This is a genomic window from Aliivibrio sp. 1S128, assembly GCF_001691065.1.
Classification (GTDB): Bacteria; Pseudomonadota; Gammaproteobacteria; order Enterobacterales; family Vibrionaceae; genus Aliivibrio.
The window spans coordinates 146,362-204,032 of record NZ_MAJV01000025.1; the positions used below are offsets into that span (position 1 = coordinate 146,362).

At 38.3% G+C, this 57,671-nt stretch carries 39 protein-coding genes, 3 tRNA genes and 1 pseudogene (2 of these 43 only partly in view); 19 read left to right on the forward strand and 24 right to left on the reverse strand.

Annotated features, from left to right (window positions below; genetic code table 11):
* The 6 genes from A6E03_RS05050 to A6E03_RS05075 form a co-directional block, all read left to right on the forward strand.
* Nucleotides 1–623, forward strand: partial view of a GGDEF domain-containing phosphodiesterase gene (locus A6E03_RS05050; RefSeq protein ID WP_065600305.1) — the 3' portion only. 976 nt of this gene lie to the left of the window's left edge; the window shows 623 of its 1,599 coding nt (coding positions 977–1,599); the start codon falls outside the window, past its left edge; the stop codon is at nucleotides 621–623.
* Between the two features lie 119 nt (nucleotides 624–742).
* Nucleotides 743–2,605: a glycosyltransferase gene (locus A6E03_RS05055; protein WP_065591946.1), complete on the forward strand. Its 1,863-nt coding sequence runs from the start codon at nucleotides 743–745 to the stop codon at nucleotides 2,603–2,605.
* The gene (locus A6E03_RS05060; RefSeq protein WP_065591945.1) at nucleotides 2,595–3,914 is read left to right on the forward strand and encodes a DUF3131 domain-containing protein; all 1,320 of its coding nucleotides are present in this window, start codon (nucleotides 2,595–2,597) and stop codon (nucleotides 3,912–3,914) included. Before A6E03_RS05055 ends, A6E03_RS05060 begins: the two co-directional genes overlap by 11 nt.
* Before the next feature lie 31 nt (nucleotides 3,915–3,945).
* Nucleotides 3,946–5,349 carry a DUF3131 domain-containing protein gene (locus A6E03_RS05065; protein WP_065591944.1) on the forward strand — a complete coding sequence of 468 codons (1,404 nt, stop codon included), beginning with the start codon at nucleotides 3,946–3,948 and terminating at the stop codon, nucleotides 5,347–5,349.
* Nucleotides 5,350–5,368: 19 nt separating this feature from the next.
* Nucleotides 5,369–6,751, forward strand: a complete 1,383-nt coding sequence (locus A6E03_RS05070) for a DUF3131 domain-containing protein (RefSeq protein ID WP_065591943.1) — start codon at nucleotides 5,369–5,371, stop codon at nucleotides 6,749–6,751.
* Nucleotides 6,748–7,683 (forward strand): hypothetical protein, encoded by a 936-nt coding sequence (locus A6E03_RS05075; protein WP_065600306.1) that lies wholly within the window; start codon nucleotides 6,748–6,750, stop codon nucleotides 7,681–7,683. Before A6E03_RS05070 ends, A6E03_RS05075 begins: the two co-directional genes overlap by 4 nt.
* A 37-nt stretch (nucleotides 7,684–7,720) precedes the next feature.
* Here the strand turns inward: A6E03_RS05075 and A6E03_RS05080 are convergent, their stop codons facing one another.
* The 4 genes from A6E03_RS05080 to A6E03_RS05095 are packed head-to-tail and all read right to left on the reverse strand — an operon-like array spanning nucleotide 7,721 to nucleotide 10,884.
* Entirely contained in the window at nucleotides 7,721–8,161 is a 441-nt protein-coding gene (locus A6E03_RS05080) for an ATP-binding protein (protein ID WP_065591941.1), read from the reverse strand.
* A gap of 15 nt (nucleotides 8,162–8,176) precedes the next feature.
* Entirely contained in the window at nucleotides 8,177–9,328 is a 1,152-nt protein-coding gene (locus A6E03_RS05085) for a sugar phosphate nucleotidyltransferase (RefSeq protein ID WP_065591940.1), read from the reverse strand.
* Nucleotides 9,329–9,346: 18 nt separating this feature from the next.
* A complete protein-coding gene (locus A6E03_RS05090) occupies nucleotides 9,347–9,679 on the reverse strand; it encodes an STAS domain-containing protein (RefSeq protein ID WP_065591939.1) in 333 nt (110 codons plus the stop codon).
* The gene (locus A6E03_RS05095; protein ID WP_065591938.1) at nucleotides 9,631–10,884 is read right to left on the reverse strand and encodes a SpoIIE family protein phosphatase; all 1,254 of its coding nucleotides are present in this window, start codon (nucleotides 10,882–10,884) and stop codon (nucleotides 9,631–9,633) included. Before A6E03_RS05095 ends, A6E03_RS05090 begins: the two co-directional genes overlap by 49 nt.
* A gap of 196 nt (nucleotides 10,885–11,080) precedes the next feature.
* On the opposite strand from A6E03_RS05095, the gene A6E03_RS05100 reads away from it, so the two are divergent.
* The 3 genes from A6E03_RS05100 (at nucleotide 11,081) to A6E03_RS05110 (ending at nucleotide 18,004) form a co-directional block, all read left to right on the forward strand.
* On the forward strand, nucleotides 11,081–12,358 hold the full coding sequence (locus A6E03_RS05100; RefSeq protein WP_065600307.1) for a glycosyltransferase: 1,278 nt from the start codon (nucleotides 11,081–11,083) through the stop codon (nucleotides 12,356–12,358).
* A 157-nt stretch (nucleotides 12,359–12,515) separates the two neighbouring features.
* Nucleotides 12,516–13,523 (forward strand): hypothetical protein, encoded by a 1,008-nt coding sequence (locus tag A6E03_RS05105; RefSeq protein ID WP_065592048.1) that lies wholly within the window; start codon nucleotides 12,516–12,518, stop codon nucleotides 13,521–13,523.
* 143 nt (nucleotides 13,524–13,666) lie between these two features.
* A complete protein-coding gene (locus A6E03_RS05110; protein ID WP_065600308.1) occupies nucleotides 13,667–18,004 on the forward strand; it encodes a calcium-binding protein in 4,338 nt (1,445 codons plus the stop codon).
* Nucleotides 18,005–18,155: 151 nt separating this feature from the next.
* On the opposite strand, the gene A6E03_RS05115 is transcribed toward A6E03_RS05110, so the two are convergent.
* From A6E03_RS05115 to A6E03_RS05130, 4 genes are read right to left on the reverse strand one after another with little or no spacing between them, the layout of a single operon-like run.
* Nucleotides 18,156–18,932: a hypothetical protein gene (locus A6E03_RS05115; protein WP_065600309.1), complete on the reverse strand. Its 777-nt coding sequence runs from the start codon at nucleotides 18,930–18,932 to the stop codon at nucleotides 18,156–18,158.
* Nucleotides 18,933–18,969: 37 nt separating this feature from the next.
* Entirely contained in the window at nucleotides 18,970–19,212 is a 243-nt protein-coding gene (locus A6E03_RS05120) for a hypothetical protein (protein WP_065600310.1), read from the reverse strand.
* Between the two features lie 9 nt (nucleotides 19,213–19,221).
* Nucleotides 19,222–20,511, reverse strand: a complete 1,290-nt coding sequence (locus A6E03_RS05125; RefSeq protein WP_065591934.1) for an HlyD family type I secretion periplasmic adaptor subunit — start codon at nucleotides 20,509–20,511, stop codon at nucleotides 19,222–19,224.
* Between the two features lie 14 nt (nucleotides 20,512–20,525).
* Complete coding sequence (locus tag A6E03_RS05130; RefSeq protein ID WP_065591933.1) at nucleotides 20,526–22,223, reverse strand: type I secretion system permease/ATPase; 1,698 nt, start codon at nucleotides 22,221–22,223, stop codon at nucleotides 20,526–20,528.
* A 181-nt stretch (nucleotides 22,224–22,404) separates the two neighbouring features.
* On the opposite strand from A6E03_RS05130, the gene A6E03_RS05135 reads away from it, so the two are divergent.
* The gene (locus A6E03_RS05135; RefSeq protein ID WP_141676910.1) at nucleotides 22,405–23,883 is read left to right on the forward strand and encodes a DUF3131 domain-containing protein; all 1,479 of its coding nucleotides are present in this window, start codon (nucleotides 22,405–22,407) and stop codon (nucleotides 23,881–23,883) included.
* Nucleotides 23,876–24,673 carry a family 16 glycosylhydrolase gene (locus tag A6E03_RS05140; protein WP_065591932.1) on the forward strand — a complete coding sequence of 266 codons (798 nt, stop codon included), beginning with the start codon at nucleotides 23,876–23,878 and terminating at the stop codon, nucleotides 24,671–24,673. The genes A6E03_RS05135 and A6E03_RS05140 overlap by 8 nt, the downstream gene beginning before the upstream one ends.
* Nucleotides 24,674–24,702: 29 nt before the next feature.
* Here the strand turns inward: A6E03_RS05140 and A6E03_RS05145 are convergent, their stop codons facing one another.
* The 6 genes from A6E03_RS05145 to A6E03_RS05170 are packed head-to-tail and all read right to left on the reverse strand — an operon-like array spanning nucleotide 24,703 to nucleotide 33,747.
* On the reverse strand, nucleotides 24,703–26,856 hold the full coding sequence (locus A6E03_RS05145; protein WP_065600311.1) for an ATP-binding cassette domain-containing protein: 2,154 nt from the start codon (nucleotides 26,854–26,856) through the stop codon (nucleotides 24,703–24,705).
* 2 nt (nucleotides 26,857–26,858) lie between these two features.
* On the reverse strand, nucleotides 26,859–28,439 hold the full coding sequence (locus A6E03_RS05150) for an ABC transporter ATP-binding protein (RefSeq protein ID WP_065600312.1): 1,581 nt from the start codon (nucleotides 28,437–28,439) through the stop codon (nucleotides 26,859–26,861).
* The gene (locus A6E03_RS05155) at nucleotides 28,439–29,803 is read right to left on the reverse strand and encodes a TolC family protein (protein WP_065591929.1); all 1,365 of its coding nucleotides are present in this window, start codon (nucleotides 29,801–29,803) and stop codon (nucleotides 28,439–28,441) included. Before A6E03_RS05155 ends, A6E03_RS05150 begins: the two co-directional genes overlap by 1 nt.
* Nucleotides 29,803–32,028: a response regulator gene (locus tag A6E03_RS05160; protein ID WP_065600313.1), complete on the reverse strand. Its 2,226-nt coding sequence runs from the start codon at nucleotides 32,026–32,028 to the stop codon at nucleotides 29,803–29,805. Before A6E03_RS05160 ends, A6E03_RS05155 begins: the two co-directional genes overlap by 1 nt.
* 6 nt (nucleotides 32,029–32,034) lie before the next feature.
* The gene (locus tag A6E03_RS05165) at nucleotides 32,035–33,363 is read right to left on the reverse strand and encodes an HlyD family type I secretion periplasmic adaptor subunit (RefSeq protein ID WP_065591927.1); all 1,329 of its coding nucleotides are present in this window, start codon (nucleotides 33,361–33,363) and stop codon (nucleotides 32,035–32,037) included.
* Nucleotides 33,364–33,417: 54 nt separating this feature from the next.
* Entirely contained in the window at nucleotides 33,418–33,747 is a 330-nt protein-coding gene (locus A6E03_RS05170; protein WP_065592046.1) for an Hpt domain-containing protein, read from the reverse strand.
* Between the two features lie 169 nt (nucleotides 33,748–33,916).
* Between A6E03_RS05170 and A6E03_RS05175 the strand changes: the two genes are divergently transcribed.
* From A6E03_RS05175 to A6E03_RS05200, 6 genes are all read left to right on the forward strand, one after another.
* On the forward strand, nucleotides 33,917–41,347 hold the full coding sequence (locus A6E03_RS05175; RefSeq protein ID WP_065600314.1) for a tandem-95 repeat protein: 7,431 nt from the start codon (nucleotides 33,917–33,919) through the stop codon (nucleotides 41,345–41,347).
* Nucleotides 41,348–41,477: 130 nt separating this feature from the next.
* Nucleotides 41,478–43,931, forward strand: a complete 2,454-nt coding sequence (locus A6E03_RS05180; RefSeq protein ID WP_065600315.1) for an ATP-binding protein — start codon at nucleotides 41,478–41,480, stop codon at nucleotides 43,929–43,931.
* Nucleotides 43,932–43,966: 35 nt separating this feature from the next.
* Entirely contained in the window at nucleotides 43,967–44,869 is a 903-nt protein-coding gene (locus tag A6E03_RS05185) for a diguanylate cyclase (protein ID WP_065591924.1), read from the forward strand.
* 159 nt (nucleotides 44,870–45,028) lie between these two features.
* Nucleotides 45,029–45,119: transfer RNA gene (locus A6E03_RS05190), tRNA-Ser, on the forward strand.
* A gap of 49 nt (nucleotides 45,120–45,168) precedes the next feature.
* A tRNA-Thr gene (locus tag A6E03_RS05195) sits at nucleotides 45,169–45,244 on the forward strand.
* A 31-nt stretch (nucleotides 45,245–45,275) separates the two neighbouring features.
* A tRNA-Asn gene (locus A6E03_RS05200) sits at nucleotides 45,276–45,351 on the forward strand.
* Nucleotides 45,352–45,602: 251 nt separating this feature from the next.
* Here the strand turns inward: A6E03_RS05200 and A6E03_RS05205 are convergent.
* Nucleotides 45,603–46,082 (reverse strand): DUF1097 domain-containing protein, encoded by a 480-nt coding sequence (locus tag A6E03_RS05205; RefSeq protein ID WP_065591923.1) that lies wholly within the window; start codon nucleotides 46,080–46,082, stop codon nucleotides 45,603–45,605.
* Nucleotides 46,083–46,602: 520 nt separating this feature from the next.
* Between A6E03_RS05205 and A6E03_RS05210 the strand changes: the two genes are divergently transcribed.
* A complete protein-coding gene (locus A6E03_RS05210) occupies nucleotides 46,603–49,248 on the forward strand; it encodes a beta-N-acetylhexosaminidase (RefSeq protein WP_065591922.1) in 2,646 nt (881 codons plus the stop codon).
* A 122-nt stretch (nucleotides 49,249–49,370) separates the two neighbouring features.
* Here A6E03_RS05210 and A6E03_RS05215 read toward each other — a convergent pair whose 3' ends face one another.
* The 3 genes from A6E03_RS05215 to A6E03_RS05220 all read right to left on the reverse strand — a co-directional run bounded on the left by A6E03_RS05215 (nucleotide 49,371) and on the right by A6E03_RS05220 (nucleotide 51,029).
* Entirely contained in the window at nucleotides 49,371–49,922 is a 552-nt protein-coding gene (locus A6E03_RS05215) for a disulfide bond formation protein B (RefSeq protein WP_065591921.1), read from the reverse strand.
* 8 nt (nucleotides 49,923–49,930) lie between these two features.
* Nucleotides 49,931–50,086 carry a DUF5993 family protein gene (locus A6E03_RS20200; protein WP_176703452.1) on the reverse strand — a complete coding sequence of 52 codons (156 nt, stop codon included), beginning with the start codon at nucleotides 50,084–50,086 and terminating at the stop codon, nucleotides 49,931–49,933.
* A gap of 469 nt (nucleotides 50,087–50,555) precedes the next feature.
* On the reverse strand, nucleotides 50,556–51,029 hold the full coding sequence (locus A6E03_RS05220) for a hypothetical protein (protein WP_065591920.1): 474 nt from the start codon (nucleotides 51,027–51,029) through the stop codon (nucleotides 50,556–50,558).
* Nucleotides 51,030–51,165: 136 nt separating this feature from the next.
* Between A6E03_RS05220 and potE the strand changes: the two are divergent.
* A pseudogene (gene potE, locus A6E03_RS05225) lies at nucleotides 51,166–52,266 on the forward strand (putrescine-ornithine antiporter); the annotation flags it as partial.
* Nucleotides 52,267–52,335: 69 nt separating this feature from the next.
* On the opposite strand, the gene A6E03_RS05230 reads toward potE, so the two are convergent.
* The 6 genes from A6E03_RS05230 to A6E03_RS05255 all read right to left on the reverse strand — a co-directional run.
* Nucleotides 52,336–53,211 (reverse strand): AraC family transcriptional regulator, encoded by an 876-nt coding sequence (locus A6E03_RS05230; RefSeq protein ID WP_065600316.1) that lies wholly within the window; start codon nucleotides 53,209–53,211, stop codon nucleotides 52,336–52,338.
* Nucleotides 53,212–53,300: 89 nt separating this feature from the next.
* Nucleotides 53,301–53,519, reverse strand: coding sequence for a hypothetical protein (locus tag A6E03_RS05235; protein WP_065591916.1), 219 nt, complete (start codon nucleotides 53,517–53,519; stop codon nucleotides 53,301–53,303).
* A 2-nt stretch (nucleotides 53,520–53,521) separates the two neighbouring features.
* Complete coding sequence (locus A6E03_RS05240) at nucleotides 53,522–54,730, reverse strand: 4Fe-4S binding protein (RefSeq protein ID WP_065600462.1); 1,209 nt, start codon at nucleotides 54,728–54,730, stop codon at nucleotides 53,522–53,524.
* Nucleotides 54,731–54,814: 84 nt separating this feature from the next.
* Nucleotides 54,815–55,120, reverse strand: coding sequence for a hypothetical protein (locus tag A6E03_RS05245; RefSeq protein ID WP_065600317.1), 306 nt, complete (start codon nucleotides 55,118–55,120; stop codon nucleotides 54,815–54,817).
* On the reverse strand, nucleotides 55,120–56,634 hold the full coding sequence (locus A6E03_RS05250) for a 4Fe-4S dicluster domain-containing protein (RefSeq protein ID WP_065591914.1): 1,515 nt from the start codon (nucleotides 56,632–56,634) through the stop codon (nucleotides 55,120–55,122). Before A6E03_RS05250 ends, A6E03_RS05245 begins: the two co-directional genes overlap by 1 nt.
* Nucleotides 56,635–56,648: 14 nt before the next feature.
* Nucleotides 56,649–57,671, reverse strand: partial view of a tetratricopeptide repeat protein gene (locus tag A6E03_RS05255; RefSeq protein ID WP_065600318.1) — the 3' portion only. The gene runs 84 nt beyond the window's last position; only the last 1,023 of its 1,107 coding nucleotides appear in the window; its start codon lies off the right edge, out of view; its stop codon occupies nucleotides 56,649–56,651.

A 57,671-nucleotide genomic window follows, 5' to 3' on the forward strand; every position in this document is an offset into this window, starting at 1 on the left:
TTGCAGAAGATAATAATTATATCAAAGGGATAACTCGCTGGGTTGTGAATCAGGTCACTCGTGATATTGCCGGTTTTAAGAGAGAGAACTTACACCCACAAGTTCATATTAATGTATCGACGCTGGATCTTCATGATGATGATCTTTATGACCAGTTGTTTACTTTGGTTCACAACCAAAAATTATTACCATCTGATGTGATTTTAGAAGTAACAGAAAGCGCATTAATGACGGATGCTGATTCGGCTTATTTAATGCTATCAAAACTCTCCGAACTTGGTTTTTATATCAGTATTGATGACTTTGGTACTGGTTACTCTTCATTGTCTCTTCTTCGAGTTCTATCATTTAATCAAATAAAAATTGATCAATCTTTTATTCGCAATATGGCTATTGGTAACAGTGATTATGCGATTGTAGCGTCAACTATTTACCTTGCTCATAGCTTGGGATGTAACGTTGTTGCCGAAGGGGTAGAAGATAAAGAATTGTTTAGTGAACTTAAAGAATTGGGCTGTGATTACATTCAAGGTTATTACATTAGTAAACCAAAGGAATTCATTAAAATGGTTCATTGGTCTCTAAAGCAAATAGAAAGAGAAAAACTTTCAGCGATAGCTTGATGAAAAAAGGCAGCTTTAATTACTTTTTTAGCCTTTTATATCCTAAGTTAACTGTTATGAAAGCAATGAATTCTAATGATGGAATTCGATGCCCTCTGCGTCATTATTGGAGTGATTAAATGGATTTTTACTTTAAGAAATTCGAACATCGAAAACCACCGGAACCTGTCCCCCACAGTAATTCGAGAGAGTTATTATATCAATATTTAGCAACCTGTAATCTAACTTTAGGTATTTGGTATCTATGGTGGCGTTGGAGTTTTGCTTTGAATTATGATGCGTTATGGTTTTCTCTTCCATTGGCGTTTGCTGAGTCTTGTGCATTTATAGGTTCTTTGCTGTTTACCTTTAATTTGTGGAAAACAAAAGACGAGCCGAAAAAAGCGCCGCCGCATAAAATTAAAGAGTGCGTATTAGATACAGAAGAAGATAGACCAATCAGTGTTGATGTCTTTTTCCCTTCTTATGATGAAGAGCCTGAATTGGTTAAACTGAGTATTCTTGATGCCCAAAAAGTAACGTACCCACACGATATAGATATCAATATTTTCATTCTTGATGATGGTAAAAGAGAGTCTATGGCTCAGTTAGCACAAGAGATGAATATTGGGTATATCACAAGGGAAGGAAATACAGGTTTTAAAGCGGGGAATCTAAGAAATGCAATGGAACAAACCTATGGTGATTTCGTTGTTATTTGTGATGCAGATACTCGACCATTCTCAACAATTTTAGAGCATACGTTAGGTTACTTTAGAGACCCAGATGTCGCTTGGGTTCAAACGCCACAATGGTTTTTTGATATTCCAGAAGGTGAGCGTTTACCTAATTTTATGCAACGAAAACTTGGCAAGTGGTCAACAGGAATTGGGCATGGAATTGAAAAGTTTTATGGACCAGTGACATTAGGGGAAGATCCTTTTGTTAATGATCCTCAAATGTTTTATGACGTAATACAACGCCGTAGAAATTGGGCGAATGCGTCATTCTGTTGCGGTGCTGGTTCGATTCATAGACGTGAAGCCGTAATGGAAGCTGCACTTCGTAGTTACAGTGAGCAAATAGTAAAAGAACAATCTGAAATAGAAACACAAATCAGAAAGATGACCAAAGAAAAAACGGTAGATAAAGATATTTCAGATAACTTAAAACAAGAAATATTTATTGATACGGAATTTACACCTTACAAATTCCATGTATCAGAAGACCTGTATACCTCGTTAGTTCTGCATGCGGATTCAGAGCGAAACTGGCGTTCAGTGATGCATCCAGAAGTTGAAAGTAAGATGTTGTCACCCCAAGATTTACAAACTTGGACAGTGCAGCGATTTAAATATTCTGGTGGGTCTATTGATATCTTCATGAATGATAATCCACTTTTTAGAAAAGGAATGAGCCTGAAGCAGAAGCTAATGTATGGGGCGAGCTTCTGGTCGAACTTATCTGCCGTGTGGAACATTATTTTCTTATTGTGCCCAATCGTCTATTTTCTAACGAGCATCGCACCGGTAAGTGCATATGATGTCACTTTTTATATGCACTTCTTACCTTTTGTTCTTACTGCTGAACTTGCAATGATGGTGGGGACTTGGGGAGTTGCAGGATACAAAGGAAAAACTAATTTTCTTTCCTTCTTCCCTGTGAATTTTAAAGCGCTCTGGACTGTATTAAGAGGGAAAAAAATCAGTTTCCCTACGACACCTAAAGAAAGACAAAGTGGAACGTTTGCAAAATTAGTTATTCCCCAAATGGCAGTGTTTGGATTGAGTTTATTCAGTCTACTTTATGCATGGACTGGGTACTCAACAGGTATGCATGGAAGCTATTCGCTGGGTGGATTAGTACTAAATACGTTTTGGATTATCAATAATATGATGGCGATGTGGGGCATGATAGCTTCAGCGTTTTGGAATCCAAAATCAGATGGTGATGAACAAAAAGAATCAGAACAGGGAAAAGAGGAAGTAGAATATGGAATTTAAAAAAGCACTTGTGAATGCTCGTCACCATCTCGTGTTTATTCTCGGATTAGCGACTGCGTTATTGATTTCATTTACGATTGAAACGCGTGAAGAACCTCAAGTTTTAGGGAATATTGTTTTTGAAAAATCGGAAGAGTTGCCATTAAAGCAACATCGTATTTTAACTCAACAAGAGTATCAATGGGCAAACACGGCTTGGACGTACTTTGAGAATAACTACCAAGAAAATACAGGGTTAGTGAATTCTGTTGATGGCTATGAGTCAACTACCATGTGGGATACTGCGTCATACATTATGGGACTGATCTCGGCAGAAAAACTAAATGTGATCACTGATGATGTGTTCACTATTCGTATGGAGAAGGTTCTACACACGTTATCTCGCTTGCCCCTTGTTGATAATCGTTTGCCAAACAAAGCTTACAATACGGTGACATTGGAAATGGTGGACTACACCAATAAACCAACGCCAAATGGTATTGGCTGGTCAGCGATTGATATTGGCCGTGTTCTCGTGCCGTTAAATATCATTGTTTGGCAATACCCTCAGTTTAATAAACACGTTAATAATATATTAAATGCATGGCACGTTGGTGACATGATTAAAGAAGGCTATTTATATGGTTCCCGTCTTTCAACGTCATCTGACGGTTTTGAATTAGTACAAGAAGGTCGAATTGGTTATGAAGAATATGCAGCCAAATCAATGTCTCTGATGGGGCGAGATGTATTTAATGCAATGAAATATATAGATTACCTGGAATTTAGAACCATTAGTGGCATAGAGGTACCAACGGATTTACGAGACCCTGCAAAGTACCATGCACATAACTATGTGGTGAGTGAATCTTATATTCTTGATAGCTTAGAATTTGGTGCTGATAGTGTCTCAAAAATCTTTGCTCATCGAGTGTATCAAGCTCAAGAAGCGCGTTATCACGAGACTGGAATAGTCACCGCTGTCAGTGAGGATAACCTTGATCAAGCCCCATATTTTGTCTACAACACCGTATTTTCTGATGGCAAAGAATGGAACGCAATTACTGATACAGGAGAAGATGCGTCTGAATTTAAATCGTTATCTACAAAAGCGGCTTTTGGTTGGTATGCATTATACAAAACGGATTATACAGATATTTTAATTCAAGAAGCACAAACGTTATTTTCAGAGGATAAAGGCTGGTATTCAGGTAGATATGAAGCTTCTGGAGAGACCAATAAAGCAATTACTGCGAATACGAACGGTATTGTTTTAGAGTCGTTGGCTTACATTGAAAATGGTTCATTACTTAGCGTAGGCGCTAAATAACTGTTATTGGGATAAGGAAGGAGACCTATCTATGCGTTATATCTCAATTGGTTTACTGAGCTTATTTATTGTGGGCTGTGGTAATAAATATGATCAATTCTCAGAAGACATTGTGGTTAAAAAAGATCATTGGAGCGTCCCTCAAGCTCGTCAAAGTACCTTGACTGAAAAAGAAATGGACATGGCAAGAATCGCATGGACTTATTTTGAAAATAACTACCAAGAATCGACAGGACTCGTAAATGCGGTAAATAATTATCCCTCAGTGACTTGGTGGGATGCTGCATCTTACCTCGCAGGGATGACGAGTGCATACGAGTTAGGGATTATTGATAAAGAAGAATTTGATCGCCGTCTAATCAAATTTTTGACCACATTAAACACTCTAGATCTGTTCCGTGGGGAACTGCCTAACAAAGCTTATAATACGCAGAATGGGGCAAAAGTGGATTACGGTAATCAACCGGGGGAAATTGGTTACTCAGCTTTAGATCTAGGGCGTTTACTTATTTGGCTTCATATATTAAAAAACAGGTACCCTGAATTTGCGACCAGTATTGATTCAGTCGTTCTTCGTTGGAACTTCTGTAACGTTGTCGATGAAAATGGCACCATGTTTGGAGCGTTATTAGAGAAAGATAAACCCGTTCAGTATCTTCAAGAAGGCCGTTTAGGTTATGAAGAGTATGCAGCAAAAGGGTTTCAATTATGGGGGTTTGATACATCACAAGCCTCTATGCCAGAACCGTACGGAACGATTAATTTATATGGATATGATGTACCTTATGACACAAGAGACCCAAGAAAGCTTAAAGCCCACAGCTATGTTGTGACAGAAAGTTATGTCTTGGATGCAATTGAATTAGGTTGGGATTTAACAACAGACCATAGTCCTCATGATACGAGTTATTCGAATGGATGGATGGCTGAATTTGCACTTAATATTTATCGAGTACAAGAAGAACGGTATAACCAAACTGGCATTATTACCGCAAGAACGGAGCATCAATTAGCGGGTGCCCCCTATTTTGTTTATGACACCATTTATACGGATGGTTTTGCTTGGAATACGATCTCTGAAAACGGTGATTTCTTACCCCAATATTCAGCCGTTGCGGTAAAAGGAGCGATGGGAATGTGGGTCTTGTGGGATACCGCGTATACTGATTTATTGTTTGACCATATATCCACCTTATATGATCGTGAAAAAGGGTTTTATGAAGGTATTTTTGAAAACGGAACTGGCCGAATTAACACGTTTACATCAAATAATAACGGCATTACGTTAGAAATTTTACTTTATAAAGAACAAGGAAAGCTCCTCACTTATAAAGAGAATGTAGCGCCAAGTCTATGGGAAAAAGCACTAGAAAGTCCATTTGGTTACGAAGGTCAGTGTTTACCAAGAAAGCCAATGAAGCCTTCTCGTTTATAGTATTTATAAAGGAAGATAAATGCTAAAAAGTGCAGTACTGATCTTAATATGCTTTTTCTTGTCATCCTGCGGTGTATTGTATAGAGGCGTCCAAGATGGAGTGACCTCTTTAAATCAATCGCAAGCGATACGACAAGGAAGGCATGGCGAATTAACAGAAGGTGAGCTTGAATGGGCTCGCCTTGCTTGGGTATATGTAGAGAATAATACTCAATTAAAAACCGGTCTCGTAAATAGTATTGATAACTATCCAACCACCAATATGTCAGGTATCGCTGATTATTTATTAGCATTAACTGCAGCTCGAGAATTTGAGTTTATCACCAGTAAAGAACATGACGAACGACTTTCCCTTGTCCTTACTTTTTTAAATGAAATGCCATTAAGCATGGGGCAAATCCCAAATAAAGTGTACAGCACTCAAACGGGTCAAATGGTGGATTACGGTAATCAACCTAACGATATTGGCTGGTCTTCTATTGATGTAGGTCGATTGCTGATCGTGCTTGCCATTGTGAAGCAATATAATCCCCAATTTATTGAATATATTGATAAAGCCGTGTTGAAATGGAACTTTTGTGAACTGGTTAATGAAGAGGGTGAACTTTTTGGTGGCAACGTTAATAATGGTAATGTATTTAGGTACAAAGAAGGGCGATTAGGTGTTGAGGAATATACTTCTTATGGCTATTTAGATTGGCAAATAGTTCCAGATAAAGCAATGAGATTAGACCCATATAACGTAGCAACCATGTATGGGATTGATTTTCTATTTGATGGTCGAGATCCACGGCTTTTTGACGTATTACGTCCAGTGTATAGCACGCCATATTTACGATTGGGGCTAGAGTTTAATTGGGATAATATTGAGGATAGTAACTCTAACGATGCAACGCATAGTAATGAAGTGATGTCAGCAATGGCTGATTCCATGTATCGTATTCAAGAGGCTCGTTGGGATAATGATCGTATTTATACGGCACGTGGAGAGCATATTGTCTCAGGTGAACCTTATTTTGTGTATGATGCTATTTACGCTTTAGGTACGCCTTGGATAACGTTATCTGAAGATGGCAGTTCGTATGATGAACTCGCGTTAGTGTCTACCCGAGTTGCTTTTCAAATGTGGGCGCTGTGGAAATCTGATTATACCGATAGATTAATGATATTAGTCCAAGAGTTATATGATCCAGATAGAGGTTGGTACGAAGGCCGATATGAATTAAACAGCCGTTATGAAAAAAGCATTTCATTACAAACCAATGCTGGGGTATTAGAAGCATTATTGTATAAATCACAGGGAAAACTTTACCAACCTGAGAAAAGTAAAGAATATCGAGATGTGCAGTTTAAATCTCGTTTTTCACATCCAGGTCATTGTTTAGTGGAGACATTCCGATGATACGATACACATTAATACCTTTAAGCGTACTTCTATCATTAAGCTCTTCGTTAAGCTTTGCCAGAGTGGTTGATATTGAATTGTCGATATACAGTAAAGGAACGATGTTAGCGAATAGCCCTAGAGAAAGGCAATCAGCTGAATATTGGCACCAATTATCAAATAAAATTATAGCCTCAGAATCTAAGTTGGGTTCTCAGGCTATGTGGCAATATGCAGGTTTATCTGAAGCATTAGCTGCGATTTCTGCCAATAAGCGGAATGATATAAAAGCGTATGAATACTGGTCAAATAGCACTCGTTATTTATTAACCGGAGGGACAGAGTGGCCTCAAATACAAAAACATCTCCACCGCCGTTATGAGCAAATTAATACTCAATTATCCACGCAATTAACGTCTTCTGATGTAGGGATCTCTTTAGATAATCAATGGGAACAAGAGTTAACTATTTTGCAAGTATGGGAAGAAAAATTAGGATTATTTACCTTTAAAGGGCCTAAGTTGGGTTTGAAATCTAAGAATCCAAATGTAGACGTTTCTGTACCGGCAACGCCTAACTATCATTCACCTCGAGCGATTAAATCTTCTGATACAACAGGAAAGAAAAAGCTAACAGGGTTAGGAGGGGGCTTTTCTCGCGGCCAAAGCTTCATACCAGTAACGAATGAGCCGGTTGATAGAAAAAAGGAAGAGGCTGCTAAAATAGAAACGATAGAATTGCGCAATGGGGTTGTTATTACACCAGATGAAGAGTTTGATTACCGAAACGTAGAAAAAGACAATGTTATAAAGAAAGAAGAGAAAAAGGCGGTTGAGAAAGAAAAATATAACCCAATTCATAAAGCGAATATTGGTAATATAGATGACAATAAAGTTGAAATTCTACAACGAAGAACGTTCATACCAGTAGTTAATGAGCCAGAAAAGTAAGACGGTCAATTCATCAAAACGAAGAAAAACGCTTAAATTAACGTAAGCGTTTACCTAAATAGAAAGTGTTTTTCCCATCTTTGTTCTCATAGGCAATGGTGTCCATTAATTGGTCGACAATAATGAATCCACGCCCTGAAGTTAGCCACGTTTCTGGTTTATCTTCTTCGGGTACGATAAAGCTTTGTTCAGTAGATTGTACTAATACTTCTTGAGGAAGCGCTTGACCATAATCAGAAATCTCCGTGATAAGTAGAGCGGGAGTTTGCAGGTAAGACTTTACTTCGATTACAGGCCCATCTTGATTTAGATAGGCGTGTTCGTAGGCGTTGTTTACCATTTCGACGAGGCATAGTTCTGCTTGATTTATGGTATCTTCAGAAATATTTAATGATGCCCAATAGATCTTAATATCATTAGATACAAATCGAGATGCTTCGATTGAACTAGGATAGGTACTTGAAAAAATAGATTCCACAACGCCTCCTTGCGATTACTTTTCTGTGGTACTTTTCGTATTGGTGAATACGGAGATATCAGATAAGGTATCTTCCATAACGGTAGATATGCACTCCGTACTCAATTCTGAGTAGGAGGTACTGTTCCCTTCACGGTCTATACAATAGTTATTAAAGACTGTTTTTTGATCCAATAGCATAAAATCTTTGATATGAATATAATCATAGATTAATGAATTACGAACAATCGCCTCTGAATCAACCGTACAATTTGGGCTGATAACAGTGGGCCCTTCAATCGTTGCCCCATTTTTTATATGGCAACCACTAGAGATGACAACAGGAGGAGTGATATTACAATATTTTAAATCAATCACCGTATTAATACCTAGCCAAACCCCTGCTTTTATTTGCGTACCAGGAATAGGATAGCCATTCACTTTGCCATTTAATATGTCGTTGGTTACATCCCAAATATCGGTAATGTTACCTACGTCAAGCCATTGAAAATCCATATTTACGGAATAAAATGGAATGTTTTTCTCGACGAGTAATGGGAATAACTCACTGCCTATATCGTATTCTCCTTCTTTAGGGATAAAATCGAAAATAGCCGGTTCAAAAATATAGATCCCAGTATTCGCTTGGTTAGATAACGCAGCTTCTGGTGTTGGTTTTTCTTGGAAATGGGTAATTAGTCCATGGCTATCAGAAACCACAATGCCATATTTATGAATGTCTTCATTTAATACCGCTTTAGTTACAATTGTGGCAATCCCACCTTTCTCTTTATGATGTTTAACTGCTTTAGTTAGATCCAAATCAATCCATGCATCACCACACACCACGACAAAAGTATCATCAAAGAAACCTGAAAACTGTTGGATTTTCTGCATTCCTCCAGCAGATCCTAAGGTTTTGCTTTTGAATTCACCGTTAATGATTTCGCCTTCATAGGAGTAAGACAGTTGGGCATTGAAATGATGACCATCTCTAAAATAGCCTTCAATCACCTCAGATAAATGACTTGTATTAATAACAATTTTATTAATGTTGTGTTTGGCGAAAAGCTCAATCATCGATTCCATCACGGGTTTACCTAAAATAGGGATCATTGGTTTTGGAATTGTGTGGGTAATGGGTTTTACTCTCGTCCCTTTACCAGCAGCTAAAATCATACCTTTCATAATCGTTCCTTTTATACTTTACGCTGACGTAAGCAGTGCATCCTCAAGTGTTGCGTAATTTGGAATTAAACGGTCCATTCGAGTGAGTTTTAATAAGTCTTCTACTGGTTTTTGTAGATTAATAACACTGACTGTTTTACCTCTACATAATTTATAAACCCCCATGATTGCGCCTAGACCACTGCTATCCATAAATCTTACGCTGCCTAAATCTAGGATTAAATGGTCACTAAATTGAGGGAGTAATTCTTCCGCTTCTTTGCGAAACTGAGGCGCTAGTTTTGCGTCAAAACGTTCTTCGTTTATCTGAAGAATTGTGCATTTACCTTGGTCGTTAATTTCGTATTGCATGAGTCATCCTCTTGTTTGAATTTGCCTTTCCACTCGACAGCAAGAACACTGACATCGTCTTCGAACGTATTCGATTCTTGCCATGTTCGTACTCTATTAACGAGTAGCTCGGTTTGTAAATGAGTAGGGTGGGAGCTTATATCCATAATAGATTTTCTAAGCCCGTTCTCGGTAAATTGCTTTGTGGCTTGTTTATTTTCAGCTTCGGTTATTCCATCAGAATAGACCCAAATTTTGTCGCCTGGAGAGAGCTTTATTTGTGATGATTGATAATCAACAAAATCAAAGGCACCTACGACAAAATTGTCATGGCCGATAAGTTCGGCTTTTTTTGAATCGTTGTGTAACCAAACTAAAGGGGGGTGCCCCGCTGAGCAGTAATGCATATCGCCTGTTTTTACATTGAGTACGGCATAGATCATCGTGAAATAGAGTTGAATTTTGTCATCACTGATATAAAGCTTATTTAATTTATTGATAACTTCTTCCGGTGGCGTTATTTGATTATTTATGTCTTTCACAATAGAAGATGGGCCTTCGATAATTGATAAGCTTTGTTGAACAGAAAAAGACATTAATGCGGATGAGACGCCATGTCCCGCGACATCAAAAAGATAAAAAGCGAGATGTTCAGGATCTAGTTGCATATATCCCAGCATATCTCCACCAATTTGAGCACTTGGAATCGACATGTAATTTAGCTCAACACCCGCAAAATTGGTTTGTGTTGGTAATAGTTGTCGTATGAGATCCCCTGCGGAGTCGAGATCTTTTCTAATCGTGGCGTAAGCTAAATCGAGTTCTTGGTTTTTATCCGTAAGCTTATTGTGTAACTCTAAGGTTCTAAAGCCGGCTTTTACACGCGCTTCCAATTCTTTAACATCCGTTCCTTTTACGATGAAATCGTCAGCTCCGGCATTAATACCGTTAATGACGGATAATTTGTCATCTTTTCCTGAGAGTAAAACAAAGAAAATATAACGGTCGAACTCAAGCTCTTTTAATTTTTTACATAATTCAATGCCATCCATTTCTGGCATTATCCAATCACTCAAGACAAACTGAATTTGTGGTTTCTCAGTTAAAATGGTCAGAGCTTCTAATCCATTTTTTGCTGAGATTATCTGATATCCACAACGTTTTAATAGGGATGACATAAACAAAAGGCTGACAGGATCATCGTCTACTATTAAAATGTATTCCATTTAAAATCCTTTTCTTGATGGCCTTTAATTATAAGTATGTAATTGAATACTTTTATCTAGCCTAGGATATATTTTTCCGTAATCAAGGGTAAATAAACTATTTTTTATTTTTGTTTCATTTTACTGGTTTTCTCCCTTACCTTGCCTATTCTTTTTTAGAAATAATGATTAAGTATTAAAAAAGGAAGGGCGGAATATGGATAATAAAACCATTTTAAATATCATGACTCATTCAAATAATTCATTTGATTTAACCTGCGAGAAAGATCAAAAAGAATTATTGTTATTAGCCGATAAATTAAATTCATTTGAAAATATCTCTGTCTCAGAATATAAATCATTTCTAGAATTAGAATCACCCCCACTTATGTTTAAATTAGCGGTTAAATTAGTAGAGTCTCGCCGGCTGCTCATGAATATAACAACGCCATTAACCGTTGGTATTGTTTTTGCTATGTGGGGAGAACATCATCGATTAAATAAAAGATCGAAAATAAACCCTAATGGGGAAAATTCATTAATCACTAAAATAGAACAATTAAGTTGGATTACAGAAGGCACAGGTGTGCACTGGAAACTCTATCCAGTTGATGATGGTTGTCCGCACCATAGCTTCGATATTGCAAATAAAATAGCGCAGGAAAGTGATGCTAAAGCTCAAGTAAACGTAATGCGGTTAAATGATGCCATACCGACAGAGACAGGACCATTACAGAACCTTCACCATGTTGATGAGTCGAAAAAAGGCGGAGCAATTATCCTTGGTTGTCAAAAAGCATTAGAGGATGGCATGGATTGTGTTGTTTATACTGATGCGGATAATTCCGTTCATTTAGGACAACTTGGTTTGTTACTTGCCCCTTATATTGAAAATAATACACAGGTTATTTTAGGCAATCGTAAGCATAAAGAGTCTATCCTTGTTAAACAGGAGGAGCGCTGGGGAGTTGGCATTAAAACCCTACGTCATATGCAGCGTATGATTGGTTCGCAAATATTTACCCAAGGAATTAAAGACACTCAAGCGGCGTTTAAACTGTATAGCCACGATGCACTTGTTGATATATTAAAAGCACCAACAGTGTATGATTTTTCGTTTGATACCGATTGGATTTTAGCTTCCATGGAACAAAATAAATCGATAATGACAGTGCCGTTTGCTTTTATTGATTCAGCTGCGGAATCCGCTTCAATTACTCAAGGTCCAATGACGACATGGTATACATTACTTGATGGTTTAGTTAAGGCAGTTAGAGCCAGAAATGCCGAACACAATAATGAAATGGCAGCCATTTTTGATAAAGAAGTGACCTCTTATAAAGATCTCGAATTGATTATTGATATTCTGCCTCCAGAGCTTATGAATGCTGAAGATTATCAATTGGGAGATCCAAAAATAATGTCTCCAAAAGCATTGAAAGTGTGGTTTGATAAAGCAAAAACAAAAGCAAAACAACAACCAGCCATGGCTTGATAGTTGTTTTTGTAGCAATAGCATCCTAGATTACAATAAGTACATTAATAAATAAGTCTTCGAGTAAATTGAGGACTTATTTTATTGACGAGGCTCTTTTATTTCTGATAAAGAAAAAGAGGTTATGTGGCTTATCTACGGATGGATTTACGCCTTGATGACAATAAAATACAACCGAGTCATTTTACCGATCAGTGGATTGATATTTCCGTTGTGTTTTTCTTTATCTGCAATTTCTAATGAATACTTATCAAATAGCGCGAAACACAAAAACGCGCCGACGTCCCCAAATATTACTGAACCAAGAAATAGCTCAGCTTCTGAATCGCCCCCTACAGAGGGTGAACATATCTGGAATGGTGTCCAAAGTTCGTTCTATTTCCCTATAGAGCAGTGGGATGATGAACAGGGTTTCTTTCATGGGCTAAGTGGTAATGTAGGCTACAATTATCCATTATTAGATACGCCCTCAGCAAATATTCCAGCAGGTGCGACATCAGGACCTACGAATACCAATCAAACCCTTACATTGTCGCTTAAATACAGTATTTTGGGCAGTTGGTTTGTATCAGGAACTGCATATCATTATATAGACCAAGACCAGCAGCAAACGTGGAACCCTGATTTTACGTATGTGTTTGGTTACAGTGATTGGCGCCCTTATACCTTGAGCTTGGTTTACGCCAATTATGGGGGGAATAGATTCAGTCCTGATGAGGGTGAATCGATGACTCATTTTAATCAAGGAACGTGGTCTCTTGGTTGGAAGTTTCCAATAGTTGAACCTGTGGTTAATTGGTTTACGTTTACTGATGAAGGGAGTATCGGGTGCCAGGTTGATTTTAATTATACCCACGAGTATTTCAATTTAGAGACGAGTGAATATTTAAATGGTCATAAAACGGTATCACTTGGATGCAAATATTCTATTTTTGGGAATTGGTATATTAATGGCACTGCTTTTTATTATTTAGATAAAAATCAACAACAACCATGGAATCCAGATTATACCTATGGCTTTGGTTATTTTGATTGGCATCCAGGAACAATTACACTTCAATATAATAACTATTCAGGCAATCGATGGAACTCCTCAGACAGAGGCGATGATACTGGTCGATTTATTGACGGTGCCATTAGTTTGTCATATTCATTTTCTTTTTAAATAAATTACGCTTTGTCTTAATATTTATGGATATCTAATTATTTATTCCTATTCTATTTATAACGAACCTTATATTACGAAAATGGTAGCGGTGTTGTGAAGTCCTACTTAATGTAATTGTTATTAATAATAGAGAGGTCCAAATGGAAGGAACCAAATATAACGATACAATCACGGGCACATCAGAGGATGATAATGTAAATGCTCAATCAGGTAGTGATCAGGTAGAGGGTTTATCTGGCGACGATCACATTGCTGGCGGTGAGGGCAGTGACGTTATTTCTGGTGGTGAAGGCAAAGACACTATTTTTGGCGATGTAGAATATACCCCTGAGGACAATGCTTCAGAAACCCCTGACGCTAGCTCTGGCGGTGATAGTTGGGGAACGTCTCAATCTGTTTATCAATTTACAGCATCAGAAGACACGCCCGCAGAAGAAGTGACGCATGGCGCGCGATTAGGTAATTATTTAGTTGATGACGTTGGCAATATTACCACCAAGTTTACGCTTAATACGGTATTAACCACGGTGACGATTGAGCTGACGGATCAAGATGGCAATGTGATTAAAACAGTTCAAGCCCCTGTTGATGAAAATGGAGAGGTCAACCTAGATATTAACTTTACGGGTGATGAAATCAGTAACGATCAAGTGATTAACTTTGTCTTAAAAGATCCTAATGGTGATCTAATTACTGACATTGAAGCGGTCGAGTTTGTCGCTCATAACATTTATGACGATCGCATTGATGGTGGTGATGGTGATGATGCCATTTTTGGGCAGCAAGGTTCAGATCTTATCATGGGTGGGGCGGGCAATGATTTCCTCGATGGTGATATAAACGACGACCGTTTATATGGCGGAGAAGGCGATGATGTGCTTATCGGTGGTAATGGTGATGATGAACTGCACGGCGGCGAAGGTAACGATACCCTGTTAGGCAGTGATGGTGATGATACTTTATTTGGTAATGCGGGTAATGACATTCTTCTAGGCGAGCTTGGGAATGATCGTATTGAAGGTGGTTTGGGAGATGACATTATTATCGGTGATGACGGTGATGATGTACTTTATGGCGATGAAGGAAATGACTTATTACTTGGTGGTTCGGGTTCTGACCAACTTTATGGTGGTGAAGGCAACGATGAACTACAAGGTGATGCAGGAAGTGACATTATTGAAGGGGGGGCGGGCGACGATTTCGTTTTAGGCGGCGCTGGCGATGATGTAATTTCAGGACAAGATGATAATGATTTATTACTGGGTGGTGATGGAAATGACCAACTATCAGGTGATGCAGGTAATGATCTACTTTTTGGTGAATTAGGTAACGACACTATTACTGGTGGCCTTGGTGATGACGAGCTTTATGGCGATGATGGTGATGATGTTCTTATTGGCGGAGAAGGTAATGATCAACTCTTTGGCGGAAAAGGAACCGATAGATTAGATGGTGGTTCTGGTGATGATATTCTTCATGCCAATGAGGGGGATGATGTTATTAATGCTGGCTCAGGTGATGATGTTATCTATGCGGGTAGTGGTAATGATGTTATTGATTCAGGTGAAGGAAACGACACTGTTTTTGGTGAAATAGGCAATAATTCCATAGTATCAGGTGATGGGGATGACACAATTTATACCGATTATGGCAACGATGTTATCGACTCTGGTGCGGGTGATGACCTCATTTATTCTGGTTCTGGCGATAATCAAATCACTACGGGGCAAGGGGCTGATGTGGTCTATGCCGATGCTGGCGTTGATACCATTGATACTGGTACTGGTGACGATATTGTGTATGCAGGCGATGGGGAAAACACTGTTGTAACAGGTGAAGGTAATGACCAGGTTTTTTCTGGTTCAGGCCAAGACACGATTCAAACAGGCGCTGGAGATGATGCTATTTTCTCAGGTGGTGGAGCTGATGTCATTCATTCAGGTTCGGGCAACGACGCTGTTTATGCTGGCGCTGGTGACGATATTGTCTATGGTGAAACCGGTAATAATCGACTGGTCGGAGAAGAAGGCAATGATACGTTATATGCAGGTGAAAATGGCAGTGTACTTATTGGCGGGCAAGGCAATGATGAACTTGTTGGGTCGAGTGAAAATGATGAGTTACATGGCGGCAGTAACGATGACCATTTAATGGGTGGTTTAGGGGATGATATTTTAACAGCAGGTTCCGGTAACGACACATTGATTGCCGGTGAAGGCGATGACACCATTTATGGAGACTCTGGTACAAACCAAATTGATGCCGGTTCTGGTAATGATACGATTTATGGTGGTACAGGTACAGATACGATAACTGCAGGCGAGGGCAACGATACGATTTATGCAGGAGCAGGGGCTGATGTAATCGATGCCGGCTTGGGCGATGACAGTATTGATGCTGGCGCTGGGAATGATGATATTGCTGGTGGATTGGGTAACGACAGCCTCTTTGGTGGGGATGGGGATGATACTCTGGTTGGCGGTGAGGGCTATGATTTCTTAGCCGGTGGAGAAGGCAACGATACATTAATCGATGATGGACAAGATACTCTCGTTGGTGGTGGTGGCGATGATACGTTAATAGCTGCAGCAACAGGCAGCCATCAAATGTATGGCGGAGAAGGTAACGATACTCTTGTCGGAAGTGCTGCTGGTGATACGCTTTATGGTGGCGAAGGGGCAGATACCATTCAAGGTGGCGAAGGCGATAATACCTTATTCGCAGGTGGTGGTACCGATACCATAACCGCAGGCTCTGGCGATGATACGGTTTACGGCGAAGCCGGCACTAATACCATTGATTTAGGAGAAGGGACAAACACCTTATTTGGCGGCAGTGGGTCAGATAGTGCAGTATCAGGCAGTGGTGATGACTCCTTATATGGTGGCGAAGGAAATGATTCCTTAGCCAGTGGCAGTGGTGTTGATTATCTTGATGGCGGTCAAGGTGCTGATTTACTTCAAGGTCAAGAGGGCGATGATGTTCTTGCTGGTGGAGAAGGAAACGATACGTTAGAAGGTGGTTCAGGTACGGATAAATTGTTTGCAGGCTCTGGTAACGATAATTTATCAGGGGGAGATGGTCAGGATGAATTGCATGCCGAGTCAGGTAACAATATTCTTCATGGGAATGATGGAGACGATGTTTTATACGGTGGTTCAGGTGATGATTCATTGTATGGTGATGCCGGCGATGACCGATTAGAAGCGCTTAGTGGCAATAATGCCTTAGATGGCGGGGAAGGGAAGGATAATCTTAAATCGGGATCAGGTAATGATATCTTGGTCGGTGGTTTAGGTGAAGATACGCTTGAGGCTGGCGATGGTAGCAATACGCTTGATGGTGGAGAAGGTAATGATAATCTAACTTCAGGCTCTGGCCATGACGTATTGCAAGGTGGCAGTGGCAATGACACCTTAGTTTCTGGCTCTGGTAATGATCAGCTCTTTGGCGGTGAAGACAACGATAAACTGTACGGTGGTTCAGGTTCAGATATTCTTGATGGTGGCGTTGGGGATGACCGATTATTTGGTCAAAACGATAATGACCAGCTTTATGGGAACTCTGGTAACGATTATGTTTCTGGCGGCTCTGGCGATGATAGCCTGTATGGTGGCGATGGTAATGACACCTTAAAAGGTGACAGTGGAAACGATGTCCTTTGGGGAGAACAGGGTAATGATACTCTTCAAGGTGGATCGGGAGATGATGTACTGTACGGCCAAGAAGGTGACGATACCTTATCTGGTGGTGGTAATGCCGATTCACTTTATGGTGATGTAGGTGATGACCGATTATCAGGAGATTCTGGCGCAGATAACCTCTCTGGTGGAGAGGGGAACGATTCACTCTCTGGTGGTAATGATGATGACTATCTTGATGGTGGTGTAGGCAATGATACCTTAGATGGTGGCTCGGGCGATGACCTTATTTTTGGTCAAGAAGGTAATGATTATCTTGATGGCGGCTCAGGCAGTGATCAGATCTTTGCTGGTTCAGGCAACGACACCTTAGTTTTCGACCAAGATGATATAAACACAACCGATGGAGCAACCGTTCACTTTAGTGGTGGCGAAGGCTTTGATGTCATGGTTGTTGGTAGTGATGGTCAAGATAACGTCATTGATATGACACAAACGGCTTACCAAGAAATCGAAGGCGTGGTGGTTAATACCTCTAATACGGAATTGAAAATCGCATTAGATAAAATATTGGTTAATGAGAGTGCTGGAGAAGCAAATGGGCAGTTTGTTTGTTCAGGCGTCGAAACCCTTAATATCGATGGTTCTCATTGGCAATTAACCGGCAATCCATTATCTATGGACAGTGCTTTAAAAGACGCTTATGAAGCCAGTAATATAGATACCACTAGCTTAAATGGCTATACCTTTGCGAACAGTGCCGGTGATGAAGTTACCATCTGGAGTGATTGCGATGAAGACCAAATTACGATAGCAGACCCAAATGACATGGCGTAATTATAGTGTCATTACTGTGATTATTTATTTTTCACTTTAATGAAATAAAGCCCACGTTCCATTTAAATGTAAGACGTGGGCTTTTTTGTAGCTTATTATAATTAAAGAGATAAAAGCCGATGACCGTAATTTTTATCGGCTTTTTAAGATGTTAATCTTCAATACATAACTGACGGTTTTGAGCTGTAATCGATGTATCATTAGCAATAACAAAATGATAATAACTGGAGTCCATTTGGTTTTTTTGCAAGTAAGTTCTAATATGGCTTAGGGTACTTTTAGCTTCGTTATAACGATATAAATAATCTTTATCGCATTTATTCTCTACACTTAAATCTACTTGGTATGAATCAAATTTTTTCATCAATGATTCTACTCTTTCCTCATCAATGGCTTTTTTCTCTTCAGCACTTACCGTTTTTTCTACAGGAGTGTTCTTTAATTTATCTAATTCTGTACGTTGTTGCTCAAGATCAGCCTCTTTAGATTGTAAGGCGATTCGGTCTTTTTCTAGTTGGGTATTCATCTTTTTTTGTTCTTTTGCTAATTGCGTTTTCATTTTCCTATTGTAATTCGATTTATAACGGGCCAGCTTACGTTGTTCATTATGTAACTGCTGTTCTAATAAGCTGATAGTCAGATTTTTCTCTACTAAACTTTCACTTACCATACTTAAATCTCGGCGTAAGACGTTATTTTTATCATAGAGTTCAAGCATCTCCTTTTCTAATTGAGAGGTTATACCGTTGTATTCTTCCAATGATGTTGCCATCATTTTTTCTGTCATTAATGCCTTCGTTAATTTCTCAATAGTTTCGTTTTTATTATTAATCGATGAGCTTAAAGACAGCAACATCATTCCGCCGATAAAAACACAAGCTATGAGGAACATAAGGAAAATTTGCAGTTTTTTAGTGTATGTAATCATGAGAACGTTCTCTAATTAATTGGTCGTTAAGCGTTTATTAAACTAAAGTATGCAGCACTTTTTCATCGCAATGTGGACAAAAATAAGAGTGCTTATGTATAAGTGTTTGACAATGTGGGCATGGCAATTTTATGCGATTTTTACTTAATAAAATAAGACACAATCCAACAGGACCAAGTACGTACCCAAGTAGTATTCCAGCAATAAAATTTCCTTTGCGATAACCAATAAAAGCAGTTAAGGCAAAGAAAAACAGATAAAAACTAAGCCAAAAAATCATGAGATATCCTTATTGTTCACGAAATGCTTTGTAGTAAGAATTAAATAAAGGCGCGGTGAGATAATCCCATAGCGTTCTTTTTTCAAGTAAAATTAAAACATCGGTAGGCATACCGGGGTAAAGCTCAACATTGCTTAGCTTGGTGATCTCTTCTTGAAGTAGTTGGATTTTTACCAAGTAACCGGTTTCTTTTTCACCACGTTGATTTAGCCTATCTGCGGCAACGTAGATAACGGTTCCTGTTATTGGAGGGGTTTTACGAATGTTATAAGCGCTTAATCTGACTTTTGCTGTTTGTCCTGTTCTTACTACGTCAATGTCTTCAGGTTTCACTATGGCTTGTACTATTAATTGTTCATTATTTGGAACAATCTCCATGATGATATCTCCAGGATTGACTACGCCGCCAATACTGTGAACATTTAAACCGACAATAGTGCCAGTATGTTCACTTCTTACTTTAATTCTTGAACGTATATCTAGCGCCGTTTTTAATGCTTGATTTATGTCTAACCACTCTTTTTCTAATTGGTTTGATTGCGAGGAAATGGATTGTTTTAATTCAATGTCTTTAGCCTCGAAGTCTTGTTTTAGCGTAGTTAGTTGGCGAGTAGATACATTAATTTTGGTTTGTAATTCTTCTCGCTGAGATTCAACACTGGCTTGATGTCGTTGGATTTCAAACATCTTAGTTTGAGAAACGTATCCTTTTTTAAGCAACCCTTTCATCATCGCGATTTCTTTATTTACCAATTGTAGTTGACGTTTAATCGACGTTAATTGAGATTTAGAACCGCGAATTTGTTCGGTCAGTTGCTCTTTATTTTGGTTATATTGATTGGTTCGTAGTTCATTACGCAATAAGAATTGTTGAAACTGAAGCATTTGACTATTTAGAATGTTCATTACGTCAGCACTGTTGGCTTCTTCATGATAGGTCTTTGTCCAGGTGATGGTTTCATTATTTTCTAATTCCGCCTGTAAGCGCTCTATTGTGGCTTTTAAGGAAATTGAACGCAGCATTAAACGATAATAATCGGCATCGGCTTTCGTGTTAGCAAGCTCAATAAGCAGTTCTCCTTTTTCGACGTGTTGTCCCTCAACAACATGAATTGCTTTTACCCAACCCCCTTGTAAATGCTGAATTTTTTTACGCTGAGATTCTACAACTAGAGAGCCATTAGCAATGGACGCGGAGCTTAATTGGGCAGTGGTAGCCCATAAGGCAAAGCCGCCCACAGTAAAAAGGATAAAGAGAGAGCACATGATGATAATTTTTGTGGTACCGAACTGAGTCATATCACTATCCTTATTTACGCGGTTTGGGGAACGGCATCAGTAGGGGTATCAATGCCAGACATGTCTTCTAAAAACAGTTTAGATGGTCCTGCTTTTTGCACTTGTCCTTCTTTTAATGAAATAACCCAATCCATTTGGCGTAAAAAACCAGGGCGATGACTTATCATTATTACCGTAATTTTTTTCTCTTTGCAGTATTGAAGAACAATCGCTAAAGCAATCTCACCCTCAGGGTCAAGATTCGAGTTAGGCTCATCGAGCACTAAAATGGAAGGATTAGAAAAAATAGCTCTAGCTAAAGCGATACGTTGCTTTTGACCACCAGAGAGTTGAGAGCTGCCGCCTTCTTCTAAATAGGTATCGTAGCCTTGAGGAAGAGAAATAATTAATTCATGAATGCAGGTTAGTCGAGCAGCAGCGATAATGTCTGCGTCTGGAGCCTCGGTAAAACGACAAATGTTTTCAGCAATGGTGCCAGACAATAACCCGACTTGCTGAGGTAAATAACCAATATGTTGCCCAAATTGTTTTTCAGGCCAAAGGTGAATTGCAGCACCATCGACTTTGATTGATCCAATACTTGGGGTATGGATCCCCATTAATAGAGACACTAATGTTGATTTCCCTGAACCAGAATTACCCAAAATAGCGAGCGCATTACCATGCCCTAATTTAAAGTTGATATTTTGTAGAACCGGTTCTTTTCTGTGTGGCAGTTTTAAACCCACGTTTTGAAAATGTATGTCGCCTTTGGGGTTTGGCAAGGTGGTTTTAGCGGCATTCTCTTCTGCAAAAGAAAAAGATCGCAGGCGTTGATAAGCTTTGAATGCGCTATACCATGATTTCCAACCGTTTACGGCTTGCTCAAAAGGCGCTAATACTCGCCCCATAATGATAGAGCTGGCAATAATAGCGCCTGTTCCTATGTCTTGTTGCAATGCGAGCATAACCCCGACGGTTAAAATCAATACTTGTAATATGGTTCTAAGGTAGCGGCTGATAGCAAGTAATTGGCCAATGCGAGAGTTTACGATCCATTGCAGGCCTAACATTTTTTGGTTTTGTTTATTCCAATATTTCCCAACGCTTTCAGCCATACCCATTGCTCGAAGTGTCGAGGCGTTTCTAAGGTAATCATTTAATTCTAACGTTGTTTTAGCCGCAACTTTATTACTCTCAAGAGTAGAGGCTTTTGCAGAGTGCATCATTATGACGGCAAGCACGATAAATATGACGCAACCCGATAGCGTTATTAATCCAATGGCAGGGTGAAGCATAAAGAGAATGCCAAGAAAAAGCGGGATCCAAGGCATATCAAAAATGGCTGCACTAGAAGGTGATAATAAGAAACGTCTTATCTCAGACATATCTTGTAAGCCTTGTTTGCTTATGTTTTTGGATATGGCGGACTGCCGAATACTTTCCGATAGCATCATTGAGCTGATAGCGACATCCAGCTTTAAACCAGAACGCTGTAATAGGATAATACGAAAATATTCAACAACCGCTTGGGCGGTTAATAGAAAAATAGCGATAAAAAGTAATGCATAAAGAGTATCCAAGCTAGAGCTACCAAGTACTCTATCGAATAACTGTAAGCTGTAGAGAGGCAAAGTGAGTACCAAAAAATTAATCGCACAACTGAACAACAATGCGAACGAAATATCTTTCTTTGTCTCTGATAGTGATTTTTTTAGCTTATCCTTAAACAAAAAGACACCTCAATAATTTAGAATCATTCAATGAAATCAGTATAGGAAAAAGAAACTAGGATCCGTAATTAGAAGTGGCACTTTCTTCATATCTCAATAAATGATGTGGGTTGTACCATTCTTTTTTACGAAAATGCATTTACTTATCCTATGCTTAGATAATACACACAGAGGAGGTGTGATGGGGCAAATTGGTGTCTGGAGTAATAGAATAGGGATTATTTTTTCCTTGCTCGCAACAATGGTCTTTGCAGACACGGATTCCCCTAGTTTTTATGGGAAGCGAGCGGTCGCGCCTATTGAAAACGCCCCTGAATCTCCAGTATTAACCTTTCAGCGTCGATCTATCGTTATTACTCCGACTCAAGACCCTATGTTGAGTGAGGTAGCGATTAAAGAGAGCGTAAAAACAGCGACAATCAGTGAGTTAAATGCCAAGCATAGTTCGTCTAATTCAATCGAGAGTTCAACCGATTTTTTGCCATTAATCGAACTTTCTCGTAATGAAAAATTACTTGCCAAAAAAGCACATTATTATTTTGAACGTAATTGGAATAAATCTACCGGGTTTACCGATTCGGTCCAAGGGTACCATCATGTCACCATGTGGGATGTTGGTAGTGATATCAGTGCTCAGTTATCACTAGAAGGGCTAGGCCTACAATCGATTGAACTTACCAATACGAAATTAGAGCGCTTACTTAATACTTTGCTCACAATGCCGCTATACCAAAATAAACTTCCCAATCGAGAATACAATACCAAAACAGGAAAGCCATCTGGTCGATACAGTAAAACGAACAATAACGGAAATGGGTGGTCGGCATTAGACATTGGTCGGTTATTGATTTGGTTGCATATCCTTACACAAGAAAAGCCGCAGTTAGCCCCTTTAGTGAATGATATTACAATCGCATGGTCATTGGCTTCTGCGGTACATGATAAGACGTTATATGGCACAAAATTAGGAAGCAAAGGGGAATATTATCGCCAAGAAGGGCGTTTAGGTTATTTGCAATACGCAGCTTTTGGTTTCTCTTTATTTGGCTTTGATGTCAGTGCCAGTTATGAAAAGAAAGACGTAACACAAGTCAATATTGAGGGCATTCTATTTTATATTGATGATCGAAATATGCCTTTTTCAACGCCGGATCCTTATGTATTAACGCGGTTGGAATTGGGCGATTTTACACAGTGGTGGGAGCAATTAGATACGATTTATCTTTTGCATAAACAAAAAGAAAAACAAACGAAAAGGGTATGGGTATTTGCAGAAGATGCTATGAATAGAACGCCATGGTTTGCTTATAATAATCTTTTTTTCTATGGTAAAAGTTGGTTGAGTACTTCATCGGGAGGAAAACCGGTTGAAGTGTTTCAAACATTCAGCAATAAAGTCGCGTTAGGGTTGAGTGTTATTTATGACGATGATTATTCAAAACGATTATCAGAACGCGTGGTGAGTAATAGCTTAAGTTATCGCTCAATACCTACTGGTGTGTATAGCGATCGTTCAATCAATACGGCCTATAATATTAATACTAACTCAATGATCTTATCTTCGTTGTTATACAAAATGAGAAATAGGACAGCCATGCTACCAACAAGTATTATTCGTCATAATGAATCAAAAGATCTCGTTGGAGGGAGTAATGAATAGATATGGCGTGTTTTTGGTTGCCGGCTTTTCTTCTTTTTTTGTGGAGGCGTGTAACGTGGATGAATGCAATGGTGATTATTTTTTTGACCCATTAAACGATTTGAATGAGGGGTTGTTTGAACGTTCTCACCATTGGAGTAATGGATTCCCTTTTACAAATCGATGGGAAAAAGGAGCGATTAATTTTTCAGATGACGGCATGAAAATAGAGTTAAGTGACGATCCAAAGAAGAATGAAAAATATACATACCGCTCTGGTGAATTACGCAGTCGTCATTTTTATGGTTATGGTTGTTTTTCTATTGAAATGAAACCGGTCTCTTCGCCAGGAATTATTACGTCATTTTTCTTGTTTTCAGGGCAGCACGATAAATATGAAGGGAGTAATGCCCAACATAATGAAATAGATATAGAATTTGTTGGCAAACATACAGAGTCCGTCCAATTTAATTTTTGGACGAATGATAATGATTATTCTAGTAATAATGCAGTTCTAATTCCCTTAGGGTTTGATGCCTCTAAGGCGTTTCATGAATATGCTATGCGATGGAAGAAAGATCGTATTCAATGGTTTGTGGATGGTGAAATGCGTTATGAGGTACTGCAATCAAAAAGTAACCCTATTCCAACCGTGAGCGATTCACGCTTAAAAATCATGGCGAATGTTTGGCCTGTAGACGATAAACTAGCCTCATGGGCAGGGAAAGTGGATATTTTAAATCAACCATTAAATGGGACTTATCGGAACCTATCTTTTACACCAGATAAAGGGTGTAGAGGCGATAAATAAATTATCGACTCTACCGTATTAATTTTAAATTAAGTTAACATCGCGGGGGCGGCTTGCAATACTTTATCTGGCGTCCCATAGAATTTCTGAGAACCCTCTTTTTCGAGTAACAAACAGAAATCAGACGTTGCCACCATTGACTTACTTGTTGTAGTAAAAATAACCGTACTGTTTGCCAGATATTCACTGAATAAAGACGTTAAATATTTACTGTTCTCATGCTCTGATCCAACGAAAGGTTCGTCTATTATGACGACTCTTTTTCTGCAATAGCCAATGCCAATAGCAAGTGTCAGTTTTCGTTGTATTCCATCTGGTAATGATGAAAGGAAATCCGCGCTTAGTAGCGTATTTTTTCCATTAGGAAGATAAGGCAATAAATCCAAAAAGTTTAGCATGGCATCAATGAAGGTTGGTGGAACGTAACCATTATAGATGGTGTAATTAGCATGAACGGTTCCATGATATAAATGCATATCAAAGGGAACATAGCAAATACTGTTACGAAAGCGGAAGTTGTTGAATTGGTTTATGTTGTAGCCATCAATTAATAACCGCCCTTGAAAGCGCGTTTCAATACCACTCAATATATTCATTAAGGTAGTCTTACCGCTGCCCGATGGCGCACATATTGATATTTTACTGCCAGCTTTTATTGCAAAAGAAAGGTTTGTTAATCCCTTACTCACACCTTGATAACGGTGTGATAAACCTGAAATTGATAATTCGCCACTAAACTCATGGATGGGTGTGCTTTTTTCTATGCGACTTTTATCATCATCTAAAGACATTAATGCATTTATTTGGGCAGTTGATGCCTTGATAGTGTCGATTTTAGCCAATGAGTTATATATCCCCATAATCGGCGTTAATGTTTTCCAAACTAAGATAATGATGGCAAGCATTGCCCCAGGATTAGTATCTCCAGCCATTACAGCTGTTACTGCAATCACAATGGTTGTTGTCCCAATGACCTGAATAAAACTGCTTCCTAGTTGCTGTATTTTCGAGTTAGTCACTGAAACATGATGAGAATCTTGTAAGCGTTGAGTTAAGGCTGAATTAAAGCGAGATTTAATTACTGACAGTAACGGTAATTTTTGAATTGAGTTGACGTTGCTTAATATTTCATTCCATTGGTAAGACACCATCGCGTTGGCTCGAGAGCTTCTTGATGTCGCTTGCATATAAATATATCGAGCATAAATACAGAATAACATCATGATAGCGATACCAATAATTACGGTGATCGCAGCACTGCCAGACATGATGAAAATAGCGATTAAGAAAATGAAAATAAAAGGTAAATCAAAATAACTTAGGCTTGATTCAGCAGTAACGAGTTGACGAAATTGGTCAATGTCTTTTAAACGAGCAAGTTGAGAGGAAGTGGCGGCATTAGAGGTCAAAGAATAGGGCAGCCAAAGTAATTTTGATATGACTTGATAAGAGATATAACGGGCAAGTTCTTGACCTGATGTATTTAAAATAGCCATTCGTTGTTTTTTAAATAAATACTCCATGCCTGCGATCACCACGGCGCCAGAAGCAAGCCAATAAAGGGTTGAGATAGAGTCAGCAGTTAATGCAAAGGTATATACCCCCATAATAAAAAAGGGCTGCAAGGTGCCTAACAAGCTAATTAAAAGGCTTAATAATGCAAGGCTTTTGAATTCATTGTTGTAGTGATAGAAAACATGCTTTATCCAATTTCGCTTGTCTTGTGATTCTGGTGGTGGCTCTCTAAATAAACGTGAATATTTAGAAATAGCACATACCTTAGCAATCAATTTTCCTTTGGCTTCACTTTCTATCGTAATGTCATTTTCATAGTCATACAAATAGAGAATATCATCGTCAAAATTTAAGAGAATATAGTGCTGTTCATGTAAGGTAATAAAGCTAGGGCAATCTATCGCTAAGAGTTGGTCTGCATGGGTGATATTACTTTCAATGCATTGGTAGCCAAGTCGAGTCAGTGTTTTATTAAATGAAATAACGTGGTCGTGATCAGATAAAAACGCATCAGAAAGAATATCTGGGGTTCCTTCCCATTCAAGCGTGACTAAAGTGTAAGCCAATCCAAGTAATAACGGATTTTCTGAATAACGAGTATGAAGGTGTCCATTTTTAAAGTGATGGAGACGCTCTTGTATCTCATCAAACGCAATTAATGTATCCATACTTAGGCCACCTCATTGATAGGGGTATGCTGAATTTTTACGTCCGTGTCTTTAATTTTATTACTGACGATCACAAACAAATAAGATTGAATGCGAGGACGAAGACAAGACAGTAAATTTAGGCTGAAATCATCATCAAAGACCAAATCAAAATCATCAATAAGAATGATCTTTTTATTACTTAATAAGGCTCGCACAATGAATAAAGCAAAATTCACTTTTCGAGAAAAAGGTTTAATACCCGTGGTTGTTATCTCGGTATAAAAACCAAGTCTGAGATCGTCAATGTCACTTTTTATAGAGAGTGCCTCACAAAGAGAATAGGCAGCTTTATGCAACTGAGGTCGAAAACAGGTAATGTTATCAATAATGGTCCCATCAACAAAGGTGCTGTTTTTATCCACTAAAATCACATTACTTATTGTGTCTGATTGATAATAGTTTTCTTCTTTTAATCCATTAATAGATAAATGACAATCTTGAGTTAATGGTTTATTCGTAAAAGCTTTTATTATTGAGGATTTTCCTGAACCAGAAGGGCCTGAAATAATAGATATTTTTTCAGCCGTAAAATGGTAATCGTTGCTGCCATGGTAACTTAATACTCGAGGGGTAGCCTGAGGCGCAATGGTTCTTTGTTGACCCTCTTCCATTGATAAAATGTCATTAAGGCGTTGGATATAACTTTTATTTACTCGCCATTGGCTGATGGTTCTCATCGTTTGTTGGTATGGGGAAAAGTAGCGATTAGTTAATAGAATGATGGCAGCCATCACACCTTGACTGATCTCTAGATTGATTACCGCTATCGCACTGCTTACAACGGTAAACGTTACCGCTAATTGTTGAATTAAATGCAAAGTTAAATTAAAGCGAGATTCTTGTTTTTCAAATTCAGTGGTGTGATGTTCTCTCTCGTTTACCATCGTCTCCATTAGGTTTTCTAAGCGATACTCCATTGAGCGACTTTTAATATCTAGAGGGTAAGAAATGATTTCAATCACTTTAGAGTTGGTGATGCCTTCAATGTCGGATTTTTTCTCCATTAATTTAATTTTTGTCTTTGATAAGCGTAAAGAGACAAGCAATAAAAACAACGAAGCCAGAGAGAGTATAACGCCAGCTCCGGGATTAATTATGCTAATGATCACCAACGTAATAAAACACGTAAAGGCATTAATAGCCGAGCGAATAAGGGCGCCACTAAAGAAGGATTTTAAACCGGGAATAGCCGTTAATCTTTCTAAGTATTCCCCTGTCTCTAATTGTGTAAATAATGATAAGTTTGAATGACAAATGGCGTGAAATAGTTGGTTAGTAATTTTCTTTTCAAACCGGTTTCCAATACGAGAGACCATCGCGTCTTCTAAGTTTTTTACTTTATAATCTAAGAAGATGGCGACTAAAATAATGGAAAAAATGAAATAGAGTGAAGAGCTTGAGTTATTAGGTAAGATACGGTCAAAAATAATTAGAATAGAAAAAGGCAGCACTAAGCCTAGTAAGGTAGTCGTTAGGCTTGAAGTAAACAAAAATAACGCATCAAATAACCCAAGTCGTGGTAAATAGTGGAGTTTGTTCATTACTTCACTCCTTCTGATGTAAATCGTTCTAATAGAGTAATATCAAAAGTGTCACTGATGGGTTCCATTCTGTTTGAAATTTCTTCAAGGGAAGCAAGATCAACGGATCCAAATAATGCATATAACTTCGTCATGTTAATGATGTAATCGTATTGATTTGAATGGTATTCACGGATGTTATCGTATAAATCTGATTCAGAATTAAGTAAATCAGTCAGTGTTTTTGTGCCTAACTTAAATGCCCTTTGATTGCCTTTATAAACAAGGTAATTAGATTTGATTATGGATTTTAAAATAGCTAAAGATTCTACATTAGTGTTGATACTGTAGATAAGTTCTTCAAAGTTGACGCGATTATCATTTACGGCTTGATCGTATTGTGATGAATATTGGTTAATTTTTGTTTTACTTTTTTGATAATCGTAATAATCCGAACCACCATTCACAATCGGTATATCTAACGTCAGTGCATAGGTAGCGTCGTCGGTTTTTGAACGATCAAAATTACTGTCGGTGTATTCATAATTTGCTGATGCAGATAATGTTGGATAGAAATCAGAACGAGATTGAGTAAGTGACCGTTTCGACTTATCTAAATTAGATTTTGCAATCGCAATATCATAGTTACTGCCAATCAAATTCTTCTCAAGTGTGCTTTTCTCATAGTAATCAATTTCCGTATATTGATTATTCAGTTTTACATCATATGATGGCCTGATAGGAGCCTGAGTGGTGGATTGTAACTGCACTAAAGCAAGATTAATGCGTTTACGAATGTCAGCTAATTTCTTATAAGTTGATTCTTTTTGTGCTTGAGTTTCATACACATCAGTTTTAGGTAAATTGCCTAATTCATTGTTACGACTGATTTGCTTTAATCGCGCTTCTGATGAGCGAAATTGAGCGTCAGTTGCTTTTTTTTGAGAGTGGTATTTCAAGTATGAGAAATAATTGTCTACCACTTGAATGATGATGTCGTTTACGATCTTATCGTGCTTTAATTTATTGATTTGTAAATCAATACCACTCTCTTGGTATGAGCGAATTTTCGACATATCTAAAATGGTTTGTGATAACGAAACACGGTACCCATAACTGTTATATTCACTGTCTGAGGGGGTGTTAGAATCGACGTTTGAATCATTCCATGTCGTATTTGCGCTGGCATTAATGGTTGGATAAAAGAATGCACCACTAATACTTTGGTCAAATTCAGAGGAGTCGACTTCGTATTTAGAGTTGATGATTTGATAATTATTCTTTAACGCTTCATTGATTAAGGCTGATAGTTCACTCGCATTAAGAGAAGGCTGCCAGGAAACGAATAAGCTAAAAATAATAAATGTACGGTTTGTTTTTGTCATTAGCCTACTTTCCTTATGGCCATGTACTTCTTAATGACGGCGTATATTTCTTCATTTTTATACGGTTTGCTGATGACGTAATCCATACCCGCATCAATACATTGTTTGTGTTCTTTATTACTGGTTAATGCAGTTGCACCGATAATGGTGGTTGGTGGCAGGTGATGCTCTTTTTCATATTGACGAATTAACGAGGTAGCTTCCATCCCTCCCATGCCCGGCATGATGCAATCCATAAAGATAATGTCGAAATTGTTTTCTTTTACCAAGGCTAAGGCTTTTGCTCCATCATCAACCCCTTCACTTTGGAATTCAAAACCGGTAAGAATTTTATTTAAAATGAACTGCTGTACTTTATCATCTTCAACGATTAAGAATCGGCTAGTGATCTCTTCTGCCTTTTCTGAATCACTGTTAAGTGTCGTTATGATATTGTCGATAAAGTCGATAGGGGTGAATGGATGATAAAACACGTAATCTACATGGTTATAAATATCATCAATATCAGCTGAATTTGAAACCGATAAGAAGAGTTTAATGTTTCGTTTACTTAATCGTGCTTTTAACGTCTTACAGAAAGAATCGAGAGTAATCCCCTTAATTCGGTCGGTTAAGAAGATGCCATCATTGGCGCTTAATCGTTTCATCGATTTGAAGATATCATTAGCGGTATGAGCAATAATTACATTGGCCCCTTGATTGGACAAGGTATTGGCAATGACATCCACCTGAATGCCAGAGGCTCCGCACAATAAGATAGTTTTACCCGCTAAACGATTATTGTGTGTTTGGTATTCAGAGGTATTGACATCAAAAGAGACATGGAGTTTTTCGGCATAACCTAAATCTTGCGTAATGGCTGTGTAGTTATTAATACCATTAAGTAAGTTGTTAGATAGCTCGTTGTTAGTTACATTTTTTTCAGGAGCCTGATCCCACGCTAACGTATCTATGTTTTGAATTGCATTGTAATCATCTAAATACAGATACAATGTAAAGTGTATGGTGAGCTTATCTACACGATCAGAGCTACTACAGCTCGCATTTAATAGTATTTTTGGCTGGTTAGAGGCCGAGATCATATTTGATATTTGTAGCAGTAATAACCAAAATAACCCCGTTTGATTACCGTACATTTTTAGTGGAATTGCATTATCGACAAAACATTCAATTTCTTTTGATTGTTGCTTAGCTTTGGTTGACGTTAATACGATTAATTCACTCATTAAGTGGTAAAAATGAATGGTCTTATTGTGGCTCATTGCATCAATGTTTGAGAGGCGATTAAAGTTATCGGCAAGGTTTTCAAGTGTGTTGGTGGCAGCCATTATTTCTTTTGCTAATAGCGCACCGCTTTCATCGGCGTCTTTAATTAACAATTTTACGCCACCTTGAATGGTATTGGTAATGCCGCGAACCTCGTAACCTAATAGATTATATAAACGTTGGTATAAATCGGTCTTTGATTTTTGTTCTTCAAGTTGTTCATAACTAGAAAGCAGTTTGGCATAGATGTTTTTTTCAATACTACTGGTCGATACATTTGATATCCGTTCTTTCACTTTGTCGTGATCAATGGTTTTTAAATCATTAGAAATACTTTTAAATGTACTTGATATACGGTTCTTTTCTGTATGAGCGGCACGTATTAATTTGGTGTTCAATAAGTAATAAAGTGCAAAGACTAAGATCAAACTGCCGTTTAGCATAAGTAGAGTATAAAGATGATTATCTTGTTTCTCTTTGCTTAATCTGGCGTGATTTAATAATAAGCTGTCTATGATGGAAGTGCTGTTTGTGAAGGCGACGCCCAGCGATTGTTTGAGCTCATTTATATCAAAAGTACGATTATACTTTTTGATATAAAGTTGTATTAAATCAAAACCTAAAATACCTGAGGAAGACGCGAGAGATTTCTCATTGGCAATGAGGGCATGAAAATTATCAATCTCGTTGGATAATTCATTCGTGAATAGTTGAACTTGTGCCGTACTGCAATTTGAATCATTTCGAGTACAAACGTCCAACGTTGCATTTAATCGACTGATGCTATTTAAAATCTCTCTTGATTTATTTACGAGCAACACTTGTACTTTACTTTCGCTATTATCAGCAGCTGATAGTACTTCACGAAGAGAATAAGCGCCTTGTGCCAGTATTATCCCTAAAGTGATAAAGAAAAGGACATGAATAAATGGGGTATTAGGCTGAAGGAATCGTTTCATTATTCATTACCTTTCATCAAAAGATTCATCTAGTGCTGCCATGACTGGTTTCAAGGCGTAATCGATAATTTTTCTGCTGCCTGTTTTTATATCAGCAGTAAATTCCATATAAGGGGAAATATGATATTTAATGCCGTTACGCTCTAAATAATTCTGAGTGATGTTGACTTTGGCAAGGTAATATTCTTCTTCTTTTTCTTCATAAGAACTGCGAGAAATAGACGAAATGTTACCCGTAATTACGCCATATTTAGCAAAGTTATACGCATCAAATTTTAATTTTACTTCTTGGCCTTTTTCAATAAAGCCGACATCTTTACGAGGGATTTTTACCTCAGCATGAAGCGTATTTCGTAATGGGGTAATATCAGCAATACTGTCACCAGGGGAGATTATCGCGGATAAATAGTTGTAATTCACTTTATCAACAGTGCCATCAACGGGAGAGAATACTAATAAGCGATCTACTTTATCGCTAATGGTCGGTAATTGAGTGAGTTTAATATTTAGCTGCTTATTTACCTCGGTTAATTTGGCGTAATAATCGGTATTACGTATTTTCTGAGTATCATCAAGCAGTTTTTCAAGGCGAGTTAATTGAAATTCTTCATTTAATACGGCTTCTTGTAGATTTTCAATTTCTCTTACCATGTTCATGTGCTGAACCTTCATATTGAGCACGTCAATATAAGATGCCATTTCTTCATCATACAATTGTTGTTTTATTTTCAGCTGCTGTTTAATTAAACTTAATTGGGTATTCGACGATTTTACTCGACGCTGCATTGAAGCAATGAGGCTCTGTTTATGTTTTATGTCATGCAGAATTAACTCATCACCAGAACGATTTCGGTTATTTTCTTCTTCCCATGATAAGGAGTGGGTTTCTACTAATTCAGGAAATTGGTTAAAAGGGATGAAATTAGGCGTAATATTATTGATTAGAGCGTTGTATTTTTGTTGCTCAATTTGCAATCCTGTAATCTCATATTGAGTTGAATTTAACTCAGACACTCGATCTTTTGAAGTTAATAGAGCAATCTTTTGTCCTTTAAAAACTAAATCACCAGGGGATACATACACTTCATTTAAAATGCCACCTTCTAGGTGTTGTACTTTTTCTACATCGGAATCGAGAAGGGCTTCACCTCGTGTTGAAACGGTAATATCAATACTGGCTTGAGAAGACCAAACCAATAAAAAAAGAGCGAAGACAACAAGAATGATAAATATTTTATGAGTAGAGACTTTTTCCTTTTGGTCGCTCGTACTGTTAAATCGCTCAATATGAGTATTGTTAATGGATTTCTCTATAATCTTATTTAAATTACTCATGAGCTAAATTCATCCTTGTTCTCATCTTACTAATGCTATTACTAACGTATTATGTTAACTAGAAAGGTGATTCCTCATTTGCTCTTTTATTTTATTTAATCCTTCTATTACCGTATCTATTGTCTCTTTATTTGGCGTATTTTCTGTTTTTGCTGCGGCTTCTATTTCTTTAATTTTAGGCAAAATATCCATCTCACATAAATTTCCTAGAGCCCCTGAAAGCGTATGAGAGGTATGAAATAATGCTGATAAATCATTGCTTTCATATTGGGTTAATATGATGTCTCCCGTTGTTGCATTTTCCTCAAGGTAAAGCTCAAATAATTGTTGGGTAATTTCTTTATCTCCCCCAAACATGTCATCTAACATTTCTATATTAATCACAGCCATTAACCTATTAATTCAATACGTATGATTACTATAGGACAGAAGTTCTTATTATCCATAATAAATTTGTTTTTTGGTTTTTTGAGTCACTGTTTCCTATGCTCTCTTATGAATCACATACTCTTTATTGGTATGTTTAGTCGGGATTAAAGGCAAGGAGCAATATATGGCTGCTGGTAATAATAATAATGAAGATCTAAATGGTGCTGTAGAGCAGGAGGTCACGGAGGATAATTCACCGTCTTCGGAAAATCATAATAGTAATCAGAATAATCAACAATCAACAGCAAATACTGTTGCTACAGGGAGTGATACCGTCGAGCCGCGCTCGCCAGAAGAGGAATCACAATCAGATCAAGACGTAGATTCAAGCGATTCGCCAGCAGCTGAAGAGAATGCCGAGAACGGAACAAATGCAGTTAATGAGGGGGGGGAGACGGATCCTGATGATAATTCAGATTCCAATGTTATTAATAATGATGAAAATGACAGTGAAGAAACAGAATCAAATGCGTCATCGCAACAATCAAATTCAGAGACTCAAAATGTAGGCGGGGGATCTTCTCAATCCTCGTCTTCAGCGGCATCTCGTTCTAATAATACCGATTCATCAGCACCAGAGAACTCATCTTCTAATAGCGGAAATAATGGAGCAGAAGCCCCTTCATCTGTGGAAGGAAATTTTAGTGATGAAGCATTAGATTCTCATACTTTTGGTGTGAACGTTGAATCAGACCGTTCGATGTATTCTGATGAATTAGATCATACTGACCAAATAACGGACACAATGACTTTCGCGGTCAATGTCTCGTCGGTGAATGATGCCCCAACCGCAGTCGATAAGTTATTTTCGATGCAAGAAGATGGGATTATTACCTTTACAGCAGAAGAGTTATTAATGGGATCTGCTGATATAGATAGCGATACTTTGCACATTGATGCTGTGATTTATACCGGAATTGATGGGGTGTTATCTGAAAATCCAGATGGCAGTTTTTCTTTTGCCCCGAATGAAAACTTTAATGGCCTTGTTGACCTTGGTTTTATCGTCTCGGACAGTGAAGCAACGGTTGAGGCAAAGATAGAGTTAACCATTGAAGGTGTTAATGATATCCCTGTTGCAGGGGCGACATCGTATCAAGTAGATGAAGATCATGTGCTTACTTTTACCAGCGAGCAACTATTAGCTAATTCAAGTGATGTGGAAGGTGACGTTACGGTTCAATCTGTTACTTACCCTGGTTTTGAAGGCGAATTAATTGATAATGAGGATGGCACTTATTCGTTCACTCCAAACCCTAATTATTACGGAGAGTTAGATTTTAACGTTGTGATTGTTGATGATGAAGGAGCAACGGCAAGTACAACGGCACACGTTCAAATTGTATCTATTAACGACCCTGTTATTGCCGTTGACGATTCAGAATTAGCGGCAAGTGAACCACTTATTCGTCTAGATGCGGCCCCAGAGCACGGAACATTAGAATATTTAAATGACGAATATGAATGGGTAGAAATGGTTGTTGGTGAGGAATATCCCGCGGATACAGAAGTACAATTTGTACCTAATGTGGAAGGCGTTCAATCTGCTACGTGTGATATTCAAGTTGGTAGCTTTGATAATAATACAGACACGCCAATTTTTGATGGAGTTGCTTCAACTTCTGATTGGGGGGTTGTTGATGGAAATACAGCCACCTTTATTAAGGATGAAGTAACCATTACAACTGAAGTGACTAACGGTGAGTTGTTTGCTTGGAATGGTGCAGGGGAAGCAATGGGGGCTGGTATTGGTGATCAAGCCAATAATGGGCTTTCTGATGATGATACGCTTGTTGTGACAATTGAAGGAGAGGATGTAAATCAAATAACCTTTCAACTGGATGGTCTCGGCGGTTGGTTTGATGAATCACATCCGCAAGCAACAGAAGTTGTGATTACGGCTTATGATGCAGAAGGCAATGTGATTGATTCGCAAGGCGGCTATAGAGAGTCGGGTGAATTTCAAGATTTATATGCATTTACAACAGATCAACCGGTACACCATTTTGAATTAGGAACAAGTGGTGGTGGTGGCACGTATGTTGTTCAAAATATGACGGTTTCTCGCACGTTGTCTGAAGATCTTCAATTAGTCACTATTCAACCTGACGGCAGTGAAACCAGCACTGAACTCACGCTCGAATTAAATTACAACACAGCAGAACAAGCAATTGATGTGACAGAAGAGTTGATAAACATTGACGATTCAATTACTTCAACACCAATACAAGTACTGGAAGATGGACAGTTAATTTTAAGCGTCAGTGATTTGTTAGCGAATGATACCGATGCTGATGGTGATCTGTTAACTATCGTAGATGTGCATACAACCGATAATTCTCACGGGGAAGTGAGCTTAACTGAAGATGGACAGGTAATTTATACCCCAGATCCAAACTACTCTGGAGAGGCAGATTTCCATTATGTCGTAACTGATGGCAATGGGTCATTTGATTCAGCTACGGTCACTATTGATGTTATACCTCAGCAAGATGCACCAATCGTTTCAAGTAATCTTGATCTTGTTATGGATGAAGATGGTTCTGTTACGTTAACTCAAGAAGAATTACTAGCAAATACCACGGATCTTGATGGGGATGCGTTAACGGCATCTAATCTATCTGTAGGTGGAAATGCACAAATCATCGAAAATGAGGATGGTTCATTTACGATCACTCCTGATGAGAACTTTAATGGTGAACTAGCGATTAGTTTTGACGTTACCGATGGGATTGATGTTGTAGAAACCGGGATTGATTTAACCGTTAATGCAGTGAATGACTTAACCGTTGTGTCTGGTGATGTATCGGCATCTACTGATGAAGATCATTCAATAACGATAACTCAAGCTCAGTTACTTGCTAATGCCGCAGATATTGATGGTGATGCACTTTCAGCTCTTAATTTAGCGGCTGAAAACGCAGAAATCGTTGCTCATGAGGATGGTTCATTCACCATCACACCGCACCAAGATTTCAATGGAATGATTAATGTTAGTTATGGCATCCATGACGGAACCGATACGGTTGCATCGAATTTGCTATTAACGGTTGATCCAGTGAATGATGCGCCTGTTATCTCTGCAGATGTTCAAATCACGATTGAAGAAGATGGATCTTATACGGTTACCCAAGAAGAATTACTGCAATTTGCAACTGATGTTGATAATGATGATTTAACCGCGAACATTGGAGAGCAAGGAACTGAAACAACAGCGACTGGGGTTGTAGTTGATGCTGAAAGTGGAGACCCTATTTCAGGCGTACCAGTTGAACTCAGTGATGAATTTGGTAATAGTGCTAGCACTGTCACTGAAATGGATGGCTCATACTCTGTTACTGGGTTAGTTTCAGGAGAAGGCACGGTATTCATTACTGAAGAAGGGTGTATTACGTCATACTTCCCTGTTAATGAAGGGGAGACATTAAACAGCGGTACGATAGCGATATCTGAAGTCATGGATGTGACTGATATGCGTATTGTTGTGACATGGGGTGATTCGAGCGAAACTCGTGATTTAGATAATCATTTATGGCTGTATAACACCGAGACAGGTGATGAACTTGATCATATTTATTATCAAGATATGTCACATCAATTGGGTGACGGAACCGTTTTACAAGATGTCGATGATACTAGTCACTATGGCCCTGAAACGATTTCAATTCCGAATTACGCGGATGCGAATATGCATTATTCAGTGCATAACTATACTGCCCGTTCATGGGATGTAGAAGGCGTTGATGATGTTAAGGTTGATGTTTTTGTTGGAGACACGTTAGTCACCTCATTTGTGCCTAACTTACCTGAAAATCCGACAGGGGATCATTGGCATGTTTTTGATATTGTTGATGGTGTGATTGTCCCTGCACAATTTGTTGCTTCAGAGAGTCAGTTTGCAGTACCTAGCCAAGCTGAAGTGAGTGGCCATTTAGACGCCATTGATATTAGTGATGTAGTGAATGGCTCTGATGATGAAAATCATGAATCTGAAAACAACAATACTGAAGGCTCTGGTGATTCTGATGGAGAAGAGGATAATTCAGGTAGTGGCGAAAGCTCGATTAGCGATATTTCTATTCCAAATGGCGTGATTACAGACAATGGCGATGGCACTTACACCATCACACCAGATGAAAACTTTAATGGTGAATTCTCAATTAATTACAGCGTTGACGATGGCAATGGTGCTGTTGTTCCTGCTCAAGTAGACGTTTCTGTGACGGCAGTTAATGATTTGGCCGTAGTTCAAGACCATGAATTTACGTTAAATGAAGATGGTGTATTGATCATTACCGATGACGAGTTATTAGCGGGTTCATCCGATATTGATAATGATGAATTGAGTGTCGAGTCCGTATTTTATTCTGGAGAAAATGGCAGCGTAGTTTCTAATGGCGATGGCACCCATACTTTCACACCAAATGAACATTTTAGTGGGTCGTTAAATCTCGATTTCAGCGTTAATGATGGTACTGATAGCGTGAATGCGAATATCGCCATTACGGTTGATGCAGTTGCTGATGCTCCTGAATTAGTGATTACTAATAGTGAAGGCCAAGCGATTAATGATGGCGATGAAATTAGAGATAATGCCAATATTATTGAACTGAATTTAGGCGCCGAACTTGTAGATCAAGATTTATCAGAAAGCTTAGTCGTTACAATGGGGGGGGCACCAGAAGGCAGTGTTATTCATTATGATGGTGATGCCATTATTAATGATCAAACTTATGGTTTAACCAGCTATGCAGATACGAATGTTACCGTGACTTTCCAAGGAGAAGAAGCTGGTTATCAAAACTCTGCAGGTTACTATATTGTTGAAGCTGATGGGTCAATTTCAGATGTTAAATTAGTGTATGAAAATGCCTCAGAGCAAGGTTCTGGTGGGGATCTTATTCCTGGAACGTCTTCTTTCTCATTTGATATTGAAGAAGGGCAAAGCTTTAATTTATTCGTTGTCCCAAATGGATTTAATCATAATAACTTTGGAGAGATGCACAATGGCGAATTTGTTTTTAGAGATGAAAATGGGTCACAATCCACAATGGATTCAATCGATCCTCAACTTGTTTTTATTGATGAAAGTGGCATTGAAACTCTGATTCAAAGTCAAAATGGCGATACCATTTACCATGGTGGTAATAGCACTAACTTAAATCAAGATGGGGTTGAGCATACTCGAACAACCATGAATGAGCAGGGTGAGCTAGTCTATGGTATTGAAGATATCTATGGTGGTGGCGATAGAGATTACGATGATTTCACTTTTACTATCGATTTGGGTGAAGTGAATCAATCAATCTATAGCGGTGAAATACCCGTCATTGGCGATGATCCAATCATTATTCCTACCATCATTTTAGATCAAGTTATCGCCCTGGAACTGCCAGAGGGATACAATGATGAGTTTGATCTAATTATTGAAGCGACATCAACAGAAGAGTCAAATCAAGACACTTCAACAACGACACAAACAATCCACATTGATGCGATAGAGTATGCGCCAGAAGTGACACCAATAACGGCTGTCATTGATGAAGATAACTCAATAACATTAACCCAAGCTGATTTATTAGCAAATGCAACGGACATTAATGGGGATGATTTAGTCGCAACGAATTTAATTGTTACTAATGGACAAGCTGAGGTAACTTTAAATGAAGACGGTTCATATACAATCACACCGAATGCTGATTTTAATGGTGCAGTTGATGTGAGTTTTGATGTGAGTGATGGCTTACATACCGTAGGTACCGAACTTCAATTGTCCGTAACCGCAATAAACGATGCTCCTGTTGCCCCTACATTGGTGATAAGTGAAAGTGAAGATGAAGTCTTATTGATTGATCCTAACTTCATTTTATCGCAAGTAAGCGACGTAGATAGCGCAGAACTTACGTTGGAAAGCATCAGTATTCGCTCACCTGCTCAAGCTTCAATTACTCAAAACCAAGAAGGAATGTATCAAGTTATTGTACCTGAACATTTCAATGGCCCGATAGATATTGCTTATGCGGTGAGTGATGGAGAGTTAACAACGGAAGGAACCGTAAACCTGACAATCATTCCTGTAGATGATGCGCCATTCCAATCAGGCAATGCACATTTAGCAACGGATGAAGATGGTGCAGTGACGTTCAATAGTGCCGATTTGATTGATCTTTTTGGTGATGTTGATAGCGCAGTAACCGTGTCACGAGTGATAACTGCTGAAGGAGAAGAAGCGGAAGGCACCGTCATTGATAATGAGGATGGAACGTGGACATTCACCCCAACGGATGATTTTGCAGGCACTACCGGTTTACAAGTCGTTGTGACTGATGGTACGACAGAAGTCAGCATGGATATGAACGTCTATATTCGTCCTGTTGCTGATGGTGTCGCAATTACCACAAGCTTTGATGGACCGTTGGTTTTCCCTGAAGACTCAACAGGGCATTTCGGCCTGAACATTGAACAACTAGATACATCGGAAATTATGACTAGCGTCATGATGACAGGGTATCCCATTGGATTTGTTGTCGGGGATGGTGATCATAGTGTGACGATTACCGAACAAGGGCAGAGTATCGATATTGGTGATTGGAACCTTGATGATATGACCATGATACCACCCGCAGATTTCAACGGAGATTTCTTTGTCACCGTATCCGTTGTGTCGTTGGATGAAGTGGAAGATCCTGCAGATAATACAGTGACTCAAGAACTTGGACGTTCTCAATCGGAAGCATCTTCTTTTGAGTTAGATGAAGATGGGTATGCATTGCTATTGAGCGCAGACTTACTTAATTCACTTGGTGATAATTCGCCAGAAAACAGTATTTCTGAGGTTACGTATTCAGGCGATGACGGGACTTTAATTGATAACGATAATGGAACGTGGAGTTTTTGGACTAACCCCGATTATGATGGTGAGATAAATGTTGATTTCACTACATCAGATGGTGAAACGCATCAAGTCGTATTAACTCAAGATAGCCTTACTGAAAATTCAGTGGAGAATGCCTCAACTAATGATGTTGGATCACCATTGGTAGACACTCCATCTGAACCAGAACCCGATTATACAGCAGCCCCTGGGGACACACTTAATATCGAGGTGCCAAATGAAATTTCTGAAAATGCAGGCGTTGATCATATTCAAGTGACAGGCTTGCCTGATGGAATTGAACCTGTTCAAGGATTAGCAGATGGAGAAGGAGGCTATATTGTTAGTGATACTTCACAACCACTCGCACTTGCTATTGATGAAGGCTTCTCAGGGGAAGTAAGAGTCGAAATGGTAGGCATGACAGCAATGGATGACCCAATTGATGGGGCGACAGGTTTTAGCCTAATTGATGTTAATTCTAGTTATGAAATGCAAGGAACAAGTGCTGATAATGCAAATGATGGGGTTCAAGGAGGAAATGAAGCATCAAATGAAGATTGGACAACATCAGATAATACAGATGAAGGAGTCGATACAATGGACGATAGCGCAAGCTTCGATTCATCGAATCAAGAAATGACAGCCGGTGATGAGCAATCTACATTGAGTGATCAATAACCCTTTATAGTCATTAATAAAAAACCTTGGTTTATCTCTTTATCTGATGATAAAGACGAGCCAAGGTTTTTTTTATTGCCTAAAAGTATCCTAAACTGTTTTTATTAGAATAAATGCCATAAGGATATGCATGAAACGTCTAGCCTCTCTCTCAATAAAATCATTATTACAAATAGCAGGGATAATCATTACTGCTCTTTTATTATTTTACTTTTATATGAATTACCAATTCCATGAGCATGAGGAAAGATTAACCGAACTGCAATTAGACATTAAATCAGCTGAAAATGACGTATTAATCTTGCGTCGTAATGAAAAGGATTTCATCAGCCGAAATGATATTAAATATCATGATCGGTTAGAGATCGGTATTGAACGTTTTGAAACCCGCCTATCTCGCATCTACCGAGCATTAGTTGTCGAGGAAATAGAGGTTAAATTTGATAATGTAGAGTTAATACAAGCGATAGACAGATATGCAGAGTCTTTTCATGAATTAACAGAATTGTTAAGCGTATTAAATGGGATTAATAACGAAAAAGGATTGTTTGATAAATTAAAAGAAGAATCCATTGATTTAGAAGAAGGGTTATTATTACTGGATGATGTAGAACTAAATAAAACAATGTTAGCACTACAAGAAAGTGTCTATGACTTTTATTCAGGGCTCTCAAGTAAAAAAGAAGGAACCATTAACTATGAACTTGAGCAGATTTTTCAATTAATCGATATTATTGGCAAAGATATTGATCATTTTAATAATGAGAGAGTAATGAATGATTACTTAGTGTTTAAAAACAGCTTTGTAAATGTTCAAAAAGTTCATGCTGTTACGGGGTATAATCATCGTTTAGGTTTGCATGGAGAATTGCGTAAAGCGATACATACCATAGAAGAACGATTGAATATATTATTTGAGACAGTCTCTGTACAAACGACTCAAGAAATCCACCGGTTCTACTTTTATAGCCAAATTCTCTCTTTTGTTCTTTTTTCTTTGATCGTAACCGTTCTGTGTGCAGTGATTATTATGACTTCCCGTTTAGAAAAACGAATACTGCGCTCGCAGAATCAAGAAATAAAAGCGAATAAAGCCAAAAGTTCATTTTTGGCGAATATGTCACATGAAATACGAACCCCGTTAAATGGCATTATTGGCATGACAGAGATACTGTCAGCCTCGACGCTCACCGCCATTCAAAAAGATTATCTGGCCACTATTAACGCCTCATCTCAAACGTTATTAATGCTCATTAATGATGTTCTTGATTTATCTAAAATTGAATCTGGCAACATTGAAGTCAATGTACATAGTTGCAAGATTAAGGAAGTTATTTTTGATACCGCAGCGTTGATAGCACCAAAAGCACAACAAAAAGGGGTTAATATAAAAATCATAATGAATGACGATTTCCCAGCCTATGTAAAAGCAGATGAGCAAAAAATCAGACAAGTTTTGATGAACTTAGCTTCTAATGCGATTAAGTTTACCGAGGCGGGCTCTATCTCGTTTGAATTATCATTAAAAGAAGAGACGGAAACGACGAATCGATATTTGTTTTCAGTGAAAGACACCGGTTTAGGTATTGACGAAAGTAAACATTGCCAAGTGTTTGAAGAGTTTAAGCAAGAAGATGACGACACCTCTAAGAATTATGGAGGTACGGGATTAGGGTTAGCTATCTCATCTAAAATGATCAAAATGATGGGAGGCGAAATTAAAATAAAATCAAGTAAAGGCGTTGGGAGTGAGTTTTATTTCTCTATTGAGTTAGAAAAAGATCAGACGCCTGAAAAAAACAGGAAAAGCAGAGAAAATAAAACCATTATTTATTGCTCTAAATCACCTGAGAAATTATTGATTAATGAAGTCCGAGAATACGGTTACCATCTCGAGGTCGTGTATTCGGTTGAAGAAATTAAAGTTCAAGAAACATCGGAATCTTTAGTCGTTCTAGAAAAAGAAGATTTTTTAGACAAAATTGATACAGTTAAAAAAATACATCCCTTATTACCTATCGTTCTCGTTCGAAATAATACCGATACAAATATTGAAATAGAAAGCGTTAGCGCTTATGTCACTTATCCATTACTTGGATCTCGTTTAGATAACTTATTGCATTCTATTTTTGAGCATTTACATGATGATGACAACGACACTTCTGCTGATGAGACTTGTATTGAAAAACAAAATGCAGGTATGGTTCTCATTGTTGAAGATAATAAGGTCAATCAACAGGTCGCTTCGATTAATCTTAAAATGCTAGGTATCGATTATAAAATAGCAAACAATGGGGCAGAGGCCGTTGAGCTATATAAAAGACATCACGCAGAAATTTTAGTGGTATTGATGGATTGTATGATGCCTGTCATGGATGGGTTTGATGCAACAAAAGCAATACGACAGTTAGAGAAAAATGAAAACATGACACTTACAACAATTATAGCGTTAACGGCTTCAATATTGGACGACGACATTCAAAAATGTTTTGATAGCGGAATGGATGATTATTTGCCGAAACCTTTTAGAAGAGAAGTACTTCAAGAAAAAATTGCAAAATTGCAGCTAACCTATAAAAAATAAGTGGGTTTGATGTAAGCCATCAACGTGGGGAATGTATGCAAGTAGTAGAACAAAAAATATTAATCGTTGAAGATGAACCTGTAAGTCGTCAGGTATTACAGCATTTACTCAAACCATTAACCTCTATTATGGCTAAAAATGGAATCGAAGCACTTGATGCTATTGGTCGAGAAGAGATTGATTTAATTCTATTGGATATCCATATGCCTATCATGGGTGGTTTTGAAGTAATAGAAAGACTAAAAAACGATGATAAAACAAAAGACATTCCTATTATTGTTATTACAGTCAACCATTCAACAGAAGATGAAATCCGAGCCTTGGATTTAGGGGCGGTTGATTTCATAACAAAACCATTTAATTCAGTTATCTTGCAAAAACGAGTTCGTAACCAATTAAGATTAAAGCTGAAATCAGATTTACTTGAAAAACATGCCTCGTTGGATGGGTTAACCAACTTGTTAAATCGACGAATGTTTGATTCTGATTTAGAAAGTAAATGGGCAGAAGGGCGTCGATTGGGCGTAAATGTAGGGCTCATTATATTTGATATCGACCATTTCAAACAATTTAATGACAATTACGGTCATTCTGCTGGTGATGAAGCGTTAGTTCGAGTATCAAGAGCATTAATGAGCGCACTACAAAGACAAAGCGATCGAGTATATCGATATGGAGGTGAAGAGTTTACTCTTATTCAATTTGATACGGATATGAAACAATTGAAACAAACCGCAGAATTACTTCGTCACTGTATTTATGACTTAGCGATTGTCCATGACTATTCACCCCATAAAAAAGTGAGCATTAGCGTAGGTGTTGCTTTAATAGAGTCTACGGAAGGCCAATCTGAATTATCGTTACTTCAAGCCGCAGACAAAGAACTTTATAAAGCGAAAGAAGAAGGTCGTAACCGTGTTTCAACCATAACTATCTGATTGTTGGTGCTTATTTATTCATAAATAACAAAAAACAATCAGTTGGGTTTAAAATTAACCAAACAAACATTTTTTTTCAAAAAAGACTTGCGCCTGATCTCATTTTCTCTATAATGCGCGACATCACTTGATGAGGCAGATGCTTCAGAAGAGTCCCGTGGAGGGATGGCAGAGTGGTCGAATGCACCGGTCTTGAAAACCGGCAACCGTTAATAGCGGTTCTAGGGTTCAAATCCCTATCCCTCCACCACATTCCATTGTTGAGCTAAATTAGCTTGATGATGCAAAAGATAAAGTGTGCCGACTTAGCTCAGTAGGTAGAGCAACTGACTTGTAATCAGTAGGTCACCAGTTCGACTCCGGTAGTCGGCACCATCTTTTCTCTTTATTGAGATGCAACACCTGTTCCCTTTTAGTTCAGTTGGTAGAACGCCGGACTGTTAATCCGTATGTCGCTGGTTCAAGTCCAGCAAAGGGAGCCACCTTTGAAAACGCCGCTTGATAGCAATATCAAGCGGCGTTTTTGTATTTGTAGGTTATGAAAAATAATTAATCATTTCAATTTTTTATGTGCTTGTCTCATAAGTTGTTGTTTTTATTGTTATGGAATGTGCTTTAATTTGCTTGTCACTTTACAACACTAGAAAGCCAAGGAAAGTATTCAAGGATGAATAAAAAAGCCTCTCACTAGATAATTATTATTTAGCCAGAGGCTTTTTCTACATTAACCGCTTTAGTTTTTTCTTGCTTCAACTAATTTATTGGCATCTAATTTTTCCTTTAACCACAAACCAGATGTCTTCATTGCATAAGCAAATACAACGCCCAAAATTAGAGATGGGATAACAAGCTGCCAATTACCATTTGAAGCAAAAGTTGCACATGAACCGATAAAGGTGCCAGGGATAAAATTTAACCAACTCTTCTTTGCTTGTGCGCACATAAAAAAAGCAACAATAGCGGTAATTACGTAGCCTATGATTTCTAAACTGACCATCGAAGAAAGTTTGATTATCACCATCCCCCAAAATACACCACTAAGGTTAGTTGCGATACTTAAGCCTATGCCTTTTAGTCCATCGGTAGGTGAAGCGAAGTAGGTAGTACAACCAAGAAAACCAGCCCAACTTAATAAGCCTAAACTTACAGCGACCCATCCCCAAAGACCAGAAAGAATGCCTGTAGTAATCGCAATTGCAATTAGTGTACTCATGGTTATACCTATAATCGTTTATCTGCTAATTACGTATAATAATGCCTTTAATGGTAAAGTTTAGTGATTAAAATCACTCTAATTAATTATTGTTACATCACTCTCTTTTTAAAGTGAGAATGCAATCGATTACTATTTTATTGTGTGCAGATATAAATGGAATAATTGAATTTTAGGCATAACAGACACATAGTTGTAAAACTTTATTTCATTGTGAATTAAGTGCTTTAAGGTAGGTAATATGTCTTGTTTGTCCTAAATATTTATTTTACACCTCAGCCACTTAGGACTTATTGCGGTCAACTTCACATAATGATAAAAATATTTTTATCAAAATTCCTAGTATGCCATTCTGTTATATGTTGATGTGAATCTCATTATTTTAATTTATACCGTGAAATATAGAATTAAGTGTGATTCAAAGCATAAATCGAGATTATCTTAATTTGTAAAGTTAAAAAACTTTTGTATTGTAATTCCAGATTTGAAATTTAATTACTTTATTTATTAGGAATGAATCATGTTGAAAAGAACTCTTCTTTCTACTGTTATTATGGCAAGTTTAGCGGCTTGTTCTTCTACTTCTTCTGAGCAATCAACGGTTAATCAACTGGCTGAAAACCTAGATGTTAACTATACAGTGATCACTAACCAAGGTGCTGATGATGGCCTTGCGTGTAAAGAACTTCAAGCTGAATGGGCATCATGTAACAAAGTAAACATGACCATTACTAACACTGGTGAAGCGGTTGATTCAGCGGATTGGACTATCTATTTCCACAGCATTCGTTTAATTCTAGATGTTGAAAATGACCAATTTAAAATTACTCGTGTAACGGGTGATTTACATAAACTTGAACCAACAGATAAGTTTGATGGTTTTGCTGCAGGCGAAGAAGTCGTTCTTCCACTGGTTGCTGAATACTGGCAGTTATTTGAAACTGACTTTATGCCAGGTGCCTTTGTAACAGCTCCAGGTGCAGAAGCTCGTAATATCATTTCTTTAGATACTGAAAATACTGGCGATTATGTTGATGAAATCATCGGTGTTCAATTAAAACGTACTCTTGCTGATAATAACGTAACAGCAACAGCAAATACGCGTTTTGAGAAAAATGCGGACGTAGCGGAAGTAGATGCGTCTTCTCATATTATTCCAACACCTTTAAAAACAACGCTAACGAACAAAACGGTTGATTTAGCAAAAGGTATCTCTATTACTGCAAACGGTATTGATACTGACCAACTTGCTGCGTTAAATCAACGAGCTGAACTTCTAGGCCTTGAGACGGCGGGTGACTATCCAGTATCTGTAGCTGTTGATAAGAGCCAATTTAAAGATGGCGTATCTGGCGCATACACACTAGATGTCACTGAAGGCAAAACAACGATTGTTGCATTTGATGAAGCTGGCGCATTCTACGGTGTTCAATCTCTACTCGCACTAGTAAGCCTAGATAGCTCAGAAATCCCAACTCTAAACGTAGAAGATGCCCCACGTTTTGAATACCGTGGCGTAATGGTTGATGTTGCTCGTAACTTCCACTCAAAAGAAGCGATTCTTGCAACTGTTGATCAAATGGCAGCCTACAAACTTAACAAATTACATCTTCACCTAACCGATGATGAAGGCTGGCGTTTAGAAATTCCAGGTCTTCCTGAGCTAACTGACATCGGTAGTAATCGTTGTTTTGATGAGTCAGAAACATCTTGTCTATTGCCTCAACTGGGTTCAGGTGCAGATTCAGATAACTTTGGTTCTGGTTTCTTCACAACAGAAGATTATCTAGAGATCCTAACGTACGCGAAAAACCGTAACATTGAAGTGATCCCAGAAATCGATATGCCAGCTCACTCACGTGCAGCAGTAATGTCAATGGAAGCTCGTTACGCACGTCTTGCTGCTGAAGGCAAGATGGAAGAAGCAAACCAATACCGTCTGATGGATCCAAAAGACGAATCAAACGTAACAACGGTTCAGTTCTACAACAAACAAAGTTTCATCAACCCATGTTTAGATTCATCTGCAACGTTCGTAGATAAAGTAATCACTGAAGTTGCAGCAATGCACAAAGCGGCTGGTGTTCCTTTATCAACATGGCACTTCGGTGGTGATGAAGCGAAAAACATCAAACTTCACGCTGGTTTCCAAGACATCAACGATGAAGAGAAAATCGCATGGAAAGGTGATTTAGACCTATCTAAACAAGACTTCCCATTTGCTAAATCTCCACAGTGTCAGTCTCTGATTGCAAGCGGTGAAGTTGCAGATTTCGAACACCTACCAAGCCATTTTGCAGAGCAAGTATCTAAAATTGTTGCAGCGAAAGGCATTCCACACTTCCAAGCGTGGCAGGATGGTCTGAAACACTCTGAAGGTGCTAATGCATTCGCAACTGAATCGGTACGTGCAAACTTCTGGGATACTCTATACTGGGGCGGTGGTGCTTCAGCGTACGAGTGGGCTGAAAAAGGTTACGACGTAGTTATCTCTAACCCAGATTACGTTTACATGGATTTCCCATACGAAGTTGACGCGAAAGAGCGTGGCTACTACTGGGCAACTCGTGCAACAGATACACGTAAGATGTTTGGTTTTGCACCAGAAAACCTACCTCAAAATGCGGAAACATCAGTTGACCGTGACGGTAACGGCTTTGAAAGTGCGGGTACAGTAACACCGAAGAAACCATTCTACGGTCTGTCTGCGCAACTTTGGTCTGAAACAGTACGTACTGATGAGCAATATGAGTACATGGTATTCCCACGTGTTATCGCAGCAGCAGAGCGTGCATGGCATGAAGCGTCTTGGGAAAATGAATACAAAGCAGGTGTTAAATACTCTCTAGATACAAACCTAGTGAATAAGAAAGCACAGCTTACTGATTGGACTAACTTTGCCAACACTATGGGTCAACGTGAATTAGCGAAGCTTGAAAGAGCGGGTATTGATTACCGTCTACCAATCCCAGGTGCAGAAATTGCAAACGGCGAACTAAGCATGAACATTTCATTCCCAGGAGTAACGCTACAATACTCTGTAGATGGTGGTAAAACATGGGCAGCATACGATAATGCGAACAAACCAAAAGTAACGGGTGATGTTCAAATTCGTTCAACATCATTTACTGGCGAGCGTGTTAGCCGAGTAACTAGCGTTAAATAATTACGCTAGAAATACAGTAGAAACAGTCATTAAATAATCAAACGGCACTTCTTTATAGAGGTGCCGTTTTTTATGAAATAAATTTCATACCATTAAAAATGGAATCATTCTTTTATTGTTTTCTAGTGACTAAACATATCCAGCAACCAATAGCTTACAGGGTTATCTGGGCACTGATATGGGCCACATTCAATAAAGGTTGAAAGTACATTAACCAATACTGCAATAATTGCTAATATGCAGGCAAATCGACCAAATCTTTCCATTTGATAGACTTCAGATGACCATTCATTATTCCAAAGCATGAGTAGTACAGCCACACCAACAATGGCCATCATAAAGATCACAAATGCCCATGTGTAATAATGCATACCTAAGATAGGGCTACCAAATCCTGGCGTTCCTGGAATTACGTGCAAAGAGACTTGACGTAATGCGGTTGCCGCCCCAAACAACGCACCTACCAATATTACGCCGTAATGCCGTTGTTGCGTACCGTAAATAATGTTTAGCATAAAGCCAAACATCACCATAACAAAGCCAACTCGTTGTAAAAGACAAAGTGGGCAAGGTAATTCATTCCAAGCGACCTGAAGGACTGAACCCATGAGTAAAACAAAGGTAATGCCAAGTAGGCCTAGAATATTGAGTAAAGTTACGTTTTTACTGTTCATACATTCACCTACAGTAAAATGGACAGAGGATCTGTCGCGTGATGATGAAACCAATACAAGCCAATAATGACTGAAGCGGTAAATAAAACGTAACTGGTGCTTTTTTTGCCACTAAACGCGCAGAGCATTGCAACGAGTAGGAGCAAGAAGATTAAACTCATCATAAGTTAACACTTCCTTTAGTTATAATTTAATTGAATACCCTAAATCCTATGTTGGATTGATGAGTACCTGACTTTAATTTTTACTTTCGAGATCTTAAATATAGGTTGAAAATGACATAAATTCATATAATTGAATGTAATGTTCAGACTGATCTACTTTTCATTGGTGAGTGTAAATAAATAAAACAGCGATGAAAGTCTCTTTATTGAGGATAGGACTATTTAAAAACATCTTTCCGGCAATGGGAGGTTCTATTGATTCATGAGGTGAATGGTAAGGCTAAAAGGAATTTATACGTTATGAGTGATAATTATAGATATTATTATGGTGAGAAAAATTAGAAACTAAATATGTTTCTATTCAATAATAGTATAAAAGTAAATGTTGGTTTTATTCTTTATTAATATAATTGTGAGTTTGAATTATTTTAATAAAATTAGTTTCTTTTATATTAAGTGTATGTCATATTTAAATCTTACTGTATTTCGTTTCTTTTTTTGTATATAAATAGTGAGATAAATAAACCCCTCTGTTTTGCCATGAATAATACCTTATGGCAGAATCTTTACTTGAATACATCGTTTTTTTACATTTCATGCACTCGATAAAATAGATACCTTCCTTTATTTTCATAACATGCAGTTTTCTTGAATGGCATTTAGAGCAACTTAACCTACTTATTTTGGATGCTTTGTCTATTTTTCGGCAAAAGCTTTCCAGATCATCATTTTCTAATGATTGATATATACCCTCTGAATTTTCTTCATGTGAAATCAAGTTGTTAAGAGCATAGGAATAGACTGCTGGTATGTTGCAAGTGTTAGATTCCATTCTATTAATTTTTGATAAAGGAACGCCAAATAGCTTTGATAGATAAGCTGTATTTAATTCAAGTAAAAATCGAGCAGCAATAAATTTATAGTGGGTATTAATATCATACATAGTTATCTTCCTATAATATTTAAATACAATTAATATTATGTCTAATTTTTAATCATCTATGATTTGTTTTTTTTAGAATATAAATTAGTAAGTAAAAATATGCAACTGTATATTTACAGAATGACATAAATGTACAGCTTCTTATGCCTTTGGTGATTCTGGTGCTTTCATGGCGGGGTGGACTTATGGCCTATCTTTACTAATAGCAAACATCGCCATCGCCATTACCTCAGTTGGTTATGCTCAAGCATTTTTTGAAATATCGTTAACACCTATTCAAACTTGTATCGCTACAATAGGAGTTTTGTGGTTATGTACTGCGGCTAACTTTGGTGGTGCAAAAGTCACAGGCCAGATTGGTACGTTTACCGTTTGGGGGGTAATTTTACCGGTATGTAGTTTAGGGATTATTGGTTGGTTCTGGTTTAGCCCTGAGATGTACGTTAACTCTTGGAACCCACATAGCTTACCATTTGGTGAAGCGGTGAGCGCCTCAATTGCGATGACATTATGGGCATTCCTTGGGTTAGAATCAGCTTGTGCGAACAGTGATTCAGTTGAAAATCCAGAGAAAAATGTGCCTATCGCGGTACTTGGCGGTACGTTAATTGCTGCTGTGGTTTATATAGTATCTACTAACATTTGTGCGGGTATTGTTGAGAATGGTGCATTAGCCGCATCAACCGCGCCATTCAGTTTGGTATGGCAAGTAATGCTTGGCTCTTGGGCTGGTAAAGCGGTGGCAGGTTTAGCCGTGATTGCATGTACAGGCTCTTTATTAGGGTGGCAGTTTACTATCGCCTCTGTGTTTAAAAGCTCGGCTGATGAAGGTTTCTTTCCAAAGGTATTCTCTGAGATTGATCAACGAGGAACACCAGTAAAAGGAATGGTCATTATTACGGTAATTCAAACGGTACTGTCGTTAATGACAATCAGTCCAACGTTAAATGAACAATTTGAATCGCTAGTGAACTTAGCGGTAGTGACTAACGTAGTGCCTTATATTTTATGTATGGCAGCTATTTTTATCATGCAAAAATTCGCTCATGTTAGTAAAAAAGAGATGAGTAAAACGAATTTTATTGCGGTAGTTGCTGCGGTATATAGTTTCTATGCTCTTTATGGGGCGGGTTATGACGCAATGATGTGGGGTTCTATTGTTACTTTCTTTGGTTGGACTATGTATGGTTTTATCGCATACAAACATGAAGATGTAGAAACTGAACACGTTAAATAGAAATCTCAAAGCCACAACCCCTGCATTTCGTTAGGCTGAAATGAAGGGGTTGTTTGAATAAATAGACAGTTATTTTTGATGTAACCCCATTCGACATAATTGACGGAAATCTTTTGGACTGACATCAGTGTGGCGTTTGAAAAATTTAGTCATATTTGTGGCTTCATTAAATCTCAGTTGAGTCGCAATTTCTGAGATCGAATGTTGGCTAAAGGCCAGTAAACGCTTGGTTTCAAGAAGAACTCGGTCATCGACAAGTTCTTTTACGCTTTCTCCTGAATTATCTTTTGCCAATTTATCTAATTGCTTCACGCTTTTTCCTAACGCTAGCGCGATGTCACTTGCCGAAGGGCGATCATAAAAGTGAGTTTCAATATGGTTTTTTAAACGATAGAAATCATTACTTCCAATGGTTTGATTTACGGGATTAAACTCACTTTGGAACGTAGGGACAACTACTTTTAGCATGATTGAACGCAATAAATTACGAATAATTTCAGCTTTGAATTCAGAGGTCGATGTAAACTCTTTTACCATCGTTTCAAATAGTGAACCGATATCATCACCAATATTATCAATCCAGTTAAGGTGTCCTAATGCCATGATCATTAAATCAAAATAAGGGTCATTTTTACCACAAGATAAAAAAGTACAATTGAAAGGTAAAACATAACCATCAACCGTGCGCTCTTTAGCAAACGAATGGACTTGGTTCTTGCCTAATGTGAGTAAAGTACCTGCTCGAATAATGTGTCTTTTATGGTCAATATAATGAAAACCTTCGCCTTTTGATACGTAAATTAAGGCACTAAAATTAAGACGGTGAGGTTGAGAAACGTCATCAATTCCTCTTAAATCATACAGCTCAGAAATTCGGAAAATATACGGATTTGCTAATGCCGTATCAGATCGTAAGCGTTCGATAGGAATGCATTTGTCGTTCATAGGTAGCTCAAAAAAGTGAGATTAAAAGCGGGCTTCTAATCTCCATTTAAATAATGTCATATACTGAAGTTTACATTAAAGCGTTGATTTCAGTATTTCTCGTGTGACATATCTTCGGCCATTTTCTTGAAATCTATCTTAGGCTTAGCCTTTTCTGGAACGATAATTTTCTTTGTTTGGCTTGTTACTGTATGCAGCAATTGATTATGACTCTGTTCGCTTGAGAGAGCCATAAAACTTAACGTTAACTGAAGTAAAATCACAACAGAAGACAGAATAAAAAATACCAGTGAAATATGTTTTCTCATTGCTATTCTCCTTTCTCTTTTTTGGAGGACTTATGTTTTTTTGTTGCGTTATTTCGTATTTGTTTTACCCAGTTTTTATTAAAGACAATAAAATCTGTCATCGCGTTGATAGGGCATAAACTTTGGCACCATGGACGACGAACCACTAACGATGTAAGTAAGATCATAACGGTTAAAACAAATAAATACATTCCTCCAATCATGCCAAATGCAATGCCAAAAGGTTCATAAATAAACTCTGCTGGGCTTCTAAAATACGCGCCCATACACAGCGTGGTTAGTAATAAAACTCTTGGAAACCAAATAAAAAATTGATGGCGAATAGGGGCGGATTTTGCGTTGCCAACTTTCGCTAAACATTGTTGTACTGCACCAAAAGGGCATAAACTCTGACAATAAATATTACGATTGTAATAGAGGATATAACCGACACTTAATATCAATAAAATAAACGGTGTATAATTGGCGACACCAGATATCCATGAACCGAAAAGCAAGCCTCCCATCGTGGATGAGGAATATAACGAGGCTGAATGAAAACCAAATAGAATGGTTGAACCAAAGAGTAGCCCTGCGTTAAATTTGGCTTTATAAGCAGACCGAGAACGGTTAATCCACACGGCACTAATAAAAAAGACGACGGCTGCAAAATCTAACCATTTTACATAATCTAAAACAGAAGATTTACTGACCAAGCGTTTTCCATACAATTGTTCACGAATAAGGTCAGCGGATTGATTTACCGCGTGAACATAAGCTTGTGATGTGAGTGTCGCGCCTGAAATGGCATCAAATTCTAATAAATGTTCAATAGAATTACCGAGTAATTCCTCTGGTAGTTTCTCTTCTACTACTTTGTCAAAATACGATGATGTTTCTTTAGAAGACAGTAGAGCGAGGCTTTGTATTGTTCCATCAGGAAGAAAAACACTACCCACGGTTAATTCCCCCCCATAGCCAATACCAGAGCCAAAGCTAACCCACTTTATGAGCTTATCATCCGTTGTATTGTTAGAGATTATTTTGAATAACAGAGGGGTAACCTCAACAATTTTCTCTCCTTTTTCTGTGATATGTTCAAAGAACTGGGATTGAGAATGGTTAACGCGTAATCCACCAAGAAACCATGATAAAAGTAAGAGTAATATCGACGATATACTAAGGATTTTATCGCGATTTTTATTTCTCTTCGATGAGGTTTGTTTTGCCATATAAATGATAAGCCACAATGCGTATTAGTGCTTGTGGCTTATTCCTTTTAATAATTAAATTATATATATTTCAGAGTGATGACTTTACATCTTAGGCTTTAATGCAACTAAAATACGAAGTAAAACTGCCCCTGCGATGATTAACCCTGTCCCTGCAAATCCTAAGAAATACCAACCTGCTAATCCTTCATTTTCGCCAAGTAAGGTAAATGCGCCAGCAATAGTTAAGATAATGGATGCCCACCAACCGCCAACTAACGCCCATTTCCACCCTGTCATTCCGAGATTAAAATGTTTTGCCCATTGGTTTGCTCCTGCAAATACCCAAACTTGCAGTGCGCCTAATGCCATCCAAAAAAGTGGATCGAGTACCGTAGATTGTGGAAACATTAGAAACCCTCCCAGTTACCATCGTAATCCCATGTCTTTTCAACCTTGAGATAGTTTTCACTTCGCATCCATTCTGGCGGTTGGTGATAACCTGCAAAGCGGCCACCATTCCAGTCACCGTGATAGGCTTCTGCTTCTGGGTAATAGAAGAAATTGTGTTGCATTGCGAGTAAGGTTTTACGAGTTAATCCAGTTGGATCTCTAGGATCGGCTTCTTTCACTAATGCATGAATCCAGTTGTTCTTACGAGTGTATGGACACACGGCAATACAGACTCGGCAACCCATTGCACTTTCGGTTGGGCCTTGACGCCACATTGTCCAGCAGCTGTCTTGGTTAAATTCAAATTTACGATAACCGCGCACGATAGCATCTGGTTTATCGGCTTTACTGATTGAACCGCTTGGACAAGAATCTGCACAGATTTTGCACTCTTCACAGAAGTGTTTCACCTTGGTATCAATCGGTTTATCCGCTTCCATATCGAGTTCAGTGATAACGGCAGCAAGGCGAATGTTTGGGCCTAATTCTGGGGTTAATAAAATACCATTACGAGCGGCTTCGCCCATACCAGCTTGAATTGCCAGAGGGGGGACTACGATCTCATAATCAGATCCCGGCCATTGTGGACGAGCCGCATAACCGAGCTCACCAAGGTAAGCAGCCATCAAACCTGAGGCGTTTTTTGCACGGAAGTAACCGTCGTATGAGGTCGAATAACCAATAGCAGCATACATTGGATCCCAGTTCATTGGTGTTCCAAAAATGATGACGTTTTTCCAATGTTTAGGGATACTGTCATCCCAATCTGGCATTCCACGCATGGTATTTTTGAATACAAAATTCGGGTCTAGTTTTGTAATACCAACCACACTCATGCCAAATTTGAAGGCCATTTTCTTGATCAAATCAGCGGCGTGTTTTGGTGACTTAAATTCCTGTTTTTCACGTTTAACCCATTGGAAATCAACCTCGTCTGGGTGGCCTTGTGGTTTTGGTGGGAAATCACTATAAACACCACGCATATAAGCGGCTGAATAAGCCCAACCTAAGGCAAAGCGATCACGATGCTTTTCAAAATTTTGAGCGTGTTCTGCTTTTTCTTCAAATGATTGATACATATCAGCCCAACGCTCTGGATAGCGTGAGTAATATTCGCGTACACCATCGTGTGGAATATCGCGCCAATCTTGGGTTGGGATCCAACCATTTTTCATTTCTGCGCCAAGTACGCGAGTTCGATGGAATAAGAAGTCTCCCCATTCAGGACGGATGAGTTCTGAAGCTACTTCCATCGTTGGTGCGACATCGACACGAAATGACTCACGGTTAAAGAACATATCTTTGCCGGCTTCTGTGCGTCCATAACCGACGTTTGCATCAGGATCTCGTCCTAATACAAAGCCCGCTCCTGCGGCGGCCCCTACCGTTACGGTTGCGGCAGCAATGCCGCCTAATTTTAGAAAGTCGCGGCGAGAAGTGCTCGCGATTTCTTGGTGATTGTGTTGTTTCACAATAGCTCCAATGGTTAACTTAATTCGAGAATATCGAGGCTCAATTTTTTATTCATTGTATTGAGTAGCTCTCGATGAGTAATTTTGAAATGGGCAGATAGCTTGTTTAGCTCAACCATAATAATTTGTGCATTGCTCCATTGTTCGGTATGAAAGTAACAAAGGAACAACTGTTCTAATGACCATTCATCATGAGGTTCAAATACAAGCAATTGTTTAAGATCTGGTTCTAATTTGGTGTAGTCTTTAATGTCTGCTTTAGCATGAGCTCGAATATTAAGGACATCGAAACAAGAAGGATTGACCGATAGATAATGGTCTAGTGCTTCAATGGCTTCTTCACAACGTCCATTTTGATGAGCTGAGATCCCAGCAAGGCGGACTAATTCCATAGAGACGACTTCATTATCAAAGGCTGCCGTTATCCATTGTTCAGCCTTAGTTTTTTCACCTAAGGCTAAATAACTACTGATCGCAGTGATGTAAGTTGAAATGAGTTTTTTATCTAAAAGGTGAGCTTGTTCTGCATAGGTTACTGCTTGAAGGAAATTACCTTCTTGATAATACAGACCAGATAGATTTTGATAACCACCGACAAAATCGGGTGCTATCTCAATACTCTCTTCAAAACAGTCTACCGCCTGCTCCATATTACCGAGATAAAGGTGGGTAAAACCAAGATGGCAATGTGTCATTGGATTGGTGTTATTGAGCGTAAGCACTTCTTCAAAAATTGCTTTAGCTAGATCATAATCACCGAGCTGTTGGTAAACTAAACCACATTTTGTTTTGAAATCCTCTTCAGGTAAGACTTTTTTATGATGATTGATCATCGACATAGCTAATTGGCATAGCTGTGCAGCCATTAAGGTTTCAAATAGAAAACTGAGTGTGGATGAAGTAAATGACGTCTTTTGAAGTACATCACTTAATACGAGAGTGAATGCCTCATGTTCTAGCCAATCAATTTGGTTTTTATCTTGCTTCTTCTTATCGAGAAATTGGGCACTCAGAAACATAAGCTTATCGTTCAGCTG

What these genes read in the sequence shown, in the direction of transcription:
- A6E03_RS05180 (WP_065600315.1), top strand. Translation starts at nt 41,478, where the DNA reads ATGAAACGTCTAGCCTCTCTCTCAATAAAATCATTATTACAAATAGCA.
- A6E03_RS05065 (WP_065591944.1), top strand. Translation starts at nt 3,946, where the DNA reads ATGCGTTATATCTCAATTGGTTTACTGAGCTTATTTATTGTGGGCTGT.
- A6E03_RS05205 (WP_065591923.1), bottom strand. Translation starts at nt 46,082, where the DNA reads ATGAGTACACTAATTGCAATTGCGATTACTACAGGCATTCTTTCTGGT.
- A6E03_RS05060 (WP_065591945.1), top strand. Translation starts at nt 2,595, where the DNA reads ATGGAATTTAAAAAAGCACTTGTGAATGCTCGTCACCATCTCGTGTTT.
- A6E03_RS05155 (WP_065591929.1), bottom strand. Translation starts at nt 29,803, where the DNA reads ATGACAAAAACAAACCGTACATTTATTATTTTTAGCTTATTCGTTTCC.
- A6E03_RS05115 (WP_065600309.1), bottom strand. Translation starts at nt 18,932, where the DNA reads ATGATTACATACACTAAAAAACTGCAAATTTTCCTTATGTTCCTCATA.
- A6E03_RS05150 (WP_065600312.1), bottom strand. Translation starts at nt 28,439, where the DNA reads ATGAACAAACTCCACTATTTACCACGACTTGGGTTATTTGATGCGTTA.
- A6E03_RS05145 (WP_065600311.1), bottom strand. Translation starts at nt 26,856, where the DNA reads ATGGATACATTAATTGCGTTTGATGAGATACAAGAGCGTCTCCATCAC.
- A6E03_RS05240 (WP_065600462.1), bottom strand. Translation starts at nt 54,730, where the DNA reads ATGGCAAAACAAACCTCATCGAAGAGAAATAAAAATCGCGATAAAATC.
- A6E03_RS05235 (WP_065591916.1), bottom strand. Translation starts at nt 53,519, where the DNA reads ATGAGAAAACATATTTCACTGGTATTTTTTATTCTGTCTTCTGTTGTG.
- A6E03_RS05245 (WP_065600317.1), bottom strand. Translation starts at nt 55,120, where the DNA reads ATGTTTCCACAATCTACGGTACTCGATCCACTTTTTTGGATGGCATTA.
- A6E03_RS05160 (WP_065600313.1), bottom strand. Translation starts at nt 32,028, where the DNA reads ATGAAACGATTCCTTCAGCCTAATACCCCATTTATTCATGTCCTTTTC.
- A6E03_RS05215 (WP_065591921.1), bottom strand. Translation starts at nt 49,922, where the DNA reads ATGAACAGTAAAAACGTAACTTTACTCAATATTCTAGGCCTACTTGGC.
- A6E03_RS05120 (WP_065600310.1), bottom strand. Translation starts at nt 19,212, where the DNA reads ATGATTTTTTGGCTTAGTTTTTATCTGTTTTTCTTTGCCTTAACTGCT.
- A6E03_RS05090 (WP_065591939.1), bottom strand. Translation starts at nt 9,679, where the DNA reads ATGCAATACGAAATTAACGACCAAGGTAAATGCACAATTCTTCAGATA.
- A6E03_RS05220 (WP_065591920.1), bottom strand. Translation starts at nt 51,029, where the DNA reads ATGTATGATATTAATACCCACTATAAATTTATTGCTGCTCGATTTTTA.
- A6E03_RS05185 (WP_065591924.1), top strand. Translation starts at nt 43,967, where the DNA reads ATGCAAGTAGTAGAACAAAAAATATTAATCGTTGAAGATGAACCTGTA.
- A6E03_RS05125 (WP_065591934.1), bottom strand. Translation starts at nt 20,511, where the DNA reads ATGACTCAGTTCGGTACCACAAAAATTATCATCATGTGCTCTCTCTTT.
- A6E03_RS05140 (WP_065591932.1), top strand. Translation starts at nt 23,876, where the DNA reads ATGAATAGATATGGCGTGTTTTTGGTTGCCGGCTTTTCTTCTTTTTTT.
- A6E03_RS05230 (WP_065600316.1), bottom strand. Translation starts at nt 53,211, where the DNA reads ATGAACGACAAATGCATTCCTATCGAACGCTTACGATCTGATACGGCA.
- A6E03_RS05070 (WP_065591943.1), top strand. Translation starts at nt 5,369, where the DNA reads ATGCTAAAAAGTGCAGTACTGATCTTAATATGCTTTTTCTTGTCATCC.
- A6E03_RS20200 (WP_176703452.1), bottom strand. Translation starts at nt 50,086, where the DNA reads ATGATGAGTTTAATCTTCTTGCTCCTACTCGTTGCAATGCTCTGCGCG.
- A6E03_RS05175 (WP_065600314.1), top strand. Translation starts at nt 33,917, where the DNA reads ATGGCTGCTGGTAATAATAATAATGAAGATCTAAATGGTGCTGTAGAG.
- A6E03_RS05210 (WP_065591922.1), top strand. Translation starts at nt 46,603, where the DNA reads ATGTTGAAAAGAACTCTTCTTTCTACTGTTATTATGGCAAGTTTAGCG.
- A6E03_RS05100 (WP_065600307.1), top strand. Translation starts at nt 11,081, where the DNA reads ATGGATAATAAAACCATTTTAAATATCATGACTCATTCAAATAATTCA.
- A6E03_RS05110 (WP_065600308.1), top strand. Translation starts at nt 13,667, where the DNA reads ATGGAAGGAACCAAATATAACGATACAATCACGGGCACATCAGAGGAT.
- A6E03_RS05105 (WP_065592048.1), top strand. Translation starts at nt 12,516, where the DNA reads ATGACAATAAAATACAACCGAGTCATTTTACCGATCAGTGGATTGATA.
- A6E03_RS05165 (WP_065591927.1), bottom strand. Translation starts at nt 33,363, where the DNA reads ATGAGTAATTTAAATAAGATTATAGAGAAATCCATTAACAATACTCAT.
- A6E03_RS05135 (WP_141676910.1), top strand. Translation starts at nt 22,405, where the DNA reads ATGGGGCAAATTGGTGTCTGGAGTAATAGAATAGGGATTATTTTTTCC.
- A6E03_RS05095 (WP_065591938.1), bottom strand. Translation starts at nt 10,884, where the DNA reads ATGGAATACATTTTAATAGTAGACGATGATCCTGTCAGCCTTTTGTTT.
- A6E03_RS05085 (WP_065591940.1), bottom strand. Translation starts at nt 9,328, where the DNA reads ATGAAAGGTATGATTTTAGCTGCTGGTAAAGGGACGAGAGTAAAACCC.
- A6E03_RS05055 (WP_065591946.1), top strand. Translation starts at nt 743, where the DNA reads ATGGATTTTTACTTTAAGAAATTCGAACATCGAAAACCACCGGAACCT.
- A6E03_RS05075 (WP_065600306.1), top strand. Translation starts at nt 6,748, where the DNA reads ATGATACGATACACATTAATACCTTTAAGCGTACTTCTATCATTAAGC.